This is a genomic window from Labrenzia sp. PO1, assembly GCF_012273635.1.
GTDB classification, from domain to species: Bacteria; Pseudomonadota; Alphaproteobacteria; order Rhizobiales; family Stappiaceae; genus Roseibium; species Roseibium algicola.
Map to the genome: position 1 here is coordinate 1 of NZ_JAAXCR010000007.1, position 55054 is coordinate 55054.

Consider the following 55054-nt stretch of genomic DNA (forward strand, 5'->3'; position numbering starts at 1 on the left):
CGACTGCCCTGGTCACGCCGACTACGTCAAGAACATGATCACCGGTGCAGCGCAGATGGACGGCGCGATCCTGGTCTGTTCTGCCGCTGACGGCCCGATGCCGCAGACCCGTGAACACATCCTCCTGGCTCGCCAGGTTGGTGTTCCGGCTCTGGTCGTGTTCATGAACAAGGTTGACCAGGTCGACGACGAAGAGCTTCTCGAGCTCGTCGAAATGGAAATCCGCGAACTGCTGTCTTCCTACGAATTCCCGGGCGACGACATTCCGATCGTCAAGGGTTCTGCACTGGCAGCCGTTGAAAACCGCGATCCGGCCATCGGCCGCGATGCGATCCGTGAGCTGATGGCTCAGGTCGACGCGTACATCCCGACCCCGGAGCGTCCGAAGGACCTTCCGTTCCTGATGCCGATCGAAGACGTCTTCTCGATCTCCGGCCGTGGTACGGTTGTAACCGGTCGTGTTGAGCGCGGTATCGTGAAGGTTGGCGAAGAAGTCGAAATCGTCGGCATCAAGGACACGCAGAAGACCACGGTCACCGGCGTTGAAATGTTCCGCAAGCTGCTGGACAGCGGCGAAGCAGGCGACAACATCGGCGCGCTGATCCGCGGTATCGCACGTGAAGACGTTGAGCGTGGTCAGGTTCTTTGCAAGCCGGGTACTGTTACCCCGCACACGAAGTTCAAGGCCGAGGCTTACATCCTCACCAAGGAAGAAGGTGGTCGTCACACCCCGTTCTTCACCAACTACCGCCCGCAGTTCTACTTCCGTACGACGGACGTGACCGGTGTGGTGTCCCTGCCGGAAGGCACGGAAATGGTGATGCCGGGCGACAACGTCTCCGTCGAGGTTGAGCTGATCGTGCCGATCGCCATGGAAGAAGGCCTGCGCTTCGCTATCCGCGAAGGTGGCCGTACCGTCGGCGCTGGCGTCGTCGCATCCATCATCGAATAATCGACAGCCGGGCCTGCCGGTGACTTTCAAGTGAAACGCGGGCAGGCCCGCAGTCTTATTGGGAACAACAACAATGAACGGTCAGAATATCCGGATCCGCCTGAAGGCGTTTGACCACCGTATTCTCGACGCCTCCACCAAGGAGATCGTCAATACGGCCAAGCGGACCGGTGCTCAGGTACGGGGTCCCGTGCCGCTGCCGACGCGGATCGAGAAGTACACGGTGCTTCGCGGGCCGCATATCGATAAGAAAAGCCGCGATCAGTTCGAGATGCGTACGCATAAGCGCCTTCTCGATATCGTTGATCCGACGCCCCAGACGGTGGACGCGCTCATGAAGCTCGACCTCGCCGCTGGTGTCGACGTCGAGATCAAGCTCTAAGCCGGGTCGAAGGGGACACATCCATGCGTTCTGGAGTGATCGCTCAGAAAGTGGGCATGACCCGCATCTATAACGATGCAGGCGAGCATGTTCCGGTCACCGTTCTGCGGCTGGAAAATTGCCAGGTGGTTGCCCACCGCACTGACGAAAAAAATGGTTACACTGCGCTGCAGCTCGGTGCAGGTACCCGTAAAGTAAAGAATACGCCGAAGGCACTGCGTGGCCACTTTGCTGTTGCAAAGGTTGAGCCGAAGCGGACCGTGGCCGAATTCCGCGTTTCTGCGGAAAACCTGATCGACGTTGGCGCGGAACTGACCGCTGACCACTACGTCGAAGGCCAGTTTGTCGACGTGACCGGCACTTCTATCGGTAAGGGTTTTGCCGGTGCCATGAAGCGTCACAACTTCGGTGGTGGCCGTGCATCGCACGGTAACTCGATCTCGCACCGTTCGCACGGTTCTACCGGTCAGTGTCAGGACCCGGGCCGCGTGTTCAAGGGCAAGAAAATGGCCGGTCACATGGGTGATGCCCGCGTGACCACGCAGAACCTGAAGGTTGTGCGCACTGATGTTGAGCGTGGCCTGATCATGGTCGAGGGCTCTGTTCCGGGCGCCAAGGGCGGCTGGATCCTGGTCCGCGACGCGATCAAAAAGGCGCTGCCGGAAAACGTTCCGGTTCCGGGTGCTTTCAAAGCAACCGAAGCGACTGCGGCCGCCGGGAAGGAGAGTGAGTGATGGAACTCCAGGTCAAGACCCTCGAAGGTGGGGCGGCCGGTTCGATCACGGTGTCTGACGAGATCTTCGGTCTCGAGCCGCGCACCGATTTGATCCACCGTGTGGTGCGTTGGCAGCTGGCCAAGCGCCAGGCAGGTACCCACAAGGCACTGGGCCGTTCGGAAGTTTCCGGCACGACGAAGAAATTCGTCCGTCAGAAAGGTTCCGGCGGTGCACGTCACGGCAACAAGAAGGCCCCGCAGTTCCGCGGTGGTGGTAAGGCATTCGGCCCGATCGTTCGCGATCACAGCCATGACCTGCCGAAGAAGGTTCGCGCCCTCGGCCTGAAGCATGCCCTGTCGGCGAAAGCCAAGACAGACAGCATCGTTATTGTCGAAGACGCAAAGGCAGCCGAAGCAAAGACCAAGGCACTCAAGGCACAGCTGACCAAGCTCGGCCTGACCAGCGCTCTGATCATTGACGGCGCCGAGGTCGATGCAAACTTCGCTCTGGCGTCCCGCAACATTCCGCATCTGGATGTGCTGCCGGTTCAGGGCATCAACGTTTACGACATCCTGCGTGCCAACACCCTGGTGTTGACGAAGGCTGCGGTGTCCGCACTTGAGGAGCGCTTTAAATGAGCAAACTTCCTCACTACGACAAAATCGTCGGCCCGGTAATCACCGAAAAGTCGACGATGGCTTCCGAAGAGAACAAGGTTGTCTTCAAAGTTGCTAACGATGCAACGAAGCCGGAAATCAAGGCCGCAGTCGAAGCGCTGTTCGGTGTAAAGGTCACGGCAGTGAACACCCTGGTCCGCAAGGGCAAGGTCAAGCGCTTCCGCGGTCGCATCGGCCGTCAGTCCGACTACAAGAAGGCCGTCGTTACGCTGCAGGAAGGTCACGCAATCGACGTGACCACCGGGCTCTAAGACGGGGACTTAAGAAAAATGGCACTTAAGACATTCAACCCGACGTCCCCAGGCCGCCGTCAGCTGGTTCAAGTTGATCGCTCTGGTCTGTGGAAAGGCAAGCCGGTCAAGACCCTGACCGAAGGCCTGTCCAAGTCCGGTGGCCGCAACAACGCCGGCCGCCTGACGTCTCCGAACCGCGGTGGCGGTCACAAGCGGTCTTACCGTCTTGTCGACTTCAAGCGCCGTAAATGGGACGTTCCGGCAACGGTCGAGCGCCTTGAATACGATCCGAACCGGACCGCATTCATTGCACTCATCCGTTACGAAGACGGTGAACTGAGCTACATCCTGGCGCCGCAGCGCCTGGCTGCTGGCGATACCGTCATCGCCGGTGAATCCGTCGACGTGAAACCGGGCAATGCCGCGCCACTGGCTCGCATTCCGGTTGGTACGATCGTGCACAATGTCGAGCTGAAGCCGGGCAAAGGCGCCCAGATCGCTCGTTCGGCAGGTGCGTTCGTTCAGATCGTCGGCCGCGACCAGGGCTACACCACGCTGCGCCTGATGTCTGGCGAGCAGCGCCGTGTGCTCGGAACCTGCATGGCTTCCATTGGCGCCGTGTCCAACCCGGACCACGCCAACGTTAACCTGGGTAAAGCAGGCCGTTCCCGCTGGCTTGGCATTCGTCCGCATACTCGCGGTGTTGCCATGAACCCGATCGACCACCCGCACGGTGGTGGTGAAGGCAGGACCTCCGGCGGTCGTCATCCGGTTACCCCTTGGGGTAAACCGACCAAAGGTAAGCGTACGCGGCGCAATAAGCAGACTGATAAGTTTATCGTCCGCAGCCGTCACGCGAAGAAGTAAAGGGCAAGGATCGTGGCACGTTCGATCTGGAAAGGTCCGTTTGTCGACGGGTATCTGCTGAAGAAAGCGGACAAGGTCCGTGAGTCCGGCCGGAACGAGGTCATCAAGACCTGGAGCCGCCGCTCTACCATCCTGCCGCAGTTCGTCGGTTTGACCTTCGGCGTCTATAACGGTCAAAAGCACGTTCCGGTGCTGGTGTCTGAGGAAATGATCGGTCACAAGTTCGGTGAGTTCTCGCCGAGCCGGACCTATTATGGACACGGCGCCGACAAGAAGGCGAAGAGGAAGTAACGATGGGCAAGCCGAAGCGTGAGCGGACGCTCGCTGACAATGAGGCCCGGGCAATGACCCGCATGCTGCGCGTTTCCCCGCGCAAGCTGAACCTCGTTGCGGCTTCGATCCGTGGCAAAAAAGTCGGTTCCGCGATCGCGGACCTGACATTCTCCCGCAAGCGCATTGCGCAGGACGTCAAGAAAACCTTGATGTCGGCCATTGCCAACGCGGAAAACAACCATGACCTGGACATCGACAACCTGGTGGTTGCTGAAGCACATGTCGGCAAGGCATTTGTGATCAAGCGGTTCCAGGCACGTGCACGCGGTCGTGTTGGCCGGATCGAGAAGCCGTTCTCGAACCTGACCATCGTCGTGCGCGAAGTTGAGGAGACTGCCTGATGGGACATAAGACAAACCCGATCGGCATGCGCCTCGGGATCAACCGCACCTGGGACAGCCGCTGGTACGCGAACAAGAACGAATACGGCGATCTTCTGCACGAAGATTTCCGCATCCGCGAGCTCCTGCTGAAGGAACTGAAGCAGGCTGCCGTGTCCAAGGTTGTTATCGAACGCCCGCACAAGAAGTGCCGTGTGTCCATTCACTCCGGTCGTCCGGGTGTGGTCATCGGTAAAAAGGGTGCCGATATCGAGCGTCTTCGCAAGAAGATCGCCGACATCACCAATTCCGAAGTGCATCTCAACATCGTTGAAGTGCGCAAGCCGGAAATCGACGCGACCCTGGTCGCCCAGTCGATTGCCCAGCAGCTGGAACGCCGCGTTGCTTTCCGTCGCGCCATGAAGCGGGCCGTTCAGTCCGCCATGCGCCTCGGTGCACAGGGCATCCGTATCAACTGCGGTGGCCGTCTTGGCGGTGCGGAAATTGCGCGTATCGAATGGTACCGCGAAGGCCGCGTCCCGCTTCACACGCTGCGTGCAGACATCGACTACGGTGTTGCAAGCGCTCACACGGCTTACGGCGTGTGCGGTGTGAAGGTCTGGATCTTCAAGGGTGAAATTCTGGAACACGATCCGATGGCGTCTGAGCGCCGTGCGACCGCTGCTTCCGAAGGCAACCAGGGTGATCGCGGCGGACGCCGGGATCGGGGCCGCGAGCGCGCAGCTTAATTCAAGCTGCCTGCCGCTCGTAACTTAAGAAAGACGAGAGAAGAACGATGCTGCAACCGAAGCGCACAAAGTTCCGCAAGCAGCACAAGGGCCGCATCCACGGCTTGTCGAAGGGAGGCACTGACCTCAACTTCGGCGCATTCGGTCTGAAGGCGATTGAGCCGGAGCGTGTTACGGCACGTCAGATCGAAGCGGCCCGCCGTGCTATGACCCGCCACATGAAGCGTGCGGGTCGTGTTTGGATCCGCATCTTCCCGGACGTCCCGGTTTCCTCGAAACCTGCTGAAGTCCGCATGGGTAAAGGTAAGGGTTCTCCGGATTACTGGGCTTGCCGTGTCAAGCCAGGCCGGATCATGTTCGAAATCGACGGTGTGCCGGAAGACATTGCGCGTGAAGCCATGCGTCTTGCTGCAGCCAAACTGCCGATCAAGTGCCGCTTCGTTCAGCGTATCGGCGAGTAGGGCAGGCGAGGAGTTAGAGCCATGAAGGCTACCGATGTACGGGCTAAGACCCTCGACGAGCTCCGCAGTGAGCTTGAAGGCCTGAAGAAAGAGCAGTTCAACCTGCGCTTCCAGCGGGCTACGGGTCAGCTTGAAAACACTGCGCGTGTCCGGCAGATCCGCCGTGATATCGCGCGTATCCAGACGATCATGCGCGAAAAGCGCGTGTCGGCGAACGCGTAAGGAGACGGCCATGCCGAAGCGTATCCTGCAGGGCACCGTTGTCAGCGACGCCAATGACAAGACGGTGACGGTGAATGTGGAGCGCCGCTTCACGCACCCGCTGCTGAAGAAGACTGTGCGCCGGACCAAGAAGTACCGCGCACACGACGAAACCAACCAGTACAAGGTTGGCGACATTGTTCAGATCGAAGAATGCGCGCCGATCTCTAAAAACAAACGTTGGACCGTGGTCGCTCAGTGACCGCGCTCCATTCAGTGAGCATCAGGCGCCCGTGACCCGAGCGCCATCAGAAGAACAAGGCAGCCAGTCATGATTCAGATGCAAACAAACCTCGACGTCGCGGATAATTCCGGCGCTCGTCGTGTCATGTGCATCAAAGTGCTCGGCGGCTCCAAGCGTAAATATGCCCAGGTAGGCGACATCATCGTCGTCTCCGTGAAAGAGGCAATTCCGCGGGGCCGCGTTAAGAAGGGCGACGTGATGAAGGCTGTCGTCGTGCGCACGGCAAAGGATATCCGCCGTCCCGATGGCAGCGTGATCCGGTTCGACCGCAATGCGGCCGTGCTGGTCAACAACAACAAGGAGCCGATCGGCACCCGTATCTTCGGACCGGTACCGCGTGAACTCCGTGCAAAGAACCATATGAAAATCATTTCGCTCGCGCCGGAGGTGCTCTGATGGCTGCGAAAATTAAAAAAGGCGACACGGTGGTTGTGCTGACCGGCCGTGACAAGGGTAAGTCCGGCGAAGTCATCCAGATGCTGCCGGCTGACAACAAGGCCCTGGTCCGCGGCATCAACATGGTTCGCCGCCACCAGAAGCAGACCCAGACGCAGGAAGCAGGCATCGTGGCCAAGGAAGCCCCGATTCACCTTTCCAACGTTGCACTGGCCGATCCGAAGGACGGCAAGGCGACCCGCGTCGGCTTCAAAGTGCAGGACGATGGCACCAAGGTCCGTGTGGCCAAGCGTTCGGGAGACCTGATCGATGGCTGAGACCACTAACGTGCCGCGTCTCAAGACGCATTATGACGAAGTTGTGCGCAAGCAGCTTCTGGAGAAGTTCCAGTACAAGAACGTCATGCAGGTTCCGCAGCTGGAAAAGATTGTCCTCAACGTCGGTGTCGGCGAAGCGGTCAGCGATTCCAAGAAGGCGCGTATCGCAGCTGACGACCTGGCACTGATTGCCGGTCAGAAGCCGGTGATCACCAAGGCGAAAAAGTCTATCGCAACCTTCAAGGTTCGCGAAGGCATGCCGCTTGGTGCAAAGGTTACCCTGCGCCGCCAGCAGATGTTCGAATTCCTGGACCGTCTGATCACCATCGCGCTGCCGCGCGTACGTGACTTCCGTGGTCTGAACCCGAAGAGCTTCGACGGTCGCGGCAACTACGCCATGGGCATCAAAGAACACATCGTGTTCCCGGAAATCGAGTACGACAAGGTCGACCAGATCTGGGGCATGGACGTGATCATCTGCACCACGGCGCCGAATGACGATGAAGCACGCGAGCTTCTGCGCGCGTTCAACTTCCCGTTCACGAAGTAACGGGCAAGGAAGGGATCGACGATGGCGAAGAAAAGCGCAATCGAGAAGAACAAGCGCCGCGAGAAGCTTGTAAAGAAATACGCTGAGAAGCGCGCTGCCCTGAAGGCACTGGCTAAAGATGAAAGCCTGTCCCTGGAAGAGCGGTACAACGCACGCCTGAAGCTGGCAAAATTGCCGCGGAATTCCGCGCCGAACCGTGTTCGCAACCGTTGCGAAGTGTCCGGCCGTCCGCGCGGTTTTTACCGCAAGCTGAAGATGTCGCGTATTGCGCTTCGTGAACTGGGCTCCCTGGGTAAGATCCCGGGCCTGGTCAAGTCGAGCTGGTAAGGAGAAACTCCGATGGCAATTTCTGATCCGTTGGGGGATATGCTGACCCGCATTCGCAACGCGCAGATGCGTCGCAAGAACAAGGTCAGTTCACCAAATTCCAAATTGCGCGCACATGTACTTGATGTGCTCGCAAAAGAGGGGTACATCCGTGGCTACACCACGGTTGAATACGAGGGCGGTAAGTCCGAGTTGGAAATCGAACTGAAGTATTTCGACGGTGAACCGGTTATCCGCACGATTGAACGTGTGTCCAAGCCGGGCCGCCGCGTGTACTCGTCGGTGAAAAACATCCCGCATGTCTCTAATGGCCTGGGCGTGTCGATCATTTCGACTCCGCGTGGTGTCATGAGCGACCATCAGGCGCGGGACGAAAACGTAGGTGGTGAGGTTCTTTGCCGCGTCTTCTGATGCGGCATCCTCACTTTTAAAACAACGACAAGGTTGGTCATATGTCTCGTATTGGCAAAAAGCCAGTCCCCGTGCCAAGCGGGGTAACGGCATCGATCGACGGTCAGACTGTTACGATCAAGGGCCCGAAAGGCGAAAAGTCTTTCGTGCTCAATGATCTTGTTCTGGCCGAAATGACGGATGATGGGATCAAAATCGATCCGTGCAACAGCTCCAAGCCGGCTCGCTCCATGTGGGGCATGAGCCGCACCATGGTCGCGAACCTGATCACTGGCGTAACCGAGGGCTTCAAGAAAGACCTCGCCATCACCGGTGTCGGTTATCGCGCTCAGGTCCAGGGCAAGAACCTTCAGCTGGCGCTCGGTTTCTCTCATGACGTTGTCTATCCGATCCCGGATGGTATCGATATCGTGTGCCCGAAACCCACGGAAATCAACATCACCGGTACCGACAAACAGCGCGTCGGTCAGGTTGCTGCTGAAATTCGTGAATTCCGCCCGCCGGAGCCCTACAAGGGCAAAGGCGTTCGTTATGCAGGCGAGTTCATCGTCCGCAAAGAAGGCAAGAAGAAGTAACGGACCCAGATCATGGCGAACAGCAAACAAGCTTTCGAGCGCCGCCGCGATCGCGTGCGCCGTTCGATTCAGAAAGCCGCGAACGGTCGTCCGCGCCTTTCTGTCTTCCGCTCGTCGAAGCAGATCTACGCCCAGATCATCGACGATGCGAAGGGACATACGATTGTCTCTGCTTCAACGATCGAAACAGATCTCAAGAGCAGCCTGAAAACGGGCGCCGACGTCGCTGCAGCCGCAGCCGTTGGCAAGCTTGTCGCCGAGCGTGCTGCTGCCGCTGGCGTAAAGCAGGTCGTGTTCGACCGTGGCGGGTACCAGTATCATGGGCGCGTAAAAGCGCTTGCTGATGCAGCCCGTGAAGGTGGACTTGAATTCTGACCAGCGCCCGTTGGCGCTCTTAAGAACGGAAGACGTATAATATGGCGAGACAAGAAAATCGCGATCGCGACGAGCGAGACAGCGAATTCGTCGACAAGCTCGTTCACATCAACCGCGTTGCGAAAGTGGTCAAGGGTGGCCGTCGTTTCGGCTTCGCAGCACTCGTTGTGGTTGGTGACCAGAAGGGCCGCGTCGGCTTCGGTCATGGCAAGGCGCGTGAAGTGCCGGAAGCCATCCGTAAGGCAACTGAAGCAGCAAAGCGCACGATGATCCGTGTACCGCTTCGCGAAGGCCGGACCCTCCACCACGATGTGGAAGGCCGTCACGGCGCTGGCAAGGTTCTGCTTCGTGCAGCTCCGGCCGGTACCGGTATCATCGCAGGCGGTCCGATGCGTGCCGTTTTCGAAACGCTCGGCGTCCAGGACGTTGTGGCCAAGTCTCTGGGGACTTCCAACCCCTACAACATGGTGCGTGCAACTTTTGCTGCGCTGACCAAGGAAGACAGCCCGCGTTCCGTCGCTGCCCGCCGTGGCCTGAAGGTCTCTGTGCTGCAGTCCCGCCGTCGTGACAACAACGATGAGGCGGCTTCGGCTGCCGCTGAGGCTTGACCTTAGCGGCTCCGGTCCCCAGCTGAGAGAGGGTATGTTCCATGGCGAACACCGAAAAGACTGTCACGGTCGAACAGATCGGCAGCCCGCTGCGCCGTCCTAAGGACCAGCGCGCGACGCTCGTCGGTCTCGGCCTGAACAAGATGCACCGCCGTTCCACACTGAAGGATACTCCTGAAGTGCGCGGCATGATCAATAAGGTCCAGCATCTCGTTCGCGTCGTCGAAGACAACGCGTAAGAACGGGGTGAGGAGAAACGAACATGAAGCTCAATGAACTTCGTGACAACGAAGGTGCCGTAAAAGACCGCATGCGTGTGGCTCGCGGCATCGGGTCCGGCAAGGGCAAGACTGGTGGCCGTGGTGTCAAAGGTCAGAAGTCCCGTTCCGGCGTTGCCATCAAAGGCTTTGAAGGCGGTCAGATGCCGCTTCACCGCCGTCTGCCGAAGCGCGGCTTCACGAACATTTTTGCCAAGGACTACAACACTGTGTCCGTTGGCCGTGTTCAGAAGGCGATTGATGCAGGCAAGCTGAATGTGTCCGAGACGGTTACCGTCGAAGCGCTGAAGGCAGCAGGCGTTGTCAAGCGGGTCCGTGACGGTGTGCGCATCGTTGCCAACGGTGAACTCACCGCTGCAGTGACCTTTGAAGTTGCCGGTGCCTCCAAGGGCGCTGTTGCAGCGATCGAAAAAGCAGGCGGCAAGGTTGCCGTTCTGGGAGCTCAGGCTTAACAGCCTGGGCTTCACCCATTTCTTGGGCAAGCATTCCGGAGTAGGGCATGGCATCGGCCGCCGAGCAACTGGCGTCAAATCTCAATTTCTCAGCTTTCGCCAAGGCTGAAGAACTCAAAAAGCGCATCTGGTTCACACTGGGGGCGCTTTTGGTTTATCGACTGGGCACTTACATTCCCTTGCCCGGCATCAATCCGGACGCCTTTGCGCAGGCCTTCAATCAGGCCCAGTCCGGCATCATCGGCATGTTCAACATGTTTGCCGGCGGTGCTGTCGAGCGCATGGCGATCTTCGCTCTCGGCATTATGCCGTATATTTCCGCCTCCATTATCATGCAGCTCATGACGACCGTCGTACCGACGCTCGAGCAGATGAAGAAGGAAGGCGAGCAGGGCCGCAAGGTCATCAACCAGTACACGCGCTACGGCACTGTTATCCTGGCGGCTTTCCAGGCTTACGGTATCGCAGTCGGTCTGGAAGGTGCGACCAACGTGGTCGCTGATCCGGGCTGGTTCTTCCGCGCGTCAACTGTCCTGACGCTTGTCGGCGGTACCATGTTCCTGATGTGGCTCGGTGAGCAGATCACATCGCGCGGTATCGGTAACGGTATTTCGCTGATCATCTTTGCCGGCATTGTCGCCGGTCTGCCGGTCGCGCTGGTCAATGTGCTTGAACTCGGTCGCCAGGGTTCGATGTCGACGATCCTGATTCTCGGCATTCTGATACTGGCTGTCGTGGTGATCGCACTGATCGTGTTCATGGAACGGGCTCAGCGCAGACTGCTGATTCAGTATCCTAAGCGCCAGATGGGCAACCGTATGTTCGAGGGCAACACCTCGTTCCTGCCACTCAAGCTCAACACTGCCGGTGTGATTCCGCCGATCTTCGCTTCCTCCCTGCTGCTGGTTCCTGCCACCATCGGCGGCTTCAGTCAGGGTTCGGGCAATGAGTGGCTGACGTATATCACTGCGGCGCTTGGTCACGGCCAGCCGTTGTTCATGGTGTTCTACGCAGCGATGATCGTGTTCTTCTGTTTCTTCTATACCGCGATCGTTTTCAATCCGAGCGACACTGCGGACAACCTGAAGAAACACGGCGGTTTCATTCCCGGGATCCGTCCCGGCGAGCGTACAGCGCAGTATATTGATTACGTTCTGACGCGCATTACGGTGGTCGGTGCAATTTACATCACCGTCGTTTGTCTATTACCCGAATTCCTTATTTCGGCGACAGGCGTTCCGTTCTATTTCGGTGGCACCTCTTTGTTGATTGTCGTAAGCGTGACGATGGATACCGTGTCACAGATCCAGGGGCATTTGCTTGCGCACCAATATGAGGGTCTGGTGAAAAAAGCGAAATTAAGTGGGAGGCGTCGATGAGGCTTATTCTGGTTGGACCGCCAGGAGCGGGGAAGGGGACACAGGCCGCGCACCTCGTTGCGAAATACGCGATCCCGCAGCTCTCCACCGGAGACATGCTGCGGGCCGCAGTGGCCGCCCAGACCCCGGTAGGCGTTAAAGCCAAGGAAGTCATGGACGCAGGTGGCCTCGTGTCGGATGAGATCGTTGTCGGTATCATCCGCGACCGGATCGCCGAAGAAGATGCCAGGAACGGATTCATTCTTGATGGTTTTCCCCGCACGCTCGCCCAGGCCGAAGCGCTTGACGAGATGCTGGAAGCAAACAGCCTCAAGCTGAACGCCGTCATCGAACTGCGTGTCGACCAGTCGAAGCTGGTCGATCGGATCATCAAGCGCGCTGCTGATGCACAGGCTGCTGGTCAGCCGGTGCGCAAGGACGATGATCCGGAAGTCTTCAAGCAACGCCTTGAAGCCTACAACCGCGATACCGCAGTTGTTGTGCCGTATTACGAGAAGACAGGTCTTCTTTCCGTGATTGACGGCATGCAGTCCATTGATGAAGTGACGGCTTCAATAGATTCCGTTCTTCAAGGACTTGACGAAAAGGTTTAGAGCCGTTAAACGACCCGCTCTACCTTACAGTTAAGCCGGTTCCATGTAAGTGGGGCCGGCATTCTCTGTGCCGGGGTTACCCCGGCATTTTCGTACCCGCAAGGGCCGGACTCCACCGGACGCGGGCATTACAACCTGCGGCAAGACCATGGTCTCGCTGCGTAATCATGGAGACGAACGTGGCACGTATTGCTGGCGTTAACATCCCGACGAACAAGCGCGTTGTCATCGCGCTTCAGTACATTCACGGCATTGGCGCGAAGTTCGCGCAGGAAATCATCGAGAAGAACAACATCGATGCTGCCCGCCGTGTGAACGAGCTTTCCGACGCAGAAGTTCTGTCCATCCGCGAAACCATCGACCGCGATTACCTCGTTGAAGGTGACTTGCGTCGTGAGACCGCGATGAACATCAAGCGTCTGATGGACCTTGGCTGCTACCGCGGCCTGCGTCACCGTCGCGGCCTGCCGGTTCGCGGTCAGCGGACGCACACGAACGCACGTACCCGCAAGGGTCCGGCTAAACCGATCGCTGGTAAGAAGAAGTAATTACCCGGCCTCGATTGGTGGTGGAGCTGCCGGCATTACGGCAGTGACGAGATCAAAACAAGGATAAGAGAATGGCTAAAGACACGACGCGCGTGCGTCGCCGCGAACGCAAGAACATCTCTTCTGGCGTCGCGCATGTGAACTCCACGTTCAACAACACCATGATCACGATCACCGACGCACAGGGCAACGCGATCTCCTGGTCGTCCGCCGGTGCACTCGGTTTCAAAGGTTCCCGTAAGTCCACTCCGTATGCTGCCCAGGTTGCTGCGGAAGACGCTGCGAAAAAAGCTGCCGAGCACGGCATGCGCACCCTGGAAGTGGAAGTGCGCGGTCCGGGTTCCGGTCGTGAATCTGCTCTGCGTGCCCTGCAGGCCGCCGGTTTCCTGATCACGTCCATCCGTGACGTGACGCCGATTCCGCACAACGGCTGCCGTCCGCGCAAGCGTCGCCGCGTCTAAGGCTTCCCAGCTTTAGGTACTTGTTTCTCCAAATGGCAAAGAATGGCCTGGCGCTGATCCGCCGGGCGGGATAGCCGAAGGGACGAAAACGTGACCATTCAAAAAAACTGGCAAGAACTGATCAAGCCGACCAAACTCGAGATCAAGCCGGGTGAAGACCCGCGCTTCTTGGCAACCGTTGTTGCCGAGCCGCTCGAGCGTGGCTACGGTCTGACCCTTGGCAACGCGCTGCGCCGTATCCTGCTGTCTTCTTTGCAGGGTGCCGCCGTGACTGCCGTTCAGATCGATGGCGTTCTGCATGAGTTCTCGTCGATCCCGGGTGTCCGGGAAGATGTCACCGACATCGTGCTGAATATCAAGGAAATCGCCATCCGCATGGAAGGCGAGGGTCCCAAGCGCATGGTCGTGCGCAAACAGGGTCCGGGTGTTGTCACCGCCGGTGATATTCAGACTGTTGGCGACGTCGAGGTTCTCAATCCGGAACTGGTGCTCTGCACGCTGGATGAAGGCGCTGAAATCCGCATGGAATTCACCGTCAACACCGGCAAGGGCTACCATTCTTCCGATCGGAACCGTCCGGAAGATGCGCCGATTGGCCTTATCCCGGTCGACAGCCTCTACTCTCCGGTCAAGAAGGTCTCCTACAAGGTGGAAAACACCCGTGAAGGCCAGGTTCTTGACTATGACAAGCTGACCCTGACTGTCGAAACCGATGGTTCCGTCAAGCCGGAAGACGCCGTGGCATTCGCTGCACGCATTCTGCAGGATCAGCTCTCCATCTTCGTCAACTTCGAAGAGCCGCAGCGTGAAGTCGCCGAGGACAGCGTCCCGGAACTGGCTTTCAACCCTGCGCTTCTGAAGAAGGTCGACGAGCTGGAACTGTCTGTACGGTCTGCAAACTGCCTGAAGAACGACAATATCGTGTATATTGGCGATCTCATTCAGAAGACCGAAGCGGAAATGCTGCGGACCCCGAATTTCGGCCGCAAGTCGCTGAACGAAATCAAGGAAGTTCTCGCCCAGATGGGTCTCCATCTCGGCATGGAAGTTGCCAACTGGCCGCCTGAGAACATCGATGATCTCGCCAAGCGCTACGAAGACCATCAGTACTAAGGGCGTACGCGTCCTGTGAGGATCAACCGGGCAAGAGTTCAACCAGAAGAACTGACTGCCTGAAAGAAAAAGGAGAGGGCCATGCGCCACGGTAAATCCGGCCGCAAGCTCAACCGGACCTCTAGCCACCGTAAGGCTATGTTCGCGAACATGGCAGCGTCGCTGATCAAGCACGAACAGATCGTAACGACCCTGCCGAAGGCTAAAGAAATGAAGCCGATCATCGACAAGCTCATCACCCTGGGCAAGCGCGGTGACCTGCATGCACGCCGCCAGGCCATTTCGCAGATTCGCGATGCGGCAATGGTTGCCAAGCTGTTCGAAACGCTCGGTGAGCGTTACAAGGACCGTAGCGGCGGTTACTCCCGCGTGCTGAAAGCCGGCTTCCGCTATGGCGACAACGCTCCGATGGCTGTCATCGAGCTGGTCGACCGTGATCCGGAAGCACGCGGTGCTGAAGACCGTGCTCGCGTTGAAGCTGAAGAAGCAGCTGAAAACGCAGCGTAATAATTGCCTCGATGGCAATCGGGAAAGGCGGGCAGATTTGCCCGCCTTTTTTTGTTGTCTTCGTGACTGTCCACCCAAACGTATTCGTTTCGAATAATGAGACCGCAATTATCAATGATTTAAGGAAAACTGCCTAGCTTCTAGCCATGCCTCCTGGACTAGTGGGAGAGGCTGGGGAGATTTACTGTGATAGCCAAAACGAATTCCGCTTCTAAGAAGAGGTCGCCTTCTCTTCGACTTTCTTTTGTTATTCCGGCTCTGATGATCGTGATTACAGTCGCCGCATGTGCGGCGGTGGGTGTCATCGGCTACATGACCGGTCGCGACGGATTGCAACAAGCGGCAGAAGCCGAACTTGGCATGGTCATCACAGCGCGTAACGCGCTCCTGCAGTCGCGCCTGCACGCAGCTGAATCCCAGATCGTGAACCTGGCGTCCAGCGTTTCGGATCCGTTGAGCAACCTTGGCAACGCGACGATGAACCTTGCCAAGGAAAAAGACGAAATTCTCGGCCTGTTCCAGGCGCCGCAGAGCCCTGAAGAGCGTGCAGCGGTCACAGGCAAGGAACAGAAGACAATGTATGCCTGGCGCCACACCGAGGCGCACCCGGCGTTCTACAATGTCTGGAAGAACGGCGGCTTCGCAGATCTTTATCTGCTCGATAACGCCGGTCTCATTCTTTATTCGGTCACCAAGGGTGACGAATTCCTGTCCAAGCTTGGTGAAGGCAGTGTTGCCGAAGGGACCGGCCTGGAGATGGTCTACAATGCTGCCAAGGAGCTGGGTGAGGGCGAGATCGCTGCCAGTGTCTTTGCACCCTATACCCCTGCCGGCGGAAAAGGCTCTCTGTTCCTGGCATCGCCCGTGTTCATGAATTCGTTTGGTACGATCAGCCTCAGCGGTGTTGCGGTCATGCGGATCGATTCCGATTTCTTGAGTGAAGTTGTCGCGAACCGTGAAGACCTCGGGGAAACCGGTCAGGTTTACGTGATCAACCAGGACGGCCTCGCGCTCAGCGACATGCCGCTTGCAGGTGCGCCAACCGCGCTCAGCACCAGCGTTTCCAGCGGACCGGCGATTGAAGCTGCCGCCGGCACCGCTTCAGCCGGTATCGTTCAGGGGGCTGATGGTGTTGATGATCTTGTCGTTGCCCGTCCGCTAGCCTTCCAGGGGCAGAACTGGGCCATCGTTGCGGAGAAGAGCGTTGAAGAAACGCTGTCTGCCGTCATTCGCATGCGCGATCAGATGTTCCTCTGGTCGCTTGCAACAATTGCCGTTGCAGCCGTCATTGCCCTGTTCTTCTCCCAGTCGATCACCCGTCCTCTCACCACGCTTGTAGGGGCTCTCAACGCGATTGCCTCCGGTGATCTTGGTGCAGAGATCAAGGCTGCGAACCGCAAGGACGAAATCGGCGACATCGGCCGAGCCGTTCTCCAGATCCGCCAGAACGCGGCTGAAGAAAACGAGCGTCGTGCAGCCGAGGAAGCCGATGATGCGAGACGTCAGGCCGAGCAGCGCCAGGAGATGCTGGCAAGCCTTGCCGGCGACTTCGAAGCGACCGTCGGCACTGTCGTCGACAAGGTGGCTCATACCGCTGCAACCTTGCGCGAATCGGCGAACAAGATGCGCAGCATGACCGACATGGCAGGCGAAACATCTGCCAATGCGGCCACTATGTCGGAAGAAACTCTGGCCGAAGTGGAATCGATCGCAGCAGCTTCCGATCAGCTTTCCAGCTCGATCCAGGAAATCTCGACATTGATCGAACGCTCTTCCAGCGTTGCTGCCGAAGCAACCAAACGTGCGGAAACGACCAACGACACCGTTCGCTCGCTTGCGGAAGCTGCCAACCGTATCGGAGAAGTCGTCACGTTGATTTCCGATATCGCCGACCAGACCAACCTTCTGGCTCTCAACGCCACCATCGAAGCCGCACGTGCCGGTGAAGCCGGCAAGGGCTTTGCGGTGGTTGCCTCCGAGGTCAAGGATCTTGCGTCCCAGACAGGCAAGGCAACCGGCGAAATCCAGCAGCAGATCGATGCCATCCGCGGGGCGACCGACGATGCGGTTGATGCCATCGGCGACATCCAGAAGACCATCGACGAGATTACAAAGTCGGTGAGCGAAGTTGCTGCAGCCGTTACCGAGCAGAGCTATGCGACGCAGGGCATTGCAGAGAACACTCAACGGGCCGCCGGTGGAACCTCCAAGGTTACCGAGGACATCCGCAACGTTTCTTCTCTGTCGAACGATACCAACATGGCTGCACAGAACTTCTCCGAAGAAGCAGCGGACATGGCATCGAAAGCTGAAGAACTGGATCACGAAGTGCGCAGCTTCCTTGCGCAGGTTCGTTCGGCCTGAAGTAAGCCTGCATGATGAAAAAGGGGCCGCCGGCAATCCGGCGGCCCCTTTTGTATTTGCCTCTTTTCCTCCCTATCTGCCATGTATCGCGATGGATATGAGAAGATTCGAAAAAGAGGCACCCGCCATGCGCCTGGTTCTGACCAGCTTTACGCGTTCCCTTGTCATAGCGGGCCTGGCCGGCCTGATGGGTATGTCTGCTGCGCTTTCGCAGACTGTGCAGCCGTCTCCGGCCGATCTTCGGCTTGTTCCGCAAAGCGATGCGCAGATCAAACTCTCCTTCGCGCCAATCGTGAAAAAGGTCGCGCCGGCGGTGGTCAACGTTTATGCCAGCCGCAAGGTGGTGCAGCGTCGGCAAGTTTCGCCCTTCATGGACGATCCCTTCTTTCGCCGGTTCTTCGGCCAGCCCGGCGGGAACGACAGGCCACGGCAGAGGGTTGAATCGTCCCTTGGATCCGGCGTCATCATTTCGAGTGATGGTACGGTGATCACCAACCATCATGTGATTAAGGACGCGGACGACGTTCGCGTCGCCCTGAACGACCGTCGTGAATTCGATGCCGATATCGTTCTCATGGACGAACGTACCGACCTCGCGGTGCTGAAGATCCGGGGTGATGGACCTTTCGAGAGCATCGACTTTGCGGATTCCGACAGCCTTGAAGTCGGCGACATCGTGCTTGCCATCGGTAACCCGTTCGGTGTCGGCCAGACGGTTACCCAGGGCATCGTCTCGGCCACGGCTCGCACGCAGGTCGGCGTGACGGACTTTCAGTTCTTCATCCAGACCGACGCTGCAATCAACCCAGGCAACTCCGGTGGTGCGCTTGTCGATATGACCGGCAAGCTGGTTGGCATCAACTCGGCCATCTATTCTCGCTCCGGCGGCTCCAACGGTATCGGCTTTGCCATTCCGGCGCATATGGCGCGTTTCGTTGCGAAAGCTGCCGATCATGGCGGCAAGGTGCAGCGGCCATGGCTAGGGGCGACCGTGCAGCTTGTGAATGCCGAAATCGCCGAAGCGCTGTCTCTCGACCGGCCACGCGGTGTGCTTGTGACGGCAGTCTTTGATGGTTCACCTGCCTTTGAGGCCGGGCTTCGGGTCAGCGATCTGGTGATTGCGGTTGACGGCAAGGAAGTGACCGATCCCAATTCCTTCGGCTATCGTTTCGCAACAAAGATGATTGGCGAACAGACCGATTTTGTTGTCTTGAGGGACGGTGCGGAAGAGCATGTGACCGTGTCACTGCAGCCGGCTCCCGAAACTATTCCACGGGACACGCGCGAACTTGTCGACTATTCGCCTTTCGAAGGCGCGACGGTCATGAACCTTTCGCCTGCTGTTTCCGAGGAACTGGGAATGGAAGGGATTTTCGACGGTGTCGTGATTGCCGAAGTGAAGCGCGGCAGCACCGCGGACCGTGTGGGGCTTCGCCCGGGCGACATCATCCGGGGCATCAACCGGCAAACCGTCGAAACCACAGAAATGCTGGAAGGTATCACCAAGAAGCCACCGCGCGTTTGGCAGCTCGATATCGAGCGGGACGGCAAGGTTTCACAGCTCATCCTGCGCGGTTAGGAGACAGTGTGAGCGATCTGTTCGAAGCTTCCGGACTAAGCCAGTCCGGCCCGCGGCCACTGGCGGACCGGATGCGACCGACCAAACTTGCCGATGTGGTGGGGCAGGATCACCTGCTCGGGCCGGAAGGCACGCTGTCGCGCATGCTGAAGACGCGGACGCTTGGTTCGTTGATCTTCTGGGGGCCGCCGGGCACCGGCAAGACAACCATTGCCCGGTTGCTGGCCAATGAAACGGACCTTGCGTTCGAACAGATCTCGGCGATCTTTTCCGGTGTTTCGGACCTGAAGAAGGTGTTCGAAACGGCTCGCGCCCGGCGCATGAGCGGCAGGGCAACGCTGCTCTTCGTCGACGAGATCCATCGGTTCAACCGGGCGCAGCAGGACAGTTTTCTTCCGGTGATGGAGGACGGCACGATCACGCTGGTTGGTGCGACCACGGAAAACCCGTCCTTTGAGCTAAACGCGGCCTTGCTGTCGCGCTCTCACGTCATGACGTTCCATTCCCTTTCCGCGGACGCCATCGAAAAACTGCTGGCGCGGGCAGAGGCGTTGGAAGAGCGTAAGCTGCCGCTTGACGAGGAAGCCCGACGGGTGCTGATCCGCATGGCCGATGGCGACGGCCGCTCTTCTCTGACCCTGGCAGAAGATGTCTGGCGCGCCGCAGGAGAGGACGAGGTCTTCGATGCCGAGCGCCTGCAGGAAATTGTCCAGAGGCGGGCGCCGATCTACGACAAGAGTGCCGACGGCCATTACAATCTGATTTCCGCGCTGCACAAGTCCGTGCGGGGTTCCGATCCCGATGCCGCCCTCTACTGGTTCTGCCGGATGCTGGATGGCGGGGAGGACCCGCTCTATCTTGCACGGCGTCTTATCCGCATGGCGGTTGAGGACATCGGGCTGGCCGACCCCAATGCACTGGTGCAAGCCAATGCGGCCCGTGACGCCTACCAGATGCTCGGGTCGCCTGAAGGGGAATTGGCGCTTGCGCAGTCGGTGATCTATCTTGCAACGGCGCCGAAATCGAACGGTGCTTACGTGGCCTACAAGGCGGCGATGCGGGATGCCAAATCCAGCGGCTCTCTACTGCCGCCCAAGCATATCCTCAACGCGCCCACCAAGCTGATGAAGCAGGAAGGGTACGGCGACGGCTATCAATACGACCACGATGCTCCCGACGGCTTTTCCGGTCAGGACTATTTTCCAGAGCAGTTAGGCCGCAAGACCTATTACGACCCACCCCAGAGAGGATTTGAGCGGGAACTGAGAAAACGCCTGGAGTTCTGGGACAAGCGGCGCAAGGAACGAGGCTGATCCGCGTAACCTGAAAGATCAGGCGGTTTCAGTGGATGTCAGACGGTCGAGGGCGCTCTTGAGTGTGGCGATCAGCCTGTCCCGGTCTTCCGGTGCCATCGTGTCGGAAATCTTGTCCAGCTGGCGAGACACCAGGTCGACCTCCAGATCATCCTTGACCGGTACGGGGTCTTTCAGGCCGATTACTTCGTAGGTGGAGACCGGATAGGCAATGCCCTTGACGTTGACTTCACCATTTTCAGCGCATTTGATCTGCTCTTTCACCTGCGAATAGGTTTCGAAGGAGATCAGGATAGAGCCTGGTGTGGCAAGGCTTTCCAGGCGGGAGGCCGTGTTCACGCCACGCCCGATGATGGTGTAGTCCAACCGATCTTCGCTGCCGAAATTGCCCACGGTGCAATAGTCCGTATGGATCCCCATGCGGCATTTCATCGGTTTGGAGATACCGGCTTCCCGCCAGGCACCCTGGAGCGCCTTCATCCGGTCCTGCATGTCGATGGCCATGCGTACGCAGGCAAGCGCGTCCTCGGTCACACCACGTGTTTCCGGGTCACCGAAAAAGATCAGGATGGCGTCGCCGACGTATTTGTCGATGGTAGCGCCGTAGCGCAGCGCGATATTCGACATCTCCGTCAGATACTGGTTGAGGATTGCCGTGAGTTCTTCTGATTCAAGCCGGTCTGCCGTTTCGGTGAAGTCGGCGATATCGGAGAAGAAAACCGTCAGTTTCTTGCGTGTGGACGCAATCTTGACTTCCTGACGGCCTTCGAAAATGGATTGATAGACCTGAGGCGAAAGGTATTTGGCGAGCTGCCGCGAAAGTGCCTCGAGCTTGGTCGATTGATCCGCCAGCTGGTCCTCGACCGCTTCGCCATGCTCGATGGTCGCCTCGTACAGGAGGCGCAGATCTTCCAACTCGGATCGCAGATAGTCGTTCTCTTCCTGCAGGGATTGCAGCGAGGTCGTCTGGTCGGCTTGCCCGGTTTCATCGGAGCTTTGGGCAGCTGTATCTACACTCTTGGCCATTTCATTCCGCGTCGAAAATGTCTGGTCTCATTGTCTGTTTTATAATGCTGAACTTTAAAGAATCACTGTCGGATCCATGAACTATCTTAGCGGAATATACAGGTCAGGCGGGGGAAAATCGTAGCAGGCTTCAGAGCGCCAAGTTCCCGGCAAGCCTCGTCGTCAAACCATGTTTGCATAGAAGTGATCGGGTGGGAGCATAGTTCCGCCATGTCTTGATTGGCGAATGGAAAGGTCCGCCGCATAAAGATAGTAGCCATTCTTACGTGTTAGGACTTCAACATGTTCCCCACGGTGACCTCATGAAGGAAATCGAACTCAGATTGGCGCTGGTGTTTTATGGCGGCGTTTCGCTTGCCATCTACATGCATGGCGTAAGCCGGGAAATCCTCAATCTTGTTCGGGCGTCGAGCGTTCGTCTTGACCGCAAGTCGAACGGTTCTGCCCAGGAAATACCCGATCAGGAGCTTCCTCCGGTTCAAAGCGCCTACAAGGATCTGCTCGATCTGTTGTCCTCCGTTGCCGACATCCGGGTGGTGGTTGACGCAATTGCCGGTGCGTCTGCAGGTGGCGTCAACGGCATCATGCTTGCGCGGGCCATCACCCACGACCTGCCACTCGACAGCCATAGCGAGATGTGGCTGGAAAATGCCGATGTCACGCGTTTGGCCCGGCCACAGGCCGGTCTGTCCCGATACCTGAAGATTTCCATTTCGCCAGTGCTGGATCAGCTGATTTCCACACGGCTGACAAAGCAGATAGAAAGCGCGGAAACGCGCGAGAAGCTGCGACTGTTCATGCAGGCGCGTTGGTTCACACCGCCGTTTTCCGGTGAACGGTTCATCAGCTGGATGCTGGATGCCTGCCAGAAGATGGAGGACGGTGCCGTGCCCGGCCGCAGTCTGATCCCGCGTGGTCAGACGCTCGACCTGTTCGTGACGATCACCGATTACAACGGCATCAAGCGACGCATTCACCTGGATGATCCGGACTATGTCGAGGAGTGGGATCATCGCCGGATCCTGAGTTTCCATGCCGCGCACAGAATGCCAGGAGATATCGAAAGCCAGTTCGATGCCGACAGCATTCCGGAAATTGTCTTTGCGGCTCGCGCGACGTCCTCGTTTCCAGGGGCGTTCCCTCCTGCAACGGTTGCGGAAATGGAGCGGGTGCTGGTCGATCACGACCTGACGTGGCACAACCGGGATGCGTTTCTTGCAAGAGGACTGAACCTGACGTCCGAGACAGCCGGTCAGCATTGTTTTGTCGATGGCAGCGTCGTCATGAACAAGCCCTTTGCGCCGGTGATTGACGTTATTCAGGATCGGCCGGCGGTGCGCGAAGTTGCCCGGCGGCTGATCTATGTGGATCCATCACCGGTGGTTCCGGTCGAAACGGATAGCACCGTTTCGGAACTGCCCGGGTTCTTCCGCGTGATCCTGGCTTCGCTCGCTCATATCCCGCGCAATGAGCCCATCGGCGATGATCTGAAAGAGCTTGAACAGAACAACCGGCGCAGCCGCTGGCTTTCGCAACTGATCGATGATGCGGGGCCGATGGTGGAAAAGGCGGTGGCGGGCATTTTGCCAAAGCGGCGTCGGGTCACACCTGACATTCTTTCGTTATGCCGGAAGCAGGCAACCGTGGCCGCATTCGAGCAGGCAGGGTTCGCCTTTCTCAATTATCAGTCCTTGAAACTTCATTCCCTGGCTGAGCGGTTGGCTGGTCTGACGGCGCGGCTCAGTGGGTTGGACAGTGCACGTGGCCAGGAAGAAGCCCTTTTGGGACTGTACTCGCGTCACACCAGCCGCCTGACAGCCGAGAGCAAGGACATCCTGGGGCGCACGGACCCGCATGTTGTTGCCTTGTTGCGCGGGCTGGATGTCGACTACCGGATACGCCGGCTTCGCTTTGCGGTGCGCAAGCTCAACGGCTTCTATCACTATCGTCCGGGCTCCGACTTACCGCCGCCCAATTTCGAGGCGCTCGATCAGATGAAGGGATTGCTCTACGAGCAGATCGATCATCTGGGTTGGCGCTGGAATGACCGGTTTTTCGGTGGCCGCAGCCGGGAACTCGCCGAAACGTTCGTTCGGGCAGCGGAGACGGGTGGTCCGGACGCTGCCGAGCATGTCCAGCCAATGCTGAAATCCCTGACACAGATGATGGGGCTTGCCGATCTGGACAGGCTTCAGGACGAACTCTTTGCCGAGACGGCCCGAAATCTACTCGACAAGAGCCGTCACACATCCCTGATGGGAACCTATATCGGGTTCGGTTTTTTCGATCTGATCACCTTTCCCGTGTTGCAGCGCAACGACTTCTCGGAGGTGACGGAAATCCTGGTCGACCGCATCAGCCCGACCGACGCGGCAAGCCTTTATACGGAAGGTTTCGACCTCAAGGGCAAGTCCCTGAATACGTTCGGTGCCTTCTTCAATCGCGGCTGGCGGGAACATGATTATCTGTGGGGACGTCTCAACGCTGCCGACAGGCTGGTCAGCATCGTTCTGTCTGCGGCAGGTGAGGGCACTTTGCCGCAGATCCAGGTAAACCAGGCACGCGCGCGGATCTTTCTGGCGGTTCTGGAAGAAGAACGTGGCAAACTTTCTGATATTCCAGAGGAAATAGACCGGGTCGACAAGCTGGTCCGGTCGATCTATCCCGATTTCGCTCATGTGACGGAAAGCGTCTGACCGGGTAATATTCATAATTTGGCAAGTCATTCCTTGACGTGAGGTCCGCTCTTTCGCTACGCACAAAAGTGGCCAGGGAATTGCGCGTGGATATTTGAGTTGATGACTTTTATTGCCGAACATTTTGGGACCGGCCCGGAGGTGTTTCTGGGTTTCTTTCTGGTGCTTTACGCTTCCAGCTTGATCGTGCTGTTCACGACCGGCCTGACCATGACGGTGATGAACAGGCGTCACCCTGACCGCAAGATCCAGAAGCGCCAGCCGACCCACGATGCCCTGCGCGATATCAAATCTTCCATGGGGCAGCTGTCGATCACGAGCTGCTGCCTTTCCATCGGCCTTTATGCCCAGCTGCGTGGCTGGACGCTGTTCGACCCTGTCGCGTTGTCCTGGTGGTCTGTGCCGTTGTTCTTCGTCATCTCGTTGGCCCTGCACGATACCTGGTTCTACTGGGGGCACCGGATCCTGCACACCAAGATGTTCTACAGGTTTCACAAGCCGCACCACATGACGGTGACACCGACAGTCTGGTCCAACGATGCAGGCTCCAGTGTGGATACGCTGTTCGCCCATTCCTATTATGCGCTTGTGCTATTCGTTGTGCCTATTCCGCCGCTGGTTTTCCTGGGCCACCGGTTGTTCGACCAGGTGTCGGCCGCCATTGGCCATTGCGGCTATGAGCATTTCGCAAGCCCGAGCGCACGCAAACCCTGGCCACTGCTGTGCACGCTCTACCACGACCAGCATCACCAGTATTTCGTCTACAACTACGCCAACTACTTTTCCTTCTGGGACCGGTTCTGCGGCACCATCCATCCGACCTATGACGAGCGGGTGGAAGGGTTCGAAGCGCTTTATGCCGGCACCGGCAAACAGGAAAAATCATGATGGGGCTACTCGTCGATTACCTCATCGTTCTGGCGCTCACCTATGCGGCCATGGTGGCGGTCTATTTTGCGACCGGGTTCACAATGATCGCGATAAATGCCCGTCATCCTGACCGGCGGATCCAGAAACACCGCGACGGCATGAAACGCCAGGCAGAGGAAATCCGTGCCTCCATGAAGGCGTTGGCGACATCTTCCGTCCTGCTGTCGTCCGGATTTTTCGCACAGACCCAGGGTTGGACGCTGTTCGCTCCGCTGGAACTCAGCTGGTGGTCGTTTCCGCTGATGTTCGCCGTTTGCTTCGTCCTGTTTGATGCTTGGTTCTATTGGGGGCACCGGATTCTTCACTGGCCGTCGCTCTACAAGTTCCATGTGCCTCATCACCGCTCGATTGCACCGACGGTCTGGAGCAACGACAGCTCGACCACGGTCGACACCCTGATCGAGCATTTTTTCTATTTTCTGGTCTGGTTCGTGCTGCCGGTGCCGGCCTTGAGCGTTTTTGCCCTGCGGTTGTTCGACCAGATTTCAGGCATGGTCGGCCATTCGGGCTTTGAATATTTCGCGTCCAAGTCGTCGAGATTCCCTTCGCCGCTGATTTGCACGACGTTCCATGATCTGCATCATTCGCAGTTTCACTACAATTACGGTAACTTCTTCTCGTTCTGGGACCGGATCTGCGGAACGGTGCATCCGAAGTACGATGTGCTGGTGCGGTCCATGGAAGAGACCGGGGAAATTCCGGATTCGGAAGAAACGAAAGTCAAGGCAACCGGGTAAGCCCGCACAGTACTCACATGTGTCAGCCAACCGACCAAATGGATGTATGAAGAGATATGCTCGATCAGGCGCTGACGATATTGCTTGAATTCCTGCCGATTTACGCGGCGTGCTACGCTGTGAACGTGTTCCTGTATTTTGCGACCGGCTGGGTGCTGGTGAAGATACAGGACCGGCACCCGGAGCGGCGTATTCAGCAGAATCGGCGTGGTGAAAAGCGCATGTGGAAGGAAATCCGGGCCAGCGTCTATTCGTTGACCGTGACCGCGGGCTGTCTTGCCGGCGGCATCTTCCTTTCGATGAAGGGCTGGACCCTGGTCGCGCCGCTGGAGCTGACCTGGTGGTCGGCAATCCTGATGTTTGTCGTTTCCATCCTAGCTTTCGACACCTGGTTCTACTGGGGCCACCGGTTCATGCATACGAAGGCGATGTACCGCTTTCATGCCGAGCATCACCGCTCGGTCGCGCCGACTGTCTGGAGTACCTATTCCGACGATCTGGTCGATGCCTTTGTCATGCAGAGCTATTATCTGTGGGCGGTCATCTTCCTGCCGATCCCGATCCCCGTGCTCATCGTTCACCGGCTGTGGGACCATTTCAATGGCACAATCGGCCATTCCGGTTTCGAATTCTGGGCGTCGCCGATGTCGCGTATGCCTTCGCCGATGGTCTGCGTAACTTTTCACGACCAGCACCATTCGCGCTTCCGCTACAATTACGCCAATTTCTTTTCGTTCTGGGACCGTGTCTGCGGCACCATCGACCCGAAGTACGATGAACAGGTCAAGGTGTTTGAACAGATGGGCGAAAAATCGGCTGCAAAGCCGGCGGCTCCCGGCGAATAGGGCTTTCCCTGGCCCGGCAGATTCCGTGATGGTTCACCCATGCATGGATTGAACCCGGCGTATTCAGGGACGGCTGGGACCAGTTAGAAGCGAGGCGACGGTTTGAAACATCTTTTGCTGGTGATGCTGGGCGGTGGTCTGGGTGCGGGCGGACGTCATCTGGTGTCGCTTGCGACGCTCCGTTTGTTTGGGCCGGGTTTTCCTGTCGGAACTCTAACTGTCAATGTCGTCGGCTCAATGGCCATGGGGCTTTTCATCGGTTGGCTGGTTCGCCATGAGACCGGCAACCTGCAGTCATTGCGCTATTTCGTGGCGACCGGCTTCCTCGGCGGCTTCACGACGTTCTCCGCGTTTTCGCTCGACACCTCAGTGCTATGGGAGCGCGGCGACACGCATCTGGCACTCATGTATGTTCTTGCCTCTGTCGCCTTGTCCATTCTTGCCGTGTTTGCCGGACTGATGTTCATGCGCCAGGTCGCAACTTAAGAATTCCTTCCCTTTCGGGCCGATTCCGCCTATACGCTGCGGAACGAATTTTCCCCCCGCCTTGATGCAGGGGCGATGGATGCGCGTCACGGCGGCAGGCCGGATGCCGAATTTGAGAAAAACATGTCCGCGATTGAACAGAAACAAGTGTCCGCCGATGAGGCGGGCATGCGCCTCGACCGTTGGTTCAAGTCCCATTACCCGGGCCTTGGATTCGGTCATCTGCAGAAACTGCTGCGTACGGGGCAGGTCCGTGTCGACGGCAAGCGTGCCGAGACCAACACCCGTATCGCCAAGGGGCAGATGATCCGTATTCCACCTCTCGGGGTGGAACTTCCGGCGGACGACAAGAAGAATGCCAAGCCGAAATCCACCAAGCTGATTGCTGACGACCGCAAGGCCATTGAGGACATGCTGCTGTTTGAAGACAGCCAGGTAATGGTGCTCAACAAGCCGGCAGGTCTTGCTGTTCAGGGCGGTTCAGGCCTCAAGCGCCATCTGGATGGCATGCTGGACGCCTATACCGACCGCAAGGGCAACAAGCCGCGTCTGGTGCACCGTCTTGACCGTGAGACCTCCGGCATCATTCTGGTTGCCCGTACGCGTCAGGCCGCGCAGGAACTGACAAAGGCCTTCCGTCACCGGAATACCCAGAAGATCTACTGGGCAATCCTGGCGGGTGTTCCGAAGCCGTTTCAGGGCCGCATTTCCACCTTCCTGGCCAGAAATGACGGCGAAGAACGCATGCAGATCGTGCGTCAGGGCGACGATGAGGCACAGCACGCCGTGTCGCTCTATTCCGTCTTCGAAAAGTCCGGCCAGAAGCTTTCCTGGGTGACGATGAAACCGGTGACGGGCCGAACGCACCAGTTGCGCGCACATGCGGCTCATATCGGTCATCCGATCATCGGTGACGACAAGTATTTCAATATCGAGAACTGGGAGCTGCCTGGTGGTATCCAGAACCGCCTGCATCTGCTGGCACGCCGGATCGTGATCCCGCATCCGTCGGGCCATGGCACGATCGATGTTTCGGCACCGCTGCCGCCGCACATGCAGCAGACCTGGAATCTGCTCGGATTTGATGCAACGGACTATGATCCGGAAGTGGATGATCCGGACGACTCGCTCAACAAGCGCTGATCGCGCTTCTCTGCTTTGCCAGAAGCCTAGCTGCCGGCGGCGGGATAGACCTTTAGATTGAAGCTCTCGTCTTCCGCCGGTGGCTGGAAGTGGCTTGAGATCCGGTCGAACTCGGCCTCGGACACCGAGAACTCGTGCTTGCCGGCGGCATTGCGCTGGCGAAGCCGTTCCTTGCAGACCTCATCCGGCACATCGAGAAAATGAAGCTGATGCTTGCACTCGACCTTGTCGGCAATGGCGCGCATCCATTGCCGGCTTTCTTTCGTGTTGGCATGAAAGTCCAGTACCACGGAAAGACCGCTTTCCAGCAGGGCAGCCACATGCGGCGCTATCGTTTTTCTCAAGAGTGACGAACAGCGGACAAAATCTGCGAGGCTGGACATCTGGTCAGCGTAGAGACCGGACAGCCAGACGTCTTCCCGCAGGAGAATGTTGCCGGGACGCTCGGCAAAGCGATCCGCCAATGTCGACTTGCCGGAAGCAACCTTGCCGCAAAACAGATGTAGAGTTGGAGCGTCATCAGATCGTTGCATTTGAAGGGGAGCTCGCTGTCGGATGTTTGCAAACCTGGTGGACGTAATCAAACGCCCTGAAACAGTGCACCCAGGATCACCGACGCAAAGGTGATGCACACAACCCCCGCCACCAGTTTCCAGGCATCCGAGCGTTTCTTGAGACCAGGCCAGCCAAGCGGTTTGATCACCTGGATCGCGGCAATCATGAACAGCAGCAACAGGATGATCTTGGTCAAGAAAAGCTCCGGGCGGGCAGGGCGCTATGCTGCAACGGCAGTTGCCTGATTGACGCCGTCAGACCAGAACGTGCTGGCGGCCTCAAAACGATGAAACATCCCGCTCTCGACTGAAAACGGGATGTTTAGAAGGCATATCCAATCCGGCAGTTGCCTGCAAGGTCAGGCTCCGGTGCTCCGCTGAAGTTTTGCCATATAGGTCGGCAGCTTTTCCATCGACGGAACGACGATCAAGGTCTTTACGTGGCCGCGTTTGAATGCGTTCAGGAACTTGTTGTAGTCCTTGAAGGCAACACAGCCATGGGAACCAATGGAGCGGCGCAGCAGACGCGTATGGGTCAGCATGCCGTCACGGCCTTTCATGGCAGCACGGTCCTGCGGCAGCATGCGAATGGCCTCCACGCCATGGAAGCGCCGCTCGCGCATTCTCAAGTTGTAGATGTTGGGCGGCGTCGGGCCGAGCATCTTCACGTGCGAAAACTTCGGATTGTCCATCCGGTGTCCAATGCCGGAATGAGCCTCCAGCTTGGTGCCGTCCGGCATGTGAACGGTTGCGGCGCTGATGTCATAGACGGCGATCTTGCTGCCTGCACCGGGAAGTCCGGGCTTGGCGCTGCCGAACAATTTGCCGAGACCGCCGAACACTCCGTTTTCGTCTTCTTCGGGATTTCCTGGCGTTGCATAGGCCAGAACGGGAGACGCTTGTTCAGGCTTTTCCCTGCCTTCAGGACGGTTTTCTGCAACTACAGGCGCGCTGCGGCGCGGCGGTTCGGGTTTCATGTCCGGGGTCGGCGGCAGAATGGCGCCGGGTTTGGCCGAACTACCCGCAGCCATGGCAATGTTCACGGCCGTCTGTTTAGGTTTTGCAGCAACATTCGTCTCTGCTTCAGCCGTGGTGCCGACGCTTTGTAACGCTGCGACCTCGACATTCGGCGCAGTGCCATCGGCTGCCGGTTCATCGAGCGCGGCAACACTTGTGGTTTCTGAAGCAGCTCGATGGGCCAGAAGTGTCTGGGCGAGTTTCAGCCTTGCGAGCTTGGCGGCAAGGGCCACCTTCGCAGCCTTTTTAGCCTCAGCTTCGAGTGCCGCCGCTTCCGCCTTCAGGGCAGCTTCTGCTTTCGCAGCTATTACTGCTGCCTGTTCAGCGGCTTTTTCCGCTGCAAGAGCGGCTTCCGCTTCGGCGCTTTGCCGTTTTTTCGTTGTCAGCGCAATCGGGGCCAGACCAAGAGAAGCTGTGGCAGGGGTTGTCTGCGCAAGCGTCAATTTCTCCTGCGGCTCAGTGCCGGCAGCGACAAATTGAGACTGGGCGATCGAGGTTCCAAGATAAGTGGCGGTTCCGGCCAAGCCGGATATCACCAAAGTTGCCCCCGCGAGGATCGTATATAAAGTCCGGCTGGTCTTCCGGGATTTTGCTTGCCCCTTCAGGCCGACCTTTTGTTTCTTCTGAATCATTCAGACAAAACCACTCTGTTACGCCGGTCTTGTTCGACCGCGCTCCAAATTCGTATCCTTTGGTGACAATCTTGCCCCAAACGTTCATGCCCACCCGCCTGCAGCAGTATCGTCGATCATGGTAACCAAGTTCTTTACGATAAATATGCAAGCGGCCAAGAGACCGGTAATCACTCTAAAGAGGCAATTTTCGGGCGGTTTTTCAAAATTGGCGATATCCAAAGATTGAACGTCAATTTGCCGCAGACTGTGGAAGTCTTTGCCTATTGTTGAATTTACCAGTCAATGACGTAGATGTCGGCAAAACTTCCAATCCGGCGCAGTGTCAAATGTGCTCTTGACCCCCGGGGGAAAACCCGGCACATGCGGGCTACTTTCCGTTCGCTTGGCACAGGATGCCCATGTATCTGATCATCTTCGACGTCGACGGCACGCTGGTGGACAGTCAGAAAACCATTTTGCAGGGCCTGCAGGTCGGTTTCGAGGCTGCGGGCCTGCCCATGCCTGACCGGGAAACGGCGCTCTCAATCGTCGGACGGTCGCTGGACGAGGCTTTTCTGGATCTCGTTGGACCTGAACACCAGGACAAGATCCCGGTGATGTCCAACGCCTATAAACAGGCCAAGTGGTCCCGAAGGAGGGAAGGGCTGGATCTCGACCCGCTTTATCCGGGTGCTCGCGAGGCTATCATCCGGTTGAATGCGCGTGACGATGTCCTTCTTGGGATTGCCACCGGCAAAGCGATGCGTGGGGTCACGCACATGCTGGATACCCATGATCTGCATGGGCGCTTCGTGACCGTCCAGACCGCTGATACCTCGCCCTCCAAGCCTCATCCGGACATGGTGCTGCGGGCAATGGCGGAGACCGGAGCGGACAGGACACGAACCATCATGATCGGTGATACTGGATTTGACATGGCGATGGCCAAGGCTGCCGGCACACATGCCTTGGGCGTTGCCTGGGGTTATCATGATCATGACCGGCTGAGTGCTGATGGTGCAGACAAGATCATCCAGACCTATGCCGAGCTGGATTTGGCACTTGGTGAACTTCTGGATTTCGACAAGGAAACAATGTGATGCGCGACTTTCTTGAAACTTTGCAGGAAGATGCGGCCAAGGATCCGGAGCAGCGGGCGCGCGAACTCTCCAGGCGCGAATTGCCTAAGCGTTTCTACAAGGAAGCAACCCATGTTGCCGAGGACGGCGGTTTCGCGATCCATCTGGACGGAAGGCCCGTCAAGACACCGGGCAAGGCGGCCTTGTTGCTGCCGAGTGAGGCGCTTGCTGCAGCGGTTGCCGCCGAATGGCAGGCACAGCAAAAGGAAATCAATCCGGCCACCATGCCGCTGACCCGGATTTCCAATTCAGCGCTTGATGCAGTCAGCATCCGGTTTGGCGAAGTGGCTGACGATATCACCCGGTTTGCCGGCAATGATGCGCTGTGCTACCGCGCGGACGATCCGCAAAGCCTTATCGACACCCAAAGGCGCTTGTGGGATCCGGTCGTGGACTGGGCAGGCGGGTTGCTCGGCGGCCGTTTCGTGCTGATCGAAGGTGTCATTCACGCTGCCCAGCCGGAACCGCTGCTTGCCGCCTATCGGGCCCGACTTTCCGACCTGACCCCGATGCGCCTCGCAGCGCTCCATACGATCACCAGCCTGACAGGCTCCGCGCTCCTGGGGCTTGGTCTGCTGGAAGACTACCTCGACGCCGATGCCGCCTGGGCGGCCGCTCATGTGGAAGAGGACTTCAACATCGAGCGCTGGGGCGAAGACGCGGAAGCTGCTCTCGTCCGGGCCTACAAGCGCAAGGAATTCGACGCGGCGGTTCTGATCCTGCGAGAAGCGTAACAATTTCCCTGCGATGTGGTGTGGAGCGTATTCGCTTCACCCCAAGTAGAACGTCGTTGCCATCAGAAAGAAAATGAGCACGCCAAGGACGTCGTTGGACGAGGTGATGAAGACACCGATGGCCATGGCCGGGTCGATGCCGATCTTGTCCAGAATGATTGGTATGGTGGCGCCGACCATGGCCGCAAGCGTGGTGACGCACAGCAGTGACAGCGATGTGGCCAGGGCAAGGTGCAGCGGGTCTTCCAGCGGCACGATCAGCGAAGCCACGAGCACGAGACAGCCCAGGATCGTGCCGGCGATAGCGCCATTGAAGAGCGCCGCCACCAGTTCCTTCAGCAGGCGGTAGAAGATATCGCCGGACCACAAGGCTCCGGTCGCAATGCCTTGCACCGCCACAGCGGAGGCCTGCAGGCCTGCGTTTCCGGCCATCGACATGGTGACGGGAATGAAAGCGGCCAGGATGGCGGCTTCCGCCAACTGGTCTTCATAGGAACCGACCACCGTTGCAGCAACGCTGGCCCCCACCAGACCGGCGAGCAGCCAGGGCAGGCGGCCGCGTACTATACGCAGCACCGTGTCATCTGACCTGGCTTCTGAGGAAACGCCGCTCATCAGCAGCATGTCTTCGTTGGCTTCGTCCGAGGCGATGCGTGTCAGCTGCTTGGGCGTGATCCGGCCGATCAGGTGGCCTTCTCCGCTGACGACCGGCACGGTGCGCATGTCGCGTTTTCGGGCGAGCCGCAGCACTTCTTCCTGGTCAGTGTCCGTGGACACGGCAATCACGTCGCGGTTCATGAAGCTGGACAAGGGGGCGTCCGCCGGCGCGAGCAGAAGCTTGCCGACTTCCACCGTTCCGGTCAGCTTGCCGTCGGCATCGGTCACATAAACCGTAAAGACCTTGCGAATGCGGCTGGCTTCCGCGCGCATCTGCGCGACGGCTTCGCCGGCGGTGCAGGTTTCGGGAAGGGCGACGAACTTGCGGGCCATCACGCGGCCCGCCGTGTCGTCGGCATAGGAACCGCGCGTTGCGATGTCTTCCACATCCGGCAAGCGCGCGATCAGCTCGTCCGCGACATCGTCCGGAAACTCGTTGAGAATTTCGATGGCGTCTTCCGGATCGAGACCGGCGAGAATATCCCGAAACTGCTCGAGGGTGGATTCTTCCATCAGGATCGAACGGAATTCCGGTCGAAGCTCGGCAATGACCTTGATCGACGGGTTGGCCGGCAACCACTGGAACAATTTGCGGGCCTGTTTCAGGCGCAGCCGCGTCAACAATTGCACGACGTCGACGGGGTCCCAGCGCTTGAGCAGTTCGACCAGCTGCGTGCGCTGGCCCGACTTGATCATCTCGCGCACGGCCCTGAGCGCAGCATCATTGATTTCCAGCGGTTCGTTAGCCGGCTCCCTGGTCCATGCGGTTGGATCAAGCTCGGCGACGTCGCTGGAATTGTTCATGGATACTCACTTTCCGGAAGGGTCCGGTCCGCTTCTACTGATCGATTGTGACGTCCGCCTGACAGTTTCCTGCCGGATCAGACCTCAAATTCCTCAATATCGGCAAAGGCCTGCCGCAGCTTGTCGGACCAGCCCCGGGACAGTTTCTGGAAATACGGGTCGTCCTGCTGGATGCGCACCTGGCGGTCGGTGGAAAAGCTGTCGGTGTTGTAGAGCAACATGTCGATGGGCATGCCGACAGACAGGTTCGACCTCAGCGTGCTGTCAAAGGACAGCAGCACCAGCTTGGCCGCTTCACCGAGGCGCATGTCCGCACGCGTGACCCGGTCCAGGATCGGCTTGCCGTATTTGTGCTCGCCGATCTGCAGATAGGGCGTGTCTTCACAAACCTCGATGAAGTTGCCGGCCGCATAGATCTGGAACATGCGCGGTTCCTCACCCTTGATCTGGCCGCCCAGAATGAAGGTGACGAAGAAGTTTTCCGCACTTGTTGCAAGGGCTTCGCCGTCGATCGCCTTGACCTCACGAACCGCACTGCCGACGAGGCGGGCAACCTGGAACATGGTTTTTGCGGTCATCAGCGTCGCCCGGTCGCTTTCCGCGGACGTGATGTGCTCACTCAAAAGCGAGACGACTGCCTGGGTGACGGCAAGGTTGCCGGCCGAGAGCAGGGTGATCACCCGCTCGCCTGGCTCTTCCCATACGTGGAGTTTCTTGAAGGTGGCAATGTTGTCGACACCGGCGTTGGTGCGTGTGTCCGCGGCGAACACCAGCCCGCGATCCAGTTTCAAGCCAACGCAATAGGTCATTCCCAAGCCCTCAGACTGCGCCTAGACCCGCTGCTGGAGCCCCTAAAGGGCAAGCATCCATCAGGCAGGGCGCAGGTTGCCCTTTAATATCTTTTGCTGGAGTGAGCCTGTTCGGGCGGTTTGAAAGGACACTTACTGCTGTTGCTGGAACGCGGCCTGGGCCACATCGACCTCAACATGCAGGTTTTCCTCAAGCCCGCCAAAACGGATCCCCCTGATAGGGGCAGCTGAACGGGAATCCAGGCCCACCGTCAAGCGGATATAGCGATCGGTCGGACACATTGCGTTGGATATGTCGAATCCGGTCCAGCCAAGACCGTTTATCATCACTTCGGCCCAGGCATGATGGGCTTCCGAAGCCTGTTCGTCTTCCAGCAGCAGATAGCCGGAAACGTACCTTGCCGGAACGCCGATGGAACGTGCGGCCGCGATGAAAATATGCGCGTGATCCTGGCAGACGCCTTCTCCGGCAGCCAGCACGGCAGTGGCCGGAGCGTGCGTCTCGGTGACGCCCACCTTGTAGTCGACCTTGTCGCGGATGGCATGCATCAGAGCATGGAAACCGGCAATCTTGTCATGTCCCTCCGCGTTGGCCGCCAATCTGCGGATCGCCTGGTTGGATTGCGTAAGCGGAGTAACCCTTGTGTAGATCCGCGGTGGGATGCCGGCATCCGGTTCGTGGCCGAGAATTCCGTTGGTATCTGTCGTCTCGACAATACCGCTGGCGGTGATCTCGACGTCCTCGATCGGCTCGCTGCGCGACACCATGTGAACCTGGTTGCCGAAAGCGTCCTTGTAGGTCGTCGCCCGTTCAATGCCCGGTGCTTCGATTGACCATTCGACAACTCTCTGGCTGGGGCCATCCTCGGGCGTCAGGCGCAACTGCTGCATGGCGTTGGCGAGTGGCGTCTCGTAACGGTATCGGGTCGTGTGTCTGACAGTCAGTCGCATGCTGCACCGGTTCTGCGGGGTTCCAGGGTCAGGCGAAATTGTAGTCTTCGCAAAGCTGATGGGCGAAAAGATTGTTTTTGTTGATGAAATCCGAGAGGAAATCATGCAGTCCCTGCTGATAGATTTCGTGCATCTGCTTTTCAGCCAGGTCTTTTGCCATGTCCGCTGCCATGTCCAGGCTTGGTTCGCGTGAACCATAGAACTGGGCCAGGTCTTCCGCGGTATCGGCCATCCAGTCGTAGCAATGGGCAAGGGACCGGGGCATTTCCGTTCTGAGGATCAGAAACTCGGCAATGTTGAACGCTTTCAGTCGGGCATTCGGATACGCAAACCGGTAGCTTCTCCGCCCGGACAGGGCACGCAGGATCGCGGACCACTGATAGTGCTCCAGAGAGCCGTCATCGATGATGTCGCTGTCTGGCAGCAGGGTCCAGTAGTAGGTGTCGAGGATGCGGGCCGTGTTGTCCGACCGTTCCACGAAATTGCCCATCTGGCTGAAGAAATAACCGTCGTCGCGCAAGATCGTGTTCAGCAGCGCGCCCCGGAACAGGTGCGCCCGCTGATTAACCCAGGCAAGAAAGTCCGGCAGTTTTTCCTGGGTGATGGATTGCGGGTTCACGTCAGTGAACTCGATCCATGTGGTGTTGATGGCTTCCCAGAGTTCAGCCGTGATGCCTGTTCGAACGGCACGAGCGTTGTTCCTGGCAAGTTCCAGGCAGCTGCGGACGCTTGAGGTGTTTTCCTTGGAAAAGATCATGTGGGCCGCCACGTTGCGGCCGTTCAGTTCCTCGTATTTCTGCTTGTACCCGGTCTCGCTCCCCGAGCAGGCGAGGGCGAAGGTCCAGTGGGTTCCGTCCTCCTGACCCGAATGGGAGATGATGGCGCCACGACAGGCGACCTCAAGGAGACGGGAAACATTCTGGGCACGCTCGTGGTAGCGCGACATCCAAAACAGCGAAGAGGCGGTTCTTCCGAGCATCTGGTTCTCTCAGTCCTCAAGTACCCAGGTGTCTTTTGTGCCGCCACCCTGGCTGGAGTTGACGACGAGCGAGCCTTTCTTGAGGGCAACCCGTGTCAGGCCACCTGGCGTGATGCGGACCTGATCACCGATCAGCACGTAGGGGCGCAGATCGACGTGGCGCGGGGCGACACCCGAAGCGACGTGCGTCGGGCAGGCCGACAGCGCCAGGGTCGGCTGGGCAATATAGTTGGAAGGGTTGGTTTCCAGGACTTTCCGGAATTCCGCGATTTCCCGCTTCGATGCGGTCGGACCGATCAGCATGCCGTAGCCGCCCGAACCGTGGACCTCCTTGACGACAATGTCCTCAAGATTATCCAGAACATAGGCGAGGTCATCCGGCCGTGAGCAGTTCCACGTCGGAACGTTGTTCAGGATCGGTTTCTGGCCCGTGTAGAACTCGATGATGTCCGGGACATAGGCATAGATCGCCTTGTCGTCGGCAATACCCGTTCCCGGCGCATTGCAGATGGTGACGTTGCCGGCGCGATAGGCATCGAAGAGGCCCGGCACTCCGAGCATGCTGCCCGGATTGAAGGTCAGCGGATCGAGGAAGGCATCGTCGATACGCCGGTAGATGACGTCGACCTGCTTCGGTTCGCGCGTTGTGCGCATGTAGACATGTCCGGCATCCACGAACAGATCCCGGCCTTCCACCAGTTCCACGCCCATGGAATCAGCCAGGAAAGCGTGTTCGAAATAGGCGGAGTTATAGATGCCCGGGGTCAGGACAACGATCGTCTGCGAGGACTTCGAGGGATCCGGTGCGACGCTTTCCAGCGTCTGCAGGAGGTTCTCGGGATATTGCTCCACGGCGGCGACCCGGTGACTCTGAAAGAGCTCGGGGAAGAGACGCATCATCGTCTCCCGGTTCTCCATCATGTAGGAGACACCTGAAGGCGTGCGCGTGTTGTCTTCCAGCACGTAGAATTCGTTTTCCGACACGCGGACCAGATCGGTTCCGATGATGTGGGCATAGACCTTGCGGGCAGGGGTGAACCCGGCCATTTCAGGCAGAAATGCCTCGTTCTGCAGCACGAGCTCCGCCGGGATCCTGCCTGCGCGCAGGATTTCCTGGCGATGGTAGATGTCGTGCAGGAAGGCGTTCAGAGCCCGCACACGCTGGTCGATGCCGGCAGACAGGCGCCGCCACTCCGGAGCCGAGATGATGCGCGGGATGGGATCAAACGGGATCAGTCGTTCGGTAGCTTCTTCCGCTCCATAAACCGCGAAGGTGATGCCAAGTCTGCGGAAAATGGTTTCAGCGTCGCGGCCCTTCTTGGTCAGAAAGTTGGCTGGTTTGTCTTCCAGCCATTTTGCGAGCCGGGCGTATGGCTGGCGCGGCTTGTTGGCCTCGTCGAGCATTTCATTGAAGAAAGTGCGTTCGTCCGCCATTGCCTCCCCTTTGCCGATGCTTCGTTCTTGGGCAATCATGGCAAAATTCTGAAAGGTGTCAAAGTTCAATGTCGCGGCGACAGTGCCTGCAAATTAGGCAACGAGCTGAAATTCATCGAAAAATCCTGAGGTTCCCTCAGGTTGAATATATTTTTTTCGACCACTGAAAAAGGATTTGAAGGCGGTGTTTTTCGCCGCTTGCGCGTGCAAACTTCGCCAAAATGACGGGCTCAAATGAACGTAACGGCATCCCTGCTGCCAGGCTTCGCCGGGAAAGACGAGGGGACGGATCGGGGGCGTCTGCTGCCCGTCAAAACCTGCCAGACCGGAGTAGTAACATCTGCTTGTTCGGGCAGGCAGAAGTTGTGTTCAATCCAATATGCACAGTCGATGGGCAGGTCGGGCAGCATGATCGAAATCTGATTTGCTGCCCGATGCGTGTGCGGATAGGTGGCCGGAGACAGGGTGCTAGCGCATGAGTGTCCTGCCGACCGAGATCACCGAGACGTCGCCGTATTTGCGCCCGGTCCAAACGTGGAGGCCTGCACCGACGCCAAGCATCGGAATTGTGTAGAGACCTTTCTTGACGAACCCCTTGTTCTTGGTGAGTTCGATCGCGGCATGGCTCAGTTCCTCGTATTTCTCCATCGTATTGACGATCTTGCCGATGCCCTTGATGCCTTTGAGGACGTCCCCCAGCTTTCCGGCAATCGCCAGATCGAGGTCCCAATCAGACCATTCGCCCTTTTTGTTGAACTCGCTGGGCGTCTTGACACCATGCGCCACGATGACGATGCCGCCGACACTGCCCCCCAGGCCGCCGCCGATTTTCCAGCCGTCTGCCATGAGGTCTACGTAATCGACATAGCCGTTGTCATCGGCGCTGGCTCGGTAAAGGCGTCCATTCCAGTTGTACCGCCCGACAGCCACAAGGTCGCCTGAATGGCTTTCACCGATGCCGACCCACAAGGTGGAAGCCGCCTTTGGTTTGGGCTTCATCTTCTTGGGCGTTTTGATGACCTTCGGATTGGGCGGCGTCGGCAGGGAATGCACGTAAATCATCACGGCACGGAACTGTCCGTCTTCTACGCCGTCTTCCTGACCCATTTCTTCAGCCAGGGATTCGCCAAGTCCGTCGACCAGATCGAACGGAAAACAGGACAGTAGGCATTCTTCCAGGAACGTCTTGACGGCATTAGCCCGCTTCATCGACAGGGCCTTGTTGAAAGCTGCCTTGCCGCTGCGGCTGGAAAGTCCGACGATACTGATGCTGCCGTTGCCCTTCAGCAGCGGTACGACGTTTCTGCGAAGCCAGTTCTTGTGATCTTCCTTGAGGTTCGCCTGGCTGACGTCGAAATATTGCAGGCGTGCGAGCGTGATGACGCCGTCGCGATGATCAACAACATAATTTCCTGACATTAATGTACTCCGTTAAGAATGGGTCGTGGACCTGAAATGAGATTTCTCGAGTTTGAAAATCGTGCTTCGAAAAAGGGCACGTATTGAAGTGATCCTGGTCTGTCCCGGCGTGCGGAAACACAAGGGCAGATTTGGGATCGGGCAAAGCGTGGCCATAAAGGCTTTTGCCTGACATTCGTCCAGCTTCTGTGGGCGTTTGGCAGGGAAGGTTCATGGGGCGTAGTTTCCCCATAAGCCCATGTGCTGACTAGGCTCTGTCGGGGGATCATGCTACGGCGTGATCCAAGCTCAAGTTTTGGGAGGACCGGATGAAAGAAGTTCTGGCCGAATTGGAACAACGCCGCGAAACCGCGCGGCTGGGCGGCGGGCAACGCCGCATCGATGCGCAGCATGCCAAGGGCAAACTGACTGCGCGTGAACGTATTGAAATTCTTCTGGACGAGGGGTCCTTTGAAGAATTCGACATGTTCAAACAGCACCGCTGTACCGATTTCGGCATGGAAGAGCAGCATATCCCCGGCGACGGCGTGATCACCGGTTGGGGAACGGTCAACGGTCGGACCGTTTACGTGTTCTCCAAGGATTTCACGGTCTTCGGCGGGTCTCTTTCCGAAACGCATGCGGAAAAGATCACCAAGCTTCAGGACATGGCCCTGCAGAACCGGGCTCCGATCATCGGCCTGTTCGACGCAGGTGGCGCCCGCATTCAGGAAGGCGTCGCGGCCCTTGGCGGTTACGGCGAAGTGTTCCAGCGCAACGTTCTGGCATCCGGTGTCATTCCGCAGATTTCGCTCATCATGGGTCCTTGTGCCGGCGGCGACGTCTATTCCCCGGCCATGACGGACTTCATCTTCATGGTGCGTGACACGTCGTACATGTTCGTCACCGGACCAGACGTGGTGAAGACCGTGACGAACGAGACGGTGACGGCCGAGGAACTGGGTGGCGCATCCATCCACACCACCAAGTCTTCGATTGCGGACGGTGCCTTCGACAACGACGTCGAAGCCCTGCAGGAAATGCGCCGGCTGATCGACTATCTGCCGATGAACAATCGTGCGGACCTGCCGGAGCTGACGAACTATGACGACCCGGAGCGGATCGACACCAGCCTCGACACGCTCATTCCGGACAACCCGAACAAGCCCTACGACATGAAGGAACTTGTTCTGAAGACAGTCGACGAGGGCGACTTCTTCGAAATTCAGGGCAGTTTCGCGGGCAACATCATCACCGGTTTCGGACGGATCGAGGGGCGCACTGTCGGCATCGTTGCCAACCAGCCGATGGTTCTGGCCGGCGTGCTGGATTCCGACGCCAGCCGCAAGGCTGCAAGGTTTGTCCGCTTCTGTGACTGTTTCAGCATTCCGATCGTGACCTTCGTCGATGTTCCAGGCTTCCTGCCCGGCACGTCGCAGGAATATGGCGGCCTGATCAAACACGGCGCCAAGCTGCTGTTTGCCTACGCGGAAGCTACGGTGCCGAAGATCACCGTCATCACCCGCAAGGCCTACGGCGGTGCTTATGACGTGATGAGCTCCAAACACATCCGCGGCGACATCAACTACGCCTGGCCGTCTGCTGAAATCGCGGTGATGGGCGCAAAAGGGGCGGTCGAAATCCTCTACAGGTCCGAACTCGGCGACAAGGAGAAGATCGCCAAGCGGACGAAGGATTACGAAGACCGTTTCGCCAACCCGTTCGTCGCTGCCGAGCGCGGCTACATAGACGACGTCATTCGTCCGCATTCCACCCGCCGGCGTGTGTCCAAGGCTCTGGCCCTGCTCAGGTCCAAGCAGGCAGATATGCCGTGGAAAAAGCACGACAATATTCCGCTCTAGCAAGAAGAGCCGATTTGCATTCATTCGCTCGGTTCCGGAAGACGATAGCTGGTCCGCAGCAGTGACACACGAGATTGTATCAGGCCGGATTTTCCGGCCTGTTTGCTATCTGTCAGGTCAGTCCCAACGCGAAAGACCGCGCGGGAACAGCGGTTCCTTGCATTCGAACGCGACCGGGCAACGTGGTGTATCCCGCGTCTGGCCGAACTGCGTGAACAGGACCTGGTTACGGTCGCAGTAGCTACGGTTCGAAACAAACATCGAATAAGTGTACTGCCCCGTGGTGAAGACCACGGCACCGTGCTGACGCACCATGTTCTGCGCCTGGGCACAGGTCATCTTGCGAAGGTCTGGACGTGCCTCGGCCGCCGTCGACATGACAAGGCCGGGAAGGGCAAGCGCTGCTGCGCAAAGAAGCATTTTCCGCATGAAAGTCTCCTGACGTGCCGTTGCCACCGGAAAGAACGCTCTGAAGGTTTAGTCTAACAGAACGGTCCGGAAAGGTGGTGACAGGAGAAGTGTGCACCAACTTGTGGCGCGCAAATGTGATTGCGAGCACATAAATCGCATCGGTCAGAGCTCTACCCGGAATTTACCGCGTATTCTGGGCCATCTGGCTGGAGCAGACAGACCCCGCCATGGCTTCTCGCACGCCGTTCAGGGAAAAGCCCGAATAGCGTCTGTCTTCCAGTTGCACGGCGAATTTTACCGAAGAGCGCAACCGGTGCCAGAAATAGGTCATGTTGTCAGAGCAGGCCGGGCAATCGTTGTAAATGTAACCGTCGTTTCCGGCCCTGAACTTTATCAGCTTGTGATCCAGCTCGACCAGGACAGTTGATCCGGGGTCTGGCCTGCGCCCCTTGATGCGCACGCCGATAAGGGTGTTCCTGACGGCATGATTGGGCGGGCACCAGATCGTGAACCGTGCTCCTGATGAGCTTTCGGTCCAGTAGCGCTCGTAGCCATACGCCGTGTCGGTATGCCACTTGCCGTAATCGGCTGCGATTGCCGGCAAGCTCGTGGCAAGTGTCAGGTAGAAAAAAGAAAAGAGGGCGGTGCGCATCGAGCCGTTTCCGTAATCTGTCACCGACGAAAACTACAGGTGTCCTGTTAAAAGCCCTTCAATCAAGAAAGCAATCTAGCGGCCTGGCGTGCCAAAAGGGCTTGGCCAGGCCGCCATGCGTCAGGACCTGGGGTGTTGTTTCTGCCAGTCGGTCGGGCAAACGTTACCGGGAATGATTTTCTGTGCGCCGCGCAGGGAAGATCCAGCATAGCTGTCGTCCTGGAATTTCACCGCAAGGGAATGGGATGACCGCAAACGGTGCCAGACATAGCCGAAGCTGTCGGAACACGCGGCGCAAGCCGTTTCCACGTATCCCTGCTCGTTGATAGGCAGCTCCAGGATCTCGCGGTCCATGATCAATTTGATCCTGCTGCGTGGTGGCGGCATTTTTCCGTCGATATCAATATGAAGCAGGGTGCCGTTGATCCGGCGTTTCGGATGACACCAGACTACGAAGTTCGCGCCAAGATTGTTGGTGGTCCAATAACGTGTAAAGCCATTGATTTCGCCGCTCTTCCACTTGCCGGCGGTTTCCGCCAGTGCGGAAGTTGGTAGTAAAGCACTCGCAATAATTGCCGCTGAAAGGATGCGTTTCATTTATTTGTTCCCCATTGCCTTGGTAATTCCTGCAATAAGTTTATTAAAATTCGGATAAATAGACGCTTTTCCGCGGAACTACCTTTGGCCGGTCCTTGTCGCGGCAAGCCGTTTTTGAGTGTTTGGGCAACTATCCGCAAAATCACGTCTCGCCCTTTGGATAAGTTGCGTGCCAAAGTGGCGCAGCCTACAAAATGGAAAATCGTCCAGCTGGGTGGAAATTCATGTTCTCCAAAATACTAGTCGCCAACCGTGGTGAGATTGCCTGTCGCGTCATCAAGACGGCCCGCCGCATGGGCATAAAGACAGTTGCGGTCTATTCCGATGCCGATCGCGATGCCCTTCATGTGGAAATGGCAGACGAAGCGGTTCACATCGGTCCCGCGGCGGCGTCGGAATCCTATCTGATCGCCGACAAGATCATTGCGGCCTGCAAGGAGACCGGAGCTGAAGCCGTGCATCCGGGCTATGGCTTCCTGTCCGAACGCGCCAGCTTTCCCGAAGCGCTGGCGAAGGAAGGCATTGTCTGGATCGGCCCGAACCCGCGCGCCATCATGGCGATGGGCGACAAGATCGAATCCAAGAAATTCGCCAATGAGGCGAAGGTCAGCACGGTGCCGGGTTACCTCGGCGTCATAGAAAGCCCGGAGCAGGCCGTCGAAATTGCAGCGGACATTGGCTACCCGGTCATGATCAAGGCGTCCGCGGGTGGTGGCGGCAAGGGCATGCGCATCGCCTGGAATGCGGACGAGGTGCGGGATGGCTACACCCGCTCGAAATCCGAGGCGGCGTCTTCTTTCGGCGACGATCGGGTTTTCATCGAGAAATTCATCGAAAACCCGCGCCATATTGAAATCCAGGTCCTGGGCGACAAGCACGGCAACGCGATTTACCTGGGCGAGCGTGAATGTTCGATCCAGCGGCGCAACCAGAAGGTCATCGAAGAGGCGCCGTCGCCTCTGCTCGATGAGGAAACGCGCCGCAAGATGGGTGAGCAGGCCGTCGCGCTTGCAAAGGCCGTCGACTACGACAGCGCCGGCACGGTCGAGTTCGTCGCCGGGCAGGACAAGAGTTTCTTCTTCCTGGAAATGAACACGCGTCTGCAGGTGGAGCACCCGGTGACCGAATTGATCACTGGCATCGATCTCGTCGAGCAGATGATCCGCGTTGCCGCCGGTGAAAAACTGGACCTTGCCCAGAAAGACGTCAAGCTGAACGGCTGGGCGGTCGAAAGCCGAATTTATGCGGAAGATCCCTACCGCAATTTCCTGCCGTCCATTGGCCGGCTTGTGCGTTACCGGCCCCCGGCGGAAGAAGCCAGCAACGGTGTTACCGTCCGCAACGATACCGGCGTTGTCGAGGGTTCGGAAATTTCGATGTTCTACGACCCGATGATCGCAAAGCTGATCACCCATGCGCCGACACGGGCGGAGGCGATCGATGCGATGAGTTCAGCTCTGGATGCGTTTTACGTCGACGGTATTCAGCACAATGTGCCGTTTCTGACTGCGCTGATGAACCATCCGCGCTGGCGGTCGGGCGAGTTGGCTACCAGTTTCATCGCAGACGAATATCCGGACGGCTTCGAGCCGGCGGTTCCCGATGACGAGGCCTATGCGGTTCTTGCAGCCGTTGCCCTGTCCATGGGGGCGTTGCAACGCGAGCGTCTGGACCACCTGCCCGGGCGGTTGCGGGCCCATTCCGGTGCCATCCGCGAAGATTGGGTGATCAAGCTCGACAAGACCTATGTTCCGATCCGGCTTGCTGCCGGGTATCCGGGGACGCCTGTCGAAATTGATGTCGCGATCGGCGATGGCCCCGTTGTCAATGTGGAGGCTGACTGGGCACCAGGTGATCCGCTCTGGTCGGGCAAGGTCGGCGCGAAGGATGTGACGGTACAGGTCCGGACCCTGCGCGGTGGCTACCGCCTCGACTGGCAGGGCTATTCCGTGGTCGCGAAAGTGATGACACCGCGGATTGCCGAGCTGGATGCCCTGATGCCGGAGAAGCTGCCGCCGGACACGTCGAAAATGCTGCTGTGCCCGATGCCTGGTCTGGTGGTGTCCATCGCGGTGGCCGAAGGACAGGAAGTCAAGGCAGGTGAGCAGCTTGCCGTCGTTGAGGCCATGAAGATGGAAAACGTGCTGAGAGCGGAGCGCGACTGTGTCGTGAGCGCCATCAAGGCAACGCCCGGCGACAGCCTTGCCGTTGACGCCGTGATCATGGAGTTTTCCTGATCCGGGGTGATGCGCCTAACGCAGCCTGATTGACAGGCATCGGATACTGCCGATATTCAGCGGCCTGCGACCATCCGGTCCAGGCCGCTTTCTTTTTCAATACGTTGCGGGGCATCATGACGACTTCGACCATTCTGTTCGATCTGGACGGAACCCTGACTGACCCCTTTGAAGGCATCACCCGTTCAATCGGGTATGCGGTTGAAAAGATGGGTGGGCAGGCACCTGATGTGGAAGAACTGCGCTGGTGCATCGGGCCGCCGCTCTGGGACAGCTTCAAGGTTCTTCTGGGATCGGAAGACAAGGCTGTGCTGGATCAGGCCGTAGCCTTTTATCGCGAGCGCTACACGGTAACGGGACTGTTCGAGAATTCGCTGATCGAGGGTATTCCCGAACTGCTGACAACACTCAGGAAAGACGGGTTTCTTCTCCACGTCTGTACCTCAAAACCCCACAGTTACGCAGGTCGGATCGTTGAGCATTTCGGCCTGATGGACTTTTTCGGAAAGGTCTACGGTGCGGAGTTGGACGGTACGCGGTCCGCGAAAGCCGAGCTGATTGCGCATATCCTGAGCGAGGAAAACATCCAGGCGTCGGAGACGGTCATGGTTGGTGATCGCAAGCATGACCTTGTTGGGGCAAACGCCAACGCAGTGGCAGGCATTGGCGTGTTGTGGGGCTACGGTAGCCGTGAAGAATTGGCCGCCGAAAATCCGGTATTGATAGCAGATAGACCTCAAGACATAGCCGCGTATTTCGCGACCCGCTAATGGCGTCCACTCCGACACGGTGGCAATGAGAGTGGCTTCTTGCTGCCGGCAAACTTTCTTAACTCCGAATTTATCGATTTTCCCGTAGGTTAAGCTCAAAGGAGTGCGCCTTGGCAGAACGGATGCATGCAACGGATACCCAAAATACGTCGGTACCGTCTGAAAAGGCGGTTGACGTCGGGTATTATTCGCCTGCCAAAAGACCGCCGCCGTCGCTTCCAGCCGGTTACGTCCTCCACCAGGTCACTGTCCAGCCGCTATCCTCTTGCCCGTTTCAGGTCTGTCTTCTGGATGTCGGGGCGACGGGGGAATTGCCGACCTGCGATTTTCACAGAATACGGGATACGACCCTCATCATCGCTTGTTCGTCGGGAGAACTGGCAGCAAAAACTCAGCTGACATTGCTGGAAGGCGGTGTGGATGATGTTGTCGACGCCGACGACACGGACCTTCTGCTGCTTGCCCTTAAACGCGCGGAACTCGTGATCGCGCGGCAGGGTGGGCTGTTCCGCAAATGCCGCGATCTCGCCATTGAGAGGGATAACCTTCAGTCAGCAATCGACAATCTGCCTTCACCCATCTTCTTCAAGAACCGGGCCGGCATCTACAGCGGCTGCAACAAGGCTTTTGAAGCGTTTATCGGATTGCCGGCCAGCAAGGTGAACGGCGCCAGTGTTTATGACGTAGCACCAGCTGAATTGGCAAAGGTCTATGAAGCGGCCGACGAAGAGCTGATGCAGCAGGGGGGTGTTCAGATCTATGAGGCGGACGTTTGCTATGCTAATGGTGAGCGCCGAACGGTGACCTTCCATAAGGCTGTTACCCGTGACCGGGTCTCCGGCGAGGTAAACGGCCTTGCTGGATCCATGCTCGACATCACTGAACGCAAACGTCTGGAAGAGCAGCTCAAGTGGGCAGCAGAGCGCGATGCCCTGACAGAGGCCTACAACCGTCGCAGGTTTTTCGAGCTGGCAGCTGCAGCAAAGGAACGGGCACAAAAGACGTCAGCCAGCCTGTCCATCCTTGTGCTGGACGTTGACCATTTCAAACTGATCAACGATCGATACGGTCATGCTTGCGGCGATGCAGCGCTCAATCATCTTGTCGGCCTGCTGAAACGTGAACTTCAAGAGCCGCATATCTTTGCAAGGGCGGGCGGTGAAGAGTTCTATTGCCTGCTGGAAGGGTGCGACCTCAATGAGGCGTTCGAAATCGCCGAGCGCATTCGAAAGGCCGTCGAAACCGTGCCCCACCTGCACGATCAGCAGCTCATCTCGATGCGGGTCAGCATAGGGGCTGCCACCGTTCGTGACGGCGAGAAAATCAGCCAGACCATCGCCAGGGCTGATGAAGCGCTATACAGCGCCAAGCAGGCTGGCAGAAATCGGGTTTGCGTGGCTTGATGTGCCGTTGAGTTGCCTTTCGGCATGCTTCCACTATTGCATCCTGTCTATTTCAGGGATACTGAAAGCTCTTGGAGAACAGTTCTCGGGGCGGGGTGAAATTCCCCACCGGCGGTATCGGGGAAACCCGGAGCCCGCGAGCGCTTCGGATAAAATGTTCGAAGGTCAGCAGATCCGGTGAGATGCCGGAGCCGACGGTTGAGGTGGCGTCAAACGAAGCCGCCCGAAAGTCCGGATGAGAGAGAACTTGACCGCCGCCATTTGATGATGGCCGGTGGGCGTGTGTCTTTTGAGACTGTTCTGAACGATGACGGAACGGATCGCAGATAGGACGCCCATGTCAAACAATTCGAAGAAGCCCATATTTGCCGCGCTTGCCATGATCGGGGCAGGGGCTTCGTTTGCCATCGTGAACGGCGCCCTGCAGGCCTCGACCATGCAACTGGGCGTGCCGTCAACGTCCGCGGCCTTCTGGCAATATGCACTGGGCCTTCTCGTTGGCCTGCCATTCGTCCTGCGGCGCGGCTTTTCCGCCTTGAAGACACATCAGATCGGATGGCATCTGACGCGGGGTGTTCTTGCGGTGATCGGGATCCAGTTGTGGGTCGCCGGTCTCGCGCGGGTCGAGATCTGGCAGGCAATCGCCTTGGTGATGACTTCGCCGTTTTTCGTGATCATCGGCGCCAAGCTGTTCTTCAGGGAACGGGTTGGCCTGATCCGGTGGCTCGCGACGTTGGCAGGCTTCTCCGGTGGCATGGTGATTCTGGAGCCCTGGACTGAAGGCTTCAGCCTGGCAGCACTTTTGCCGGTCGGGGCAGCTGCATTCTGGGCAGGAACTTCGCTCGTCACCAAAAAGCTGACTGCAACTGAAGATGCCGATTCCATCACCATCTACCTGCTGCTGCTCCTGACACCGGTCAATGCACTGCTTGCGCTGGGAGAGGGCGGTATCGTGCCAACCGGTCCGGCGCTGTGGCTGCTCGTGGGGGCCGGCGCCCTGACGGTGCTGGCAAACTACCTGCTGACCCTTGCCTACCAGAAGGCCGATGCGGCTTTCGTGCAGCCTTTCGACCACCTGAAGCTTCCGCTGAATATAGCGGTCGGCTTCTTCGCTTTCGGTTTTGCCCCGAGCGGTGCATTCTGGCCGGGAGCGCTGGTGATTGTCGGTGCGTCGCTGCTGGTCATGCTGGACGAGCAAAAGCGCGATACGCAAGTGTCCACAGCCTGAAGCACACGCAGGCGTTTGCGAACAGGCAGGTTTGCACTAAGCTTTTGCAGTATCGCGAACTTCGGAGACCTGAATGACCGCCGATCCATTGACCGTTCACGTGCTGATTGAGGGCAGGGTCCAGGGTGTTGGGTACCGCGCCTGGTGTGCGGGTGAAGCTGAAGACAGGGCACTGGCCGGCTGGGTGCGCAATCTCAGCTCCGGTGGGGTCGAAGCCGTGTTTTCAGGCCCATCCGATACCGTTGTCGACATGCTGGATGTGCTCTGGCATGGGCCGTCTCTTGCAAGGGTAAACCTGGTCAAGGACCTTGAGCCGGTAGAGCCCTGCTCGGGTGCCTTTGAGGTGCGCGATACGGCTTAACCAGCTGTGGCCAATCGTCTTTTCTATATCAATCGCGACATTCGAAGTTGAGTTGTCACGGAAATATCGCAATGATCTGATCTTTCAGATGAAGCAATCGGTGCCGCACGGTCGGTGCCGAAACGTGAAACCGGGAGATTTTCAGTGAAGATTGCGATACTTGGCGGTGATGGTTTTGTCGGCTGGCCCACATCCTTGCATTTGTCGGATCAGGGCCATGAAGTTCATATCATCGACAATCTGAGCCGTCGCTGGATCGATGCCGAACTAGGCGTGCAATCGCTGACGCCCATGGATTCGATCCAGGAACGCACCCGGATCTGGAAGCAGGAAACCGGCAATACAATCCGGTTCCACCTGATCGATATTGCCCGCGACTACGAAGTGTTCAAGGCCTGGCTTGCTGAGAACCGGCCGGATGCCATCATCCACTTCGCCGAACAGCGCGCTGCGCCCTATTCGATGAAATCGGATCAGCACAAGAACTACACGGTCAACAACAACGTCAATGCCACGCACCATCTGCTCAACGCGATGGTGGAGCTGGATCTCGATGCGCACCTTGTCCACCTCGGCACTATGGGCGTCTACGGCTATTCCAGTGTCGGCGCGGCAATTCCGGAAGGCTATCTGTCGGTTGACGTCGAGACCCTGAACGGCTCCAAAGCGGCTCAGGAAATTCTTTATCCGGCCAACCCCGGCTCGATCTATCACATGACCAAGTGCCTGGATCAGCTATTGTTCCAGTTCTACGCCAAGAACGACGGGCTAAAGGTCACCGACCTGCACCAGGGGATCGTCTGGGGTACGCATACGGAACAGACCCTTCGCCACAAACAGCTGATCAACCGGTTCGACTATGACGGTGACTATGGCACGGTTCTGAACCGGTTCCTGATCCAGGCAGCCATCGGCTATCCGCTGACGGTTCATGGCACCGGTGGCCAGACACGGGCTTTCATCCATATCCAGGATTCGGTTCGCTGCATTGAACTGGCATTGAAGAACCCGCCGAAAAAGGGCGACCGAGTCAAGGTGTTCAACCAGATGACCGAGACCCACCGGGTGCGGGATCTGGCGGAGCTGATCTCCCGCCTTACCGGCGCGAAGGTTTCCTATCTGCCAAACCCGCGCAAGGAAGCGGCAGAAAACGATCTGGTTGTCGAGAACAAGCAGTTCCTGGAACTGGGCCTCAATCCGATCACGCTGGAAGAAGGCCTGTTGAGCGAGGTGGTGGACGTCGCGAAGAACTTCGCCTACCGCGTCGACCGCAGCCGCGTACCGGCAGTGTCCGCCTGGACCAAGGAAATTGCCGACGAGATCGAACGGGATCCGGAACATCCGCGTCTGAAATCCGTCTCCTGAGGCCGGGAATGCAAGACACTCCTCAGTTCGACCGGGCACCTGGAAGCACATGTGCCTATGTGACACTGGTGACGAACCGGGACTATGTGCTCGGGGCGAAATCGCTTCTGCGCTCGCTCCGGCATTCGGGAACCGAAGCCGACCTCGTGGTCCTCTACACGCCCGGGGTCGGTGAGGCGGATCTTGCCGCCCTTGCGGAATTCGGACCTCGGCTTGGCCGGTGCGAGCGCCTGCCAACGAGCGAAAGCTTCAACGCGCGCCATGAACGCGGCCGCATTCACAAGGCGGCCCCGTTCACAAAGGGCGGAAAGCCGGTCTTTCACACGCCTCTGGACAACTTTGTCAAGCTGCGGCTGTGGCAACTCGAGGAATATGACCGGGTGGTCTTCATCGATGCCGATGCCATCGTGCTCCAGAACTGCGACAAGCTATTTGGCTATCCCGAGTTCTGCGCAGCGCCCAACGTCTACGAAAGCCTGCAGGACTTCCACCGTCTGAACAGCGGTGTCTTTACCGCCCGGCCGAATATGGCCACGTTCGAGGCCATGCTGGCGCGTCTGGACAGGCCGGAGGCCTTCTGGCGGCGCACGGACCAGACGTTTCTGGAAGACTATTTTCCCGACTGGCACGGGTTGCCGGTGTTCTTCAACACGCTCCAGTATGTCTGGTTCAACCTGCCGGAACTCTGGAACTGGAAGCAGATCCATGTGCTGCATTACCAGTATGAAAAGCCCTGGCAGGAGGGGCATGAAAAGACCGCCAAGTTGCGTCCTCTGATCGATCTCTGGCAGGCTTTTGCGACCGGTGTCGACATTCCGGACGATGTGGCCGATCTGCCCGGTCCTCTGGAGTGGGCGGCAAAGCAGGCATCCTGATGCATGTTCTTCTGACGGGGGCGAGCGGAACGGTTGGCCGATTCATCCTGAAGCGGCTGCTTGACGATGGCTGCACGGTTACGCTTCTTGGCAGACGTCAGGTTGACGGCGTCGCGGCAGCCTTTCAGGCCTATGACCTTGCTGATCCGGATCCTCAACTGCCGCAAGCCGATGCACTCGTTCATTGTGCGCTGGTCCATGAGCCCGGCAAGTTCCGGGGCGGTGAGGGGGGCGATCCAGAGCGGTTCAGGAAGCTGAATGTCGACGGTACCCGATGTCTTTTTGAAGCGGCCGCGAAGATGGGATGCCGGACAGTCGTTTTCCTCTCCAGCAGGGCTGTTTACGGTGATCACCGACAAGGCGAAAAGCTTAACGAAACGGATGCACCTGCGCCCGATACGCTTTATGGCGACGTGAAGCTTGCAGGGGAGAGGGCACTCAAGGTTTTATGCGGCCAGAATTTGCGCGGCATCGTTTTGCGCGCGACAGGTGTTTACGGCCCCGGGTCAGGCTCGGCAGACCACAAATGGTCGGGGCTTTTCAGGAATTTTGCATCCGGTATTCCGATTGCCCCGCGCAGGGGGACGGAAGTTCACGGGGACGATCTTGCTGCTGCCGTTGCCCTGGTTCTGGAAGAGCGACGGGTAAATGAAGAACCATTTCAGATCTACAACGTCTCGGATCTCCTGCTCGACCGCCAGGACCTTCTGGCACTTTATGCTGCCGAAGCAGGTTTGAACCTTGAGGTGCCGGCAACATCGGACCAGACGCCAGGCGAAATGACGACAGACCGGCTGCGGGCACTTGGGTGGTCGCCGGGTGGAACTGAAAAGCTGAAAGTGTTTCTGCGTTCAATAGCCGGGCGCAGTGCGGCCGGCACCTGACCCTCAGCTTTTGAGCGAGCTTTGATTACCGGTATGGCAACAAAAAAGGCGGGCTCAGCGGCCCGCCTTTTCCAGTTGCCTTTGTGCCAGATCAGGCAGCGCGGATGTCGTCGAAGAAGCGGTCGACCTTCGAGCTGAGGTTGGCGGATTCGCTAGTCAGTGCCTCTGCTGTAGACAGAACATCCGCAGCGTTTCGGCCGGTTGACTGAGCGCCACTGGAGACCTGGATAATCGTCTCGGAGATGGCGTCCGTACCCGTGGAGACTTCGTTGACGTTTCGCGAAATCTCGTTGGTCGCCAGGCTCTGCTGTTCAACCGACACAGAGATGTCCTTGGAGATCTCGGACATTTCCGCAATGACGTTGCTGATATCGCGGATGGCTTCAGCAGCGCGGTTCGAAACTGTCTGCATCGCCTGGATCTGCGTTGCGATTTCCTCTGTCGCCTGGGCAGTCTGGTTGGCCAGGGATTTCACCTCCGATGCAACAACCGCAAAGCCTTTGCCGGCTTCACCGGCTCGGGCCGCCTCAATGGTGGCATTCAACGCCAGAAGGTTGGTCTGGGCAGCAATGTCGTTGATCAGGCTGACGATCTGGCTAATCCGGTCGGTGGTAGCCACCAGGCTCTGTACGGTCTGATCCGTCTGGGAAGCCGCGCTGGAGGCCCGTTCGGAAATGCCGGCTTGCTCTTCGACACGCCGGGCGATTTCGGCGATAGAGGACGTCAGTTCCTCGGAGGCTGCGGCAACCGAGCGGACATTGGCGGCAGTATCGCCGGTAGTCCGGGCAGCCGATTCCGCATCGGTCGAGCTTTGTTCGGAAGTTTGCGCCAACTCGCGGGCGGTGCGTTCCAGTTCTTCTGTGGCGTTGGAAACGGTTTCCAGAACGCTGCGGATTTCCTGGTTGAAACCTCCAAGCAACTGGTCGACGGTTGCTGCCCTGCGATGCTTTGCTTCCTGCTCGGTGGCGCGTTCGGCTTCCAGGCGACGCTGTTCCTTGCCGTTGGTCTTGAACACCTCCACGGCATTGGCGATCGAGCCGATCTCGTCGTTCCGCTCCAGGCCCAGGACCGGGGTTTCCAGATCGCCTTCCGCAATCTGGGCCATTGAACTGGTCACGGACGCGAGCGGACGGGCCAGCAGTGTCTGGAACAAGGTACCGAGGATGGCAAGCATCAGCACGGTTGCAATCACGGTCGCAAAGAGTGCCGAATAGCGGAAGCTCGTCAGGCTCGCAAAGGCGGCGTTCCGATCAACGGAAAGGCCAATCTGCCAGTCAACCGGCAAACCGGTGACCGGAACGAACTGGACGATACGGTCGCCATTCACACTGGACGCGTATTGCGGTTCTGCACTGACCTTGACCGGCTCGTTGGGAAACAGCTCACTGAGCGGCTTGGAAATCATGTTGCTGTCCGGGTGCACCAGGATGGTGCCCTTGGAGTCGGCCACAAAGACGTATCCGAGGCCGCTCATGTTCGACGAGGCGAGCATGTTCGCCAGGGTGGTGATGTCAAAGTCACCACCGACCACACCGGAAAGAGTGCCGCCGGTTTTTACCGGTGTTGCAGCCGTCACGATGAGATTGCCGGTTGAGGCGTCCTGATAGGGGGCGGTGATCACGGGTCCGCCTTTCGCGACGGCATCCTTGTACCAGGGGCGCACGCGCGGATCGTAGCCTTCGGGTAGATCTGCCGGCGGCCACATGTTGAAGGCGCCGTCTGCTTCCACACCAAAATAGGTCGCGCTGAAATTGCTGGTCAGGGTCTTGAGGTCGAAGAACTCGGGCGTTACCTCGGGCTGCTTGGCAATGCGTTCGGACAACGCCTCGATGAGCAGCATGCGCGCTTCGAACCAATTTGTGACGATATTGACTTCCGACTGGCCGACACCGGTCATGTAGTCGCGAACTTCGTCCGTCTTTGCGTTGCGCTGAAGGGTGTCGTTGAAGAGGCCGAAGCCGGCGAAGATCAGAACAATGACGCCGGCGGCTGCCAGCAGGATTTTGGTGATCACGCTCCGACGGGAGCGAACTGAGAGAGCCTGGGTCACAAACTTCATTCCCATAGTTGAGAAGGTTTGTGTCTGTATTCGCTCATCTGAATGAAGGAATACTAAATCCGACCGGCTTCTAAGCCGTCTTTGAACTAAAAAAATGAAAACTTCATGCGATTTTGAATGTTACTCGCAAAAATAACAATGGAATTTCTTGAGGTTGCTTTTTGATTTTTGACACAACTCAAGTTTGAACTCGATATTACCTAGAGTTCAATGCGCCTGTTTGAAGCCTCCACCGCGCGAGTGGCTTCACACGGAAACCGTGGGGCCAAATATCTTTTCAAATTCGGCCCGAAGGACGCTGTCGTTTTCGGCCATGGTAACGGGCAGGCCGAGATCCACGAGACTGGTCACGCCATGTTCGGTAATGCCGCAGGGCACGATGCCGTCAAAATGATCCAGTTCAGGCTCCACGTTGAAGCTGATGCCGTGGAACGTGACCCATTTGCGCAGGCGGATGCCGATTGCGGCGATCTTGTCCTCGACCGTCGCCCCGCGGTCTGGCCGGCGCACCCAGACGCCGACGCGGTCTTCCCGGCGTTCGCCGCGAATGTGATAGTGCCAGAGCGTGCTGATGAGCCAGGCTTCAAGTGCGGAAACAAAAGCTCGCACATCCTGCTGACGCCGCTTCAGATCGAGCATGACATAGGCTACGCGTTGCCCGGGCCCATGGTAGGTGTGCTGTCCACCGCGCCCTGTCCGGTAGACCGGAAAGCGGTCGGGAGCGACAAGATCGCTGTCCTTGGCGCTGGTGCCGGCGGTGTAGAGCGGGGGGTGCTCCAGCAGCCAGACCTGTTCGTCGGCTTCGCCGGCAATGATTCTCTGGACCTTTTCATCCATTTCCCGAAGAGCGGTCTCATAATCGACCAGTTCGTCGGAAATCCGCCATTCGACCGGGCGCGAGCCGGAAATTGGCAGAAAACTGAGGGAAAGAGCGTCTCTATCGGCGGGTGACATGTGGATGACACTTCATTGTTTTTTGAGCTGGCTTGCCATGCCGTGGTATGGTTAAGCGCTGGCGGGTCAGTAGCCCTATTTAAGGATCAAGGCGTCCGATGA

The 55054-nt window shown here is 58.2% G+C and carries 63 protein-coding genes, 1 pseudogene and 1 riboswitch (1 of these 65 cut by a window edge); of the genes and pseudogenes, 49 read left to right on the forward strand and 15 right to left on the reverse strand.

Annotated elements, in window-relative coordinates; all coding sequences use genetic code 11:
- The 31 genes from tuf to HCG46_RS27095 all read left to right on the forward strand — a co-directional run.
- Positions 1-952: elongation factor Tu (gene tuf / locus HCG46_RS26945; RefSeq protein WP_168688030.1), on the forward strand; the 952-nt coding region annotated here is incomplete at its 5' end.
- 73 nt (positions 953-1025) lie between these two features.
- Positions 1026-1334, forward strand: coding sequence for a 30S ribosomal protein S10 (gene rpsJ, locus HCG46_RS26950; protein WP_006936455.1), 309 nt, complete (start codon positions 1026-1028; stop codon positions 1332-1334).
- 23 nt (positions 1335-1357) lie between these two features.
- Entirely contained in the window at positions 1358-2068 is a 711-nt protein-coding gene (gene rplC / locus HCG46_RS26955; RefSeq protein ID WP_031268311.1) for a 50S ribosomal protein L3, read from the forward strand.
- A complete protein-coding gene (rplD, locus tag HCG46_RS26960) occupies positions 2068-2688 on the forward strand; it encodes a 50S ribosomal protein L4 (protein WP_055654717.1) in 621 nt (206 codons plus the stop codon). Before rplC ends, rplD begins: the two co-directional genes overlap by 1 nt.
- The gene (locus tag HCG46_RS26965) at positions 2685-2978 is read left to right on the forward strand and encodes a 50S ribosomal protein L23 (RefSeq protein ID WP_006936452.1); all 294 of its coding nucleotides are present in this window, start codon (positions 2685-2687) and stop codon (positions 2976-2978) included. The genes rplD and HCG46_RS26965 overlap by 4 nt, the downstream gene beginning before the upstream one ends.
- 18 nt (positions 2979-2996) lie before the next feature.
- On the forward strand, positions 2997-3827 hold the full coding sequence (gene rplB, locus HCG46_RS26970; RefSeq protein WP_055654715.1) for a 50S ribosomal protein L2: 831 nt from the start codon (positions 2997-2999) through the stop codon (positions 3825-3827).
- Between the two features lie 12 nt (positions 3828-3839).
- A complete protein-coding gene (gene rpsS, locus HCG46_RS26975) occupies positions 3840-4118 on the forward strand; it encodes a 30S ribosomal protein S19 (RefSeq protein WP_022998243.1) in 279 nt (92 codons plus the stop codon).
- A gap of 2 nt (positions 4119-4120) precedes the next feature.
- On the forward strand, positions 4121-4501 hold the full coding sequence (gene rplV, locus HCG46_RS26980) for a 50S ribosomal protein L22 (RefSeq protein ID WP_006936449.1): 381 nt from the start codon (positions 4121-4123) through the stop codon (positions 4499-4501).
- Entirely contained in the window at positions 4501-5229 is a 729-nt protein-coding gene (gene rpsC / locus HCG46_RS26985; RefSeq protein ID WP_006936448.1) for a 30S ribosomal protein S3, read from the forward strand. Before rplV ends, rpsC begins: the two co-directional genes overlap by 1 nt.
- A gap of 47 nt (positions 5230-5276) precedes the next feature.
- Positions 5277-5690, forward strand: coding sequence for a 50S ribosomal protein L16 (rplP, locus tag HCG46_RS26990; protein WP_022998244.1), 414 nt, complete (start codon positions 5277-5279; stop codon positions 5688-5690).
- 21 nt (positions 5691-5711) lie between these two features.
- On the forward strand, positions 5712-5912 hold the full coding sequence (gene rpmC, locus HCG46_RS26995) for a 50S ribosomal protein L29 (protein ID WP_006936445.1): 201 nt from the start codon (positions 5712-5714) through the stop codon (positions 5910-5912).
- Positions 5913-5922: 10 nt separating this feature from the next.
- Positions 5923-6153, forward strand: a complete 231-nt coding sequence (gene rpsQ, locus HCG46_RS27000; protein ID WP_022998245.1) for a 30S ribosomal protein S17 — start codon at positions 5923-5925, stop codon at positions 6151-6153.
- A 69-nt stretch (positions 6154-6222) separates the two neighbouring features.
- Positions 6223-6591 carry a 50S ribosomal protein L14 gene (gene rplN / locus HCG46_RS27005; RefSeq protein ID WP_006936443.1) on the forward strand — a complete coding sequence of 123 codons (369 nt, stop codon included), beginning with the start codon at positions 6223-6225 and terminating at the stop codon, positions 6589-6591.
- Positions 6591-6908, forward strand: coding sequence for a 50S ribosomal protein L24 (rplX, locus tag HCG46_RS27010; protein ID WP_006936441.1), 318 nt, complete (start codon positions 6591-6593; stop codon positions 6906-6908). The genes rplN and rplX overlap by 1 nt, the downstream gene beginning before the upstream one ends.
- Positions 6901-7458, forward strand: a complete 558-nt coding sequence (gene rplE / locus HCG46_RS27015; RefSeq protein WP_022998246.1) for a 50S ribosomal protein L5 — start codon at positions 6901-6903, stop codon at positions 7456-7458. The genes rplX and rplE overlap by 8 nt, the downstream gene beginning before the upstream one ends.
- Positions 7459-7479: 21 nt before the next feature.
- Entirely contained in the window at positions 7480-7785 is a 306-nt protein-coding gene (gene rpsN / locus HCG46_RS27020; RefSeq protein WP_006936439.1) for a 30S ribosomal protein S14, read from the forward strand.
- 12 nt (positions 7786-7797) lie between these two features.
- Complete coding sequence (rpsH, locus tag HCG46_RS27025; RefSeq protein ID WP_006936438.1) at positions 7798-8196, forward strand: 30S ribosomal protein S8; 399 nt, start codon at positions 7798-7800, stop codon at positions 8194-8196.
- Positions 8197-8237: 41 nt separating this feature from the next.
- Positions 8238-8771: a 50S ribosomal protein L6 gene (gene rplF / locus HCG46_RS27030; RefSeq protein ID WP_022998247.1), complete on the forward strand. Its 534-nt coding sequence runs from the start codon at positions 8238-8240 to the stop codon at positions 8769-8771.
- 12 nt (positions 8772-8783) lie between these two features.
- On the forward strand, positions 8784-9146 hold the full coding sequence (gene rplR, locus HCG46_RS27035; protein ID WP_022998248.1) for a 50S ribosomal protein L18: 363 nt from the start codon (positions 8784-8786) through the stop codon (positions 9144-9146).
- Between the two features lie 41 nt (positions 9147-9187).
- Positions 9188-9754 carry a 30S ribosomal protein S5 gene (gene rpsE / locus HCG46_RS27040; RefSeq protein WP_006936434.1) on the forward strand — a complete coding sequence of 189 codons (567 nt, stop codon included), beginning with the start codon at positions 9188-9190 and terminating at the stop codon, positions 9752-9754.
- Positions 9755-9795: 41 nt separating this feature from the next.
- Positions 9796-9993 (forward strand): 50S ribosomal protein L30, encoded by a 198-nt coding sequence (rpmD, locus tag HCG46_RS27045; RefSeq protein WP_006936433.1) that lies wholly within the window; start codon positions 9796-9798, stop codon positions 9991-9993.
- 23 nt (positions 9994-10016) lie between these two features.
- Entirely contained in the window at positions 10017-10484 is a 468-nt protein-coding gene (gene rplO, locus HCG46_RS27050; RefSeq protein ID WP_062488536.1) for a 50S ribosomal protein L15, read from the forward strand.
- Between the two features lie 47 nt (positions 10485-10531).
- Entirely contained in the window at positions 10532-11863 is a 1332-nt protein-coding gene (secY, locus tag HCG46_RS27055) for a preprotein translocase subunit SecY (protein ID WP_022998250.1), read from the forward strand.
- Complete coding sequence (locus HCG46_RS27060) at positions 11860-12456, forward strand: adenylate kinase (protein WP_022998251.1); 597 nt, start codon at positions 11860-11862, stop codon at positions 12454-12456. Before secY ends, HCG46_RS27060 begins: the two co-directional genes overlap by 4 nt.
- A 179-nt stretch (positions 12457-12635) precedes the next feature.
- Entirely contained in the window at positions 12636-13004 is a 369-nt protein-coding gene (rpsM, locus tag HCG46_RS27065) for a 30S ribosomal protein S13 (protein ID WP_031268319.1), read from the forward strand.
- 71 nt (positions 13005-13075) lie between these two features.
- Positions 13076-13465: a 30S ribosomal protein S11 gene (rpsK, locus tag HCG46_RS27070; RefSeq protein WP_006936427.1), complete on the forward strand. Its 390-nt coding sequence runs from the start codon at positions 13076-13078 to the stop codon at positions 13463-13465.
- Positions 13466-13555: 90 nt separating this feature from the next.
- Entirely contained in the window at positions 13556-14578 is a 1023-nt protein-coding gene (locus HCG46_RS27075) for a DNA-directed RNA polymerase subunit alpha (protein WP_006936426.1), read from the forward strand.
- 81 nt (positions 14579-14659) lie between these two features.
- Positions 14660-15085: a 50S ribosomal protein L17 gene (gene rplQ, locus HCG46_RS27080; protein WP_055654713.1), complete on the forward strand. Its 426-nt coding sequence runs from the start codon at positions 14660-14662 to the stop codon at positions 15083-15085.
- 261 nt (positions 15086-15346) lie between these two features.
- The gene (locus HCG46_RS27085) at positions 15347-17449 is read left to right on the forward strand and encodes a methyl-accepting chemotaxis protein (protein WP_022998252.1); all 2103 of its coding nucleotides are present in this window, start codon (positions 15347-15349) and stop codon (positions 17447-17449) included.
- Between the two features lie 127 nt (positions 17450-17576).
- Complete coding sequence (locus HCG46_RS27090; RefSeq protein WP_168688031.1) at positions 17577-19028, forward strand: DegQ family serine endoprotease; 1452 nt, start codon at positions 17577-17579, stop codon at positions 19026-19028.
- Between the two features lie 71 nt (positions 19029-19099).
- The gene (locus tag HCG46_RS27095; RefSeq protein WP_208984281.1) at positions 19100-20341 is read left to right on the forward strand and encodes a replication-associated recombination protein A; all 1242 of its coding nucleotides are present in this window, start codon (positions 19100-19102) and stop codon (positions 20339-20341) included.
- 18 nt (positions 20342-20359) lie between these two features.
- On the opposite strand, the pseudogene HCG46_RS27100 reads toward HCG46_RS27095, so the two are convergent.
- Positions 20360-21193: pseudogene (locus HCG46_RS27100) on the reverse strand (adenylate/guanylate cyclase domain-containing protein); the annotation flags it as partial.
- 476 nt (positions 21194-21669) lie between these two features.
- Between HCG46_RS27100 and HCG46_RS27105 the strand changes: the two are divergent.
- The 6 genes from HCG46_RS27105 (at position 21670) to HCG46_RS27130 (ending at position 28204) form a co-directional block, all read left to right on the forward strand.
- Complete coding sequence (locus HCG46_RS27105) at positions 21670-24063, forward strand: patatin-like protein (protein WP_168688033.1); 2394 nt, start codon at positions 21670-21672, stop codon at positions 24061-24063.
- Between the two features lie 102 nt (positions 24064-24165).
- Complete coding sequence (locus tag HCG46_RS27110) at positions 24166-24951, forward strand: sterol desaturase family protein (protein ID WP_055654709.1); 786 nt, start codon at positions 24166-24168, stop codon at positions 24949-24951.
- Complete coding sequence (locus HCG46_RS27115; protein WP_209009645.1) at positions 24948-25730, forward strand: sterol desaturase family protein; 783 nt, start codon at positions 24948-24950, stop codon at positions 25728-25730. The genes HCG46_RS27110 and HCG46_RS27115 overlap by 4 nt, the downstream gene beginning before the upstream one ends.
- A gap of 56 nt (positions 25731-25786) precedes the next feature.
- Positions 25787-26575, forward strand: coding sequence for a sterol desaturase family protein (locus HCG46_RS27120; RefSeq protein ID WP_022998259.1), 789 nt, complete (start codon positions 25787-25789; stop codon positions 26573-26575).
- A 102-nt stretch (positions 26576-26677) separates the two neighbouring features.
- Positions 26678-27061, forward strand: a complete 384-nt coding sequence (gene crcB / locus HCG46_RS27125) for a fluoride efflux transporter CrcB (protein ID WP_168688034.1) — start codon at positions 26678-26680, stop codon at positions 27059-27061.
- A gap of 123 nt (positions 27062-27184) precedes the next feature.
- Positions 27185-28204 (forward strand): RluA family pseudouridine synthase, encoded by a 1020-nt coding sequence (locus HCG46_RS27130; RefSeq protein ID WP_187306531.1) that lies wholly within the window; start codon positions 27185-27187, stop codon positions 28202-28204.
- A gap of 26 nt (positions 28205-28230) precedes the next feature.
- Here HCG46_RS27130 and HCG46_RS27135 read toward each other — a convergent pair whose 3' ends face one another.
- The 3 genes from HCG46_RS27135 to HCG46_RS27145 form a co-directional block, all read right to left on the reverse strand.
- On the reverse strand, positions 28231-28737 hold the full coding sequence (locus HCG46_RS27135; protein ID WP_168688036.1) for an ATP-binding protein: 507 nt from the start codon (positions 28735-28737) through the stop codon (positions 28231-28233).
- Positions 28738-28784: 47 nt separating this feature from the next.
- The gene (locus HCG46_RS27140) at positions 28785-28955 is read right to left on the reverse strand and encodes a hypothetical protein (RefSeq protein WP_167579595.1); all 171 of its coding nucleotides are present in this window, start codon (positions 28953-28955) and stop codon (positions 28785-28787) included.
- 162 nt (positions 28956-29117) lie between these two features.
- Positions 29118-30311, reverse strand: coding sequence for a tlde1 domain-containing protein (locus HCG46_RS27145; RefSeq protein ID WP_205838728.1), 1194 nt, complete (start codon positions 30309-30311; stop codon positions 29118-29120).
- Between the two features lie 497 nt (positions 30312-30808).
- Between HCG46_RS27145 and HCG46_RS27150 the strand changes: the two genes are divergently transcribed.
- Together HCG46_RS27150 and HCG46_RS27155 are read left to right on the forward strand one after the other, a co-directional pair.
- Positions 30809-31489: an HAD-IA family hydrolase gene (locus HCG46_RS27150; protein WP_168688038.1), complete on the forward strand. Its 681-nt coding sequence runs from the start codon at positions 30809-30811 to the stop codon at positions 31487-31489.
- The gene (locus HCG46_RS27155; RefSeq protein ID WP_168688039.1) at positions 31489-32262 is read left to right on the forward strand and encodes an ATP12 family protein; all 774 of its coding nucleotides are present in this window, start codon (positions 31489-31491) and stop codon (positions 32260-32262) included. Before HCG46_RS27150 ends, HCG46_RS27155 begins: the two co-directional genes overlap by 1 nt.
- 36 nt (positions 32263-32298) lie before the next feature.
- Here HCG46_RS27155 and mgtE read toward each other — a convergent pair whose 3' ends face one another.
- From mgtE to HCG46_RS27185, 6 genes are all read right to left on the reverse strand, one after another.
- Positions 32299-33723 (reverse strand): magnesium transporter, encoded by a 1425-nt coding sequence (gene mgtE, locus HCG46_RS27160; protein WP_168688040.1) that lies wholly within the window; start codon positions 33721-33723, stop codon positions 32299-32301.
- A gap of 77 nt (positions 33724-33800) precedes the next feature.
- The gene (locus HCG46_RS27165; protein WP_022998268.1) at positions 33801-34532 is read right to left on the reverse strand and encodes a proteasome-type protease; all 732 of its coding nucleotides are present in this window, start codon (positions 34530-34532) and stop codon (positions 33801-33803) included.
- A 132-nt stretch (positions 34533-34664) separates the two neighbouring features.
- The gene (locus HCG46_RS27170) at positions 34665-35483 is read right to left on the reverse strand and encodes a transglutaminase family protein (protein ID WP_022998269.1); all 819 of its coding nucleotides are present in this window, start codon (positions 35481-35483) and stop codon (positions 34665-34667) included.
- A gap of 28 nt (positions 35484-35511) precedes the next feature.
- Positions 35512-36462, reverse strand: a complete 951-nt coding sequence (locus HCG46_RS27175; protein WP_168688041.1) for an alpha-E domain-containing protein — start codon at positions 36460-36462, stop codon at positions 35512-35514.
- Between the two features lie 9 nt (positions 36463-36471).
- The gene (locus HCG46_RS27180) at positions 36472-37896 is read right to left on the reverse strand and encodes a circularly permuted type 2 ATP-grasp protein (protein ID WP_031268326.1); all 1425 of its coding nucleotides are present in this window, start codon (positions 37894-37896) and stop codon (positions 36472-36474) included.
- A gap of 468 nt (positions 37897-38364) precedes the next feature.
- Positions 38365-39315, reverse strand: a complete 951-nt coding sequence (locus HCG46_RS27185; RefSeq protein WP_022998272.1) for an OmpA family protein — start codon at positions 39313-39315, stop codon at positions 38365-38367.
- Between the two features lie 308 nt (positions 39316-39623).
- Between HCG46_RS27185 and HCG46_RS27190 the strand changes: the two genes are divergently transcribed.
- Positions 39624-41156: an acyl-CoA carboxylase subunit beta gene (locus HCG46_RS27190; RefSeq protein ID WP_055654686.1), complete on the forward strand. Its 1533-nt coding sequence runs from the start codon at positions 39624-39626 to the stop codon at positions 41154-41156.
- 117 nt (positions 41157-41273) lie between these two features.
- On the opposite strand, the gene HCG46_RS27195 is transcribed toward HCG46_RS27190, so the two are convergent.
- From HCG46_RS27195 to HCG46_RS27205, 3 genes are all read right to left on the reverse strand, one after another.
- Positions 41274-41585, reverse strand: a complete 312-nt coding sequence (locus HCG46_RS27195) for a hypothetical protein (RefSeq protein WP_022998274.1) — start codon at positions 41583-41585, stop codon at positions 41274-41276.
- Between the two features lie 163 nt (positions 41586-41748).
- Positions 41749-42219: a hypothetical protein gene (locus tag HCG46_RS27200; protein WP_062488565.1), complete on the reverse strand. Its 471-nt coding sequence runs from the start codon at positions 42217-42219 to the stop codon at positions 41749-41751.
- Between the two features lie 120 nt (positions 42220-42339).
- Positions 42340-42816: a hypothetical protein gene (locus HCG46_RS27205; RefSeq protein WP_168688042.1), complete on the reverse strand. Its 477-nt coding sequence runs from the start codon at positions 42814-42816 to the stop codon at positions 42340-42342.
- A gap of 224 nt (positions 42817-43040) precedes the next feature.
- On the opposite strand from HCG46_RS27205, the gene HCG46_RS27210 reads away from it, so the two are divergent.
- The 8 genes from HCG46_RS27210 to HCG46_RS27245 all read left to right on the forward strand — a co-directional run bounded on the left by HCG46_RS27210 (position 43041) and on the right by HCG46_RS27245 (position 51939).
- Entirely contained in the window at positions 43041-45053 is a 2013-nt protein-coding gene (locus HCG46_RS27210; RefSeq protein WP_152506398.1) for an acetyl/propionyl/methylcrotonyl-CoA carboxylase subunit alpha, read from the forward strand.
- Positions 45054-45169: 116 nt separating this feature from the next.
- Complete coding sequence (locus HCG46_RS27215) at positions 45170-45823, forward strand: HAD family hydrolase (protein ID WP_031268327.1); 654 nt, start codon at positions 45170-45172, stop codon at positions 45821-45823.
- A gap of 110 nt (positions 45824-45933) precedes the next feature.
- Positions 45934-47226 (forward strand): diguanylate cyclase, encoded by a 1293-nt coding sequence (locus HCG46_RS27220; RefSeq protein WP_209009646.1) that lies wholly within the window; start codon positions 45934-45936, stop codon positions 47224-47226.
- Positions 47227-47303: 77 nt separating this feature from the next.
- A riboswitch (FMN riboswitch) is annotated at positions 47304-47477 on the forward strand.
- A gap of 86 nt (positions 47478-47563) precedes the next feature.
- A complete protein-coding gene (locus HCG46_RS27225; protein ID WP_168688043.1) occupies positions 47564-48454 on the forward strand; it encodes a DMT family transporter in 891 nt (296 codons plus the stop codon).
- Positions 48455-48527: 73 nt separating this feature from the next.
- Positions 48528-48815 carry an acylphosphatase gene (locus HCG46_RS27230; RefSeq protein WP_022998281.1) on the forward strand — a complete coding sequence of 96 codons (288 nt, stop codon included), beginning with the start codon at positions 48528-48530 and terminating at the stop codon, positions 48813-48815.
- 144 nt (positions 48816-48959) lie between these two features.
- Positions 48960-50180, forward strand: coding sequence for an NAD-dependent epimerase/dehydratase family protein (locus HCG46_RS27235; protein WP_168688044.1), 1221 nt, complete (start codon positions 48960-48962; stop codon positions 50178-50180).
- 8 nt (positions 50181-50188) lie between these two features.
- Positions 50189-51055, forward strand: a complete 867-nt coding sequence (locus tag HCG46_RS27240) for a glycosyltransferase (protein WP_168688045.1) — start codon at positions 50189-50191, stop codon at positions 51053-51055.
- A complete protein-coding gene (locus HCG46_RS27245; RefSeq protein WP_168688046.1) occupies positions 51055-51939 on the forward strand; it encodes an NAD-dependent epimerase/dehydratase family protein in 885 nt (294 codons plus the stop codon). Before HCG46_RS27240 ends, HCG46_RS27245 begins: the two co-directional genes overlap by 1 nt.
- Before the next feature lie 91 nt (positions 51940-52030).
- Here HCG46_RS27245 and HCG46_RS27250 read toward each other — a convergent pair whose 3' ends face one another.
- Both HCG46_RS27250 and lipB read right to left on the reverse strand, forming a co-directional pair.
- The gene (locus tag HCG46_RS27250) at positions 52031-53953 is read right to left on the reverse strand and encodes a methyl-accepting chemotaxis protein (protein ID WP_158514176.1); all 1923 of its coding nucleotides are present in this window, start codon (positions 53951-53953) and stop codon (positions 52031-52033) included.
- A 291-nt stretch (positions 53954-54244) separates the two neighbouring features.
- Positions 54245-54952, reverse strand: coding sequence for a lipoyl(octanoyl) transferase LipB (gene lipB, locus HCG46_RS27255; RefSeq protein WP_168688047.1), 708 nt, complete (start codon positions 54950-54952; stop codon positions 54245-54247).
- Positions 54953-55050: 98 nt separating this feature from the next.
- Here lipB and HCG46_RS27260 point away from each other — a divergent pair, with 98 nt between their 5' ends.
- A protein-coding gene (locus tag HCG46_RS27260; RefSeq protein WP_022998287.1) for a FliM/FliN family flagellar motor switch protein crosses the window boundary here: on the forward strand, positions 55051-55054 show its 5' portion. The gene runs 263 nt beyond the window's last position; the window shows 4 of its 267 coding nt (coding positions 1-4); the start codon lies at positions 55051-55053; the stop codon falls past the right edge of the window.

Coding starts and splice junctions, on each gene's coding strand:
- HCG46_RS27225 (WP_168688043.1), top strand. CDS start 47,564: ATGTCAAACAATTCGAAGAAGCCCATATTTGCCGCGCTTGCCATGATC.
- rplR (WP_022998248.1), top strand. CDS start 8,784: ATGGCGAACAGCAAACAAGCTTTCGAGCGCCGCCGCGATCGCGTGCGC.
- rplX (WP_006936441.1), top strand. CDS start 6,591: ATGGCTGCGAAAATTAAAAAAGGCGACACGGTGGTTGTGCTGACCGGC.
- HCG46_RS27090 (WP_168688031.1), top strand. CDS start 17,577: ATGCGCCTGGTTCTGACCAGCTTTACGCGTTCCCTTGTCATAGCGGGC.
- rplQ (WP_055654713.1), top strand. CDS start 14,660: ATGCGCCACGGTAAATCCGGCCGCAAGCTCAACCGGACCTCTAGCCAC.
- lipB (WP_168688047.1), bottom strand. CDS start 54,952: ATGTCACCCGCCGATAGAGACGCTCTTTCCCTCAGTTTTCTGCCAATT.
- rpsK (WP_006936427.1), top strand. CDS start 13,076: ATGGCTAAAGACACGACGCGCGTGCGTCGCCGCGAACGCAAGAACATC.
- rplB (WP_055654715.1), top strand. CDS start 2,997: ATGGCACTTAAGACATTCAACCCGACGTCCCCAGGCCGCCGTCAGCTG.
- rplP (WP_022998244.1), top strand. CDS start 5,277: ATGCTGCAACCGAAGCGCACAAAGTTCCGCAAGCAGCACAAGGGCCGC.
- rpsC (WP_006936448.1), top strand. CDS start 4,501: ATGGGACATAAGACAAACCCGATCGGCATGCGCCTCGGGATCAACCGC.
- HCG46_RS27215 (WP_031268327.1), top strand. CDS start 45,170: ATGACGACTTCGACCATTCTGTTCGATCTGGACGGAACCCTGACTGAC.
- HCG46_RS27230 (WP_022998281.1), top strand. CDS start 48,528: ATGACCGCCGATCCATTGACCGTTCACGTGCTGATTGAGGGCAGGGTC.
- rpmC (WP_006936445.1), top strand. CDS start 5,712: ATGAAGGCTACCGATGTACGGGCTAAGACCCTCGACGAGCTCCGCAGT.
- HCG46_RS27060 (WP_022998251.1), top strand. CDS start 11,860: ATGAGGCTTATTCTGGTTGGACCGCCAGGAGCGGGGAAGGGGACACAG.
- HCG46_RS27110 (WP_055654709.1), top strand. CDS start 24,166: ATGACTTTTATTGCCGAACATTTTGGGACCGGCCCGGAGGTGTTTCTG.
- HCG46_RS26965 (WP_006936452.1), top strand. CDS start 2,685: ATGAGCAAACTTCCTCACTACGACAAAATCGTCGGCCCGGTAATCACC.
- HCG46_RS27165 (WP_022998268.1), bottom strand. CDS start 34,532: ATGACCTATTGCGTTGGCTTGAAACTGGATCGCGGGCTGGTGTTCGCC.
- HCG46_RS27155 (WP_168688039.1), top strand. CDS start 31,489: ATGCGCGACTTTCTTGAAACTTTGCAGGAAGATGCGGCCAAGGATCCG.
- HCG46_RS27150 (WP_168688038.1), top strand. CDS start 30,809: ATGTATCTGATCATCTTCGACGTCGACGGCACGCTGGTGGACAGTCAG.
- HCG46_RS27115 (WP_209009645.1), top strand. CDS start 24,948: ATGATGGGGCTACTCGTCGATTACCTCATCGTTCTGGCGCTCACCTAT.
- rpsQ (WP_022998245.1), top strand. CDS start 5,923: ATGCCGAAGCGTATCCTGCAGGGCACCGTTGTCAGCGACGCCAATGAC.
- HCG46_RS27205 (WP_168688042.1), bottom strand. CDS start 42,816: ATGAAACGCATCCTTTCAGCGGCAATTATTGCGAGTGCTTTACTACCA.
- rpsJ (WP_006936455.1), top strand. CDS start 1,026: ATGAACGGTCAGAATATCCGGATCCGCCTGAAGGCGTTTGACCACCGT.
- HCG46_RS27195 (WP_022998274.1), bottom strand. CDS start 41,585: ATGCGGAAAATGCTTCTTTGCGCAGCAGCGCTTGCCCTTCCCGGCCTT.
- HCG46_RS27135 (WP_168688036.1), bottom strand. CDS start 28,737: ATGCAACGATCTGATGACGCTCCAACTCTACATCTGTTTTGCGGCAAG.
- HCG46_RS27120 (WP_022998259.1), top strand. CDS start 25,787: ATGCTCGATCAGGCGCTGACGATATTGCTTGAATTCCTGCCGATTTAC.
- rplE (WP_022998246.1), top strand. CDS start 6,901: ATGGCTGAGACCACTAACGTGCCGCGTCTCAAGACGCATTATGACGAA.
- rpsN (WP_006936439.1), top strand. CDS start 7,480: ATGGCGAAGAAAAGCGCAATCGAGAAGAACAAGCGCCGCGAGAAGCTT.
- HCG46_RS27175 (WP_168688041.1), bottom strand. CDS start 36,462: ATGCTCGGAAGAACCGCCTCTTCGCTGTTTTGGATGTCGCGCTACCAC.
- rplD (WP_055654717.1), top strand. CDS start 2,068: ATGGAACTCCAGGTCAAGACCCTCGAAGGTGGGGCGGCCGGTTCGATC.
- HCG46_RS27185 (WP_022998272.1), bottom strand. CDS start 39,315: ATGTCAGGAAATTATGTTGTTGATCATCGCGACGGCGTCATCACGCTC.
- HCG46_RS27245 (WP_168688046.1), top strand. CDS start 51,055: ATGCATGTTCTTCTGACGGGGGCGAGCGGAACGGTTGGCCGATTCATC.
- rplO (WP_062488536.1), top strand. CDS start 10,017: ATGAAGCTCAATGAACTTCGTGACAACGAAGGTGCCGTAAAAGACCGC.
- HCG46_RS27190 (WP_055654686.1), top strand. CDS start 39,624: ATGAAAGAAGTTCTGGCCGAATTGGAACAACGCCGCGAAACCGCGCGG.
- HCG46_RS27210 (WP_152506398.1), top strand. CDS start 43,041: ATGTTCTCCAAAATACTAGTCGCCAACCGTGGTGAGATTGCCTGTCGC.
- HCG46_RS27105 (WP_168688033.1), top strand. CDS start 21,670: ATGAAGGAAATCGAACTCAGATTGGCGCTGGTGTTTTATGGCGGCGTT.
- HCG46_RS27095 (WP_208984281.1), top strand. CDS start 19,100: ATGCGACCGACCAAACTTGCCGATGTGGTGGGGCAGGATCACCTGCTC.
- secY (WP_022998250.1), top strand. CDS start 10,532: ATGGCATCGGCCGCCGAGCAACTGGCGTCAAATCTCAATTTCTCAGCT.
- rplV (WP_006936449.1), top strand. CDS start 4,121: ATGGGCAAGCCGAAGCGTGAGCGGACGCTCGCTGACAATGAGGCCCGG.
- HCG46_RS27085 (WP_022998252.1), top strand. CDS start 15,347: ATGATCGTGATTACAGTCGCCGCATGTGCGGCGGTGGGTGTCATCGGC.
- HCG46_RS27180 (WP_031268326.1), bottom strand. CDS start 37,896: ATGGCGGACGAACGCACTTTCTTCAATGAAATGCTCGACGAGGCCAAC.
- rpmD (WP_006936433.1), top strand. CDS start 9,796: ATGGCGAACACCGAAAAGACTGTCACGGTCGAACAGATCGGCAGCCCG.
- rpsE (WP_006936434.1), top strand. CDS start 9,188: ATGGCGAGACAAGAAAATCGCGATCGCGACGAGCGAGACAGCGAATTC.
- HCG46_RS27240 (WP_168688045.1), top strand. CDS start 50,189: ATGCAAGACACTCCTCAGTTCGACCGGGCACCTGGAAGCACATGTGCC.
- HCG46_RS27130 (WP_187306531.1), top strand. CDS start 27,185: ATGTCCGCGATTGAACAGAAACAAGTGTCCGCCGATGAGGCGGGCATG.
- HCG46_RS27200 (WP_062488565.1), bottom strand. CDS start 42,219: ATGCGCACCGCCCTCTTTTCTTTTTTCTACCTGACACTTGCCACGAGC.
- mgtE (WP_168688040.1), bottom strand. CDS start 33,723: ATGAACAATTCCAGCGACGTCGCCGAGCTTGATCCAACCGCATGGACC.
- rplN (WP_006936443.1), top strand. CDS start 6,223: ATGATTCAGATGCAAACAAACCTCGACGTCGCGGATAATTCCGGCGCT.
- rplF (WP_022998247.1), top strand. CDS start 8,238: ATGTCTCGTATTGGCAAAAAGCCAGTCCCCGTGCCAAGCGGGGTAACG.
- rplC (WP_031268311.1), top strand. CDS start 1,358: ATGCGTTCTGGAGTGATCGCTCAGAAAGTGGGCATGACCCGCATCTAT.
- HCG46_RS27170 (WP_022998269.1), bottom strand. CDS start 35,483: ATGCGACTGACTGTCAGACACACGACCCGATACCGTTACGAGACGCCA.
- rpsH (WP_006936438.1), top strand. CDS start 7,798: ATGGCAATTTCTGATCCGTTGGGGGATATGCTGACCCGCATTCGCAAC.